This is a genomic window from Pseudomonas sp. MWU349, from assembly GCF_017947325.1.
Lineage (GTDB): Bacteria > Pseudomonadota > Gammaproteobacteria > Pseudomonadales > Pseudomonadaceae > Aquipseudomonas > Aquipseudomonas protegens.
In genome coordinates, this window is record NZ_JAFEVP010000002.1 from 1 (window position 1) to 57,671 (window position 57,671).

Below are 57,671 nucleotides of genomic sequence, written 5' to 3' on the forward strand. Positions count from 1 at the left end.
TCAATCGCAAAACAACCCACGCGCAGCTTCTATATAGAGGCGTAAAAAAGACCATGCGCACTATATTGCTCATCCGTGATTAGTTGAGCATCATGCTCCAGGCGCCCCTCCCCCAATACTCTGGATGACCCCTCGCATGAATGACCAACCGCGCAGCCTTGCCTCGACCCTGTTTCCGGTGGGGCTGCTGCTTATTGCCATGGCCTCGATTCAGTCAGGGGCCTCACTGGCCAAGAGCATGTTCCCAGTCGTTGGCGCACAAGGAACCACAACCCTGCGGCTGATTTTCGCCAGCATCATCATGCTGCTTCTATTAAGACCCTGGCGCGCCAAGTTCACCACCAACACCCTGCGCACCGTGATCATCTACGGCATGGCCCTGGGCGGCATGAACTTCCTCTTCTATATGTCCCTCAGGAGTGTCCCTCTGGGCATCGCCGTCGCCCTCGAGTTCACAGGCCCCCTGGCAGTCGCCATCTATGCGTCACGCAAGGCCATAGACTTCCTGTGGATCGCTCTGGCTATCGTCGGGCTGCTACTGCTCATTCCCACCGGAGCCACAGAAACAGCCATCGACCTGGTCGGTGCAGGCTATGCACTGGGGGCTGGGGTCTGCTGGGCGCTGTACATACTCTTCGGACAGAAGGCCGGAGCCGAGAACGGCATTCAGACCGCCGCCCTGGGCGTCATGATTGCAGCTCTCTTTGTCGCCCCCATAGGCATCGTCCATGCCGGCGCCGCCCTGCTGACCCCCTCCTTGATCCCCGTCGCCCTGGGAGTCGCCATCCTGTCCACAGCCCTTCCCTATAGCCTGGAGATGGTTGCCCTGACCCGCATGCCAGCTCGTACCTTCGGCACCCTGATGAGCATCGAGCCCGCTTTCGGCGCGCTTTCGGGCCTGTTGTTCCTCCACGAGTACCTGTCCCTGTCCCAGTGGACGGCAATCGCTTGCATCATCCTGGCTTCAGTAGGCGCCACCATGACCATGCGCCGCGAGGCCAAACCAATAGTTGCCGTTGATTGAGATTCAAGTCTGGTAATTAGCGCTCATTTAGGCCATGTTTAGCCGGCTACTCAACGTCGCCCAGGGAGTTGCCGGACAGGGATATCGCACACGCAAAAGACGACAGGTAATGCAGTCACACTCGGGCGCCAGATCCGGGGCTAGCGATAAGGACGGGGATGAAACGATTTTTGATACTGTTGGCCGTACTTGCAATTGCAGGCTGCGCGGCAACCGCGAAAACCGAAGTCAAACGGGGTAAGAAAGGACTCCACATCAACTGCTCGGGTTTATCTTCTTCCTGGGAAAAGTGCTACACCAAGGCGACTGAGTCCTGCGGCCCCAAAGGCTACAAGGTCATCGCCAAATCCGGTGATACCGTGGAAGACCCAGGCGACTACCCCTTCGGCCTGAACCCTGCCGGCTACACCAGCCGCAGCATGATCGTCATCTGCAAATAGCCTTGCCGGTCAACTTGCAGGCAGCCGCTCCAGCTGTCCGATAATCTGCTCATGGCTGGACGCCAGCACCTGATGCTGAATGGCCGGGTTCACCAGCATTCGCGCCACCACCAACGCGCCAACGCACTGGGACAGGATCGACCAGGCCAGGCTCTCGCTGCCCAGAGTCTGCGCCCAGGCCTGGTGCAAGCTGCAGATCCAGTCCTGCGCTTCCTGCCGCACTTCTAGGCTCCCTCGGGCAATCTCCGCACCCAGTGCCGGCAGTGCGCAGCCGGCACCCGGCTGTTGCAGATGCGCCACGCTCAAGTACTGCTTCAGGCAACGACGCAACTTCTCCTGATTCTGCTGCCCTTCTCCCCCCAGACGCGCCAGGCTCTGGCTCAACTCGCGTTCGACAATCGAGCTGAACAATTCGTCCTTGGAGGTGAAGTGGCTATAGAAAGCCCCGCCACTCAGGCCAATGGCTTTCATCAAGGCATCCACCCCCACAGTGGAAAACCCTTCGTTCTTGGCCTGCGCCGCGCTGCTTTGCAAAAGACGCTCGCGGGTTTCCTGCTTGTGACTGGCTGAATAACGCATTCCCTGACGGGCTCCCAAGTTCTCTTGACGACGAAAAGATCATAGCATAACGTTCGTTTAGTTAACGATCGTTTACCAAAGAGCGAACCTCCCATGACTGCAACCTTGAACAAGAACAAAGTCGTACTGGTGGTGGGTGCCGGCGATGCGACCGGCGGTGCCATTGCCAAACGTTTCGCCGCCGAAGGCTTTATTGCCTGCATGACCCGCCGCAGCGCGGACAAGCTGCAACCCCTGGTGGACGCCATCCAGCAGTCCGGCGGCCAGGCCCATGGTTTTGGCTGTGATGCACGCAAAGAGGAGGACGTGATCACGCTGATCGAGCAGATCGAAACCCAGATCGGCCCTATCGAGGCGTTCGTCTTCAATATTGGCGCCAATGTGCCCTGCAGCATTCTTGAAGAAACCGCACGCAAGTATTTCAAGATCTGGGAAATGGCCTGTTTTTCGGGCTTTCTCAATGCCCGGGAAGTGGCCAAGCGCATGGCCAAGCGCCAACGCGGCACCATTCTGTTCACCGGCGCCACCGCAGGCGTGCGCGGTGCCGCCGGCTTTGCCGCCTTCGCCGGGGCCAAGCACGGCATTCGCGCCCTGGCCCAGAGCATGGCGCGGGAACTGGGCCCCCTGAACATTCATGTGGGCCATGTCATCGTCGACGGTGCCATCGACACCGATTTCATCCGTACCAGCTTTCCCGAAAAATACGCCCTCAAGGACCAGGACGGCATCCTCAACCCCGAGCATATCGCCGAAAACTACTGGTACCTGCACAGCCAGCCCCGGGACGCCTGGACCTTCGAGCTGGACCTGCGCCCGTGGAACGAACGCTGGTAAGGCCTTCTCCAATAACAACAATCAAGGAGTCTGAAACATGAGCAAAAAGGTGGAGTTCTTCTTCGACCTGGGCAGCCCGACCTCATACCTGGCCTATACCCAACTGCCAAAAATCTGCGCCGAAACCAACAGCCAGCTGGTGTATCAGCCCATGCTGCTGGGCGGGGTCTTCAAGACCACCGGCAACGCCTCCCCCATCAGTGTTCCCGCCAAGGGCCGGTACATGCTGCACGACCTGGCGCGCTTTGCCCGGCGCTATGGGGTAGAGCTCAACTTCAATCCGCACTTTCCCATCAATACCCTGCTGCTGATGCGCGCCACCACCGGGGTACAACTGCGCCTGCCGGAACGTTTCGGTGAATTCCTCGACTGCCTGTTCCGTGCGCTCTGGGTGGACAAACGCAATCTCAACGACCCGGCCACCATCACCCAGGTCCTGGAACAAGGCGGCTTCGACCCGCAGCAGATCCTCGACCTGAGCAATGACGAAGAGGTCAAGGCCACCCTCAAGGACAAGACCGAACAGGCGTTGCAAAAAGGAGTATTCGGCGCGCCCAGCATGTTCGTGGGAGACGAACTGTTCTTTGGCCAAGACCGTCTGGATTTCGTCCGCGAAGCCTTGAGCGCGCAGTAACCTGCCCTGTCCCTGGCAGCGGCCGCGCCATTGCCAGGAACCCATCGCGTGACGTCACCCGCCTTGCGCGGGTGACATCTTTCCTCAGATAGCCGCAGTACGGACCTGCAACCACTCCAAGGCGGGGCCCTCCAGCAGCGGGCTGAGGCGCCGGCGGACTTCGGCGTGATAGCCGTTGAACCATTCGCGCTCATCCTCGGTGAGCAGGGATGGCTCCAGGCAACGGGTATCGATCGGGCACAGGGTGAGGGTTTCGAAGTTCAGGAACTCACCGAACTCGGTCTTGCCCGCCTCACGGTTGAGCGCCAGGTTCTCGATTCGTACGCCCCAGCGGCCAGGGCGGTAGGTCCCGGGTTCGATCGAAGTGATCATCCCCGGTTGCATCGCGGTCTGCGGCGTCGCTGCGGCCTGATAGGCAATCACCTGCGGGCCTTCGTGAACGTTGAGGAAATAGCCGACGCCGTGCCCGGTGCCGTGCCCGTAGTCCACACCCTCGGCCCAGATCGGCGCCCGGGCGATGGCATCCAGCAACGGCGACAGAATGCCCCGCGGAAACTGCGCCCGGGACAGCGCGATAACACCCTTGAGCACCCGGGTGCAATCGCGCTTCTGCTCGGCACTCGGCGTTCCCACCGGCACCATGCGCGTGATGTCGGTGGTGCCCCCCAGGTACTGGCCGCCGGAATCGATCAGCAACAGGCCATCACCCTCGATGACCGCATGCTCTTCGGGCGTGGCGTGGTAGTGGGGCATGGCGCCGTTGGCGTTGAACGCAGCAATGGTATTGAAGCTCAGCGAGACATAACCCGGGCGCCGTTCACGGGCGGCCGTCAGGCGCTCATCGATGGTCAGCTCGGTAATGCGTTCACGCCCCAGGGCGCTGTCCAGCCAGGCGAAGAATTCGCAGAGCGCCGCGCCATCCTGCTCCATGGCCTGGCGAATGTGCTCGGCGTCCGCCAGGCTCTTGCGTGACTTGGCCAGGGTGGTGGGGTTGAGCCCTTCCAGCAGTTTCACCCCGGGGTTCAGGTGCTCCAGCAAGCCCGCGGTGACGCGCGCCGGGTCGATCTGCAACGCTACGCCCTCCGGCACGGCCCGCAAGGCCGCGGTCACTTCTGAATAGTCGCGCAGGCTGACGCCATCCACCTCCAGTTGCGCGCGCAATGCCTCATCGACCTTGCTCAAGGCCACGAACAAGATCGCCTGCTGCTGGCTGATCAGGGCAAAGGAGACAAACACCGGGTTGAAGGACACATCGGCGCCGCGCAGGTTGAACAGCCAGGCGATGTCATCGAGGGTAGCGATGAAATGCCAGTCGGCGCCGCGCTCCTTGAGGGTTTCGCGCAACGCCGCAAGCTTCTCGACCCGGCTCTGGGTGGCCTGGGGCGGCAGATGCTGATAGACCGGTTGCTCGGGCAAAGACGGGCGGTCGCTCCAGGCTTCTTGTAGCAGGTCGATATCGGTACGCAGGCTGGCCCCGCGTTCCTGCAGCTTGCTGCCCAGGGTACGGGCCGAAGCCAAGGCCATGACCGCGCCATCCACCGCCACCACCGCACCTTGCGGGGTCTGCTCGGCCAGCCAGTCCAGGGGCCCGGGCTGGCCCGGCTGCAACTTCACCAGCTCGATGCCGCTGCCCTTGAGTTCCTTGGTGGCCTGCTCCCAGTAACGGCTGTCGGCCCATACGCCGGCAAAGTCAGCGGTCACGATCAAAGTCCCGACAGACCCATGGAACCCCGATAGCCACTGGCGCCCTTGCCAATAGCCCGGCAGGTATTCCGACAGGTGCGGGTCGGCCGAAGGCACCAGCAAGGCGTGAATGCCTTCGCGGTTCATCAGCTGACGGACATGCGCCAGGCGCTGGGGGACCACTCCATTGGTCGAAGGCTGGGTACTCATTGTGTCTCCTTAACCGGCTTAATCATTGTTATGGAAGATCGAAGTCACTCGACCCTCAAGGTTGTGTTGTGGCCCAGAACGCAGGGGCTGAGGCGGTCGCCGCCTGGATCAGTTGAGCGGCGCGATCCACATCCTGTTCGCAGGTGAAACGCCCGAGGCTCAAGCGGATGGTCCGGGCGGCCTGCCCGGCATCATGCCCCAGCGCCAGCAATACATGGGAAGGCGCATTGCTTGCCGAGTTGCAGGCCGAAGTCGCGGAAAAGGCCAGGGCCGCGCCCAACGCCGCCCCATCAAAACCTCCCTCGGTGAAGGTCAGGCTCAGGGTGTGGGGAATGCGCTGGGTAACACTGCCATTCAAGCGCAGGCCGGCGATACCCGCCAGTTGCTCCAGCAGGCGCCCGCGCAGGCGCACGATGGCGGCGGTTTCTTCCTCGAACAGTTCGCCGGCCAGGGCGAAGGCGGCGCCCATGGCCGCGATCTGGTGGGTGGCCAGGGTTCCGGAGCGCAAGCCGCCCTCATGGCCGCCGCCATGAATCTGCGCCTGCACGTGTTGCTGCGCCCGCGGCCCGACATACAGCGCGCCGATGCCCTTGGGGCCATATAGCTTATGGGCCGAGAACGACATCAGGTCCACCGGCCACCGGGCCAGATCGATAGCCACCTTGCCCGCACCCTGGGCGGCATCCACATGCAACAGGGCGCCACGCTCACGCACCACCTGGCCAATGGCCGGAATGTCGTTGAGGGTGCCCAGTTCGTTGTTCACCAGCATCAACGACACCAGGAAGGTGTCGTCGCGCAGGGCTTCGCTGACCGCCTGCGCGCTGATCAGGCCATCGGCATCCGGCACCAGGTAGGTCACTGCGACCCCGGCCTCCTGCAGTTGCCGGGCGGTGTCGAGCACCGCCTTGTGTTCAATCTGGCTGGTGATGACGTGACCGCCGCTCACGCCCCGGGCCTGCATCACTCCCTTGAGGGCCAGGTTGTTGGATTCGGTAGCGCCGGAGGTCCAGACAATCTGCTCGGGCTGCGCGCCGACCAGTTGTGCCACTTGTTGCCGGGCGCGCTCGACGTAGCCCCGCGCCTCCCGGCCGAAGGCGTGCGAACTGGACGCCGGATTGCCGAAATGGGCGTTGAACCCAAGGCACTCCAGCATGACCTGAATGACCCGCTCATCCACTGGCGTGGTGGCGGCGTAGTCGAAATAAAGAGGACGCTTGTTCATGACTGAAAACCCGCAGAGCTTGTTCCAGGATCGGCATATGCTGGCAAAAAGGCGAGGCAGCCACGCGCCGTGCATAGGCGGCGCGGCCACGGCTGGCCTTGAGCAATACCCGATCGGATGCAGTTAAAGAAGAACATCTTCGTTTAAAAGTGCGTAGGAACGCTCCTGCATCGCAGCTTACAGGCTCGAGGCAGCGCCATGAAGCGCCGTTCAACTCATCTTTTCGAACAACAGCGGTGCCAAAGAAAGCACCAGCAAGGCGGCCATCAACAGATTGAACAGGCGCAACCAGCGCGGGTTGCGCAACACATTGCGCAGCAGGCTGCCGCACGCGGCCCAGAGGCTCACCGTGGGCGCATTGATCAACGCGAAGACCGCGGCAATCACCAGCACATTGGTGAAGTAGCCCTGCAACGGGGTGTAGGTACTGATGGCCCCCACTGCCATGACCCAGGCCTTGGGATTGACCCACTGGAACGCCGCGGCGCCCCAGTAGCCCAGCGGTCGGCCGTGGTGCTGCTGTTCATCGGACAGCGGCCCGGAACGGGCAATCTTCCACGCCAGGTACAAAAGGTACGCTGCGCCAACGTAGCGCAGCACGCTGTACAGCAGCGGGTAGGCCTCGAACACCGCCCCCAGGCCCAGGCCGACCGCCAGCACCAGGACAAAGAAGCCGCAGCTGATGCCGAGGATGTGGGGAATGGAACGGTTGAAGCCGAAGTTCACCCCCGAGGCCAGCAACATGGTGTTGTTGGGGCCGGGCGTGATGGAAGTGACCAGGGCAAACAGGGCGAAGGCCAACAGCAGGTCAGGGGAAAGGCTCATGGGGGCAAGGTCCGGGGCAGGTCGATCAGGCCTCGACCCTAACCCAGCCTCAGGCTGAAACCCACGGACAGTTGCTGAAAACTTGGACCAGTACAGTTCTTCTCAACTGGCAGGTTGATGGCGACTGATACTGCGCTGCGCGCTCATTTCACCCTGGCTGTCGAAGCTCGCCGGGCGGCCCAGCAACTCAGCCTTTTTCTGCTGGTATTCATCGAAGGACAAACCGCGCCGGTTCAACGCCTCCATAGCCAGCTCCCGGGTTTCCTGCGCGGTATAGGGCCGCAACTCCGGTGCACCGGGGCTGGAACAACCGGCCAGCACACTGGAAACCAACAACAGCAAGACAGCAGAGTAAGCCTTCATGGCGAGCACCTGGGGCGGGTTGCGAACAATGGACACAGGCTACTCGCGCGCCATCAGCGGCAAAAATCACCCTGCTCGATAGTGGCTATCGATTGTTTCAAGGCCAGAGGTCTGCGCAGCTTTTATATTCCATAAAGACCTATAAATATGGAAACAAGCTCTTTTGAGGAATAACAACAAGCCTTTATAACAGTCCCATCTCGCCCGCCAACTGTTGCCAGAGCAACTGTTGGCCAGGCAACAGCCGATCAACAAAACAGCGGCTGGGCAACAGCACCCGGCAGCTGCAGATCAGCGCAAAACCGCGCCGCACAAGGGCTGCAGGTCTTTGGTACAGCTCTTGCTCCAGAGCCCGGGACCTGCCACTGCTCGTTGAGCCACTGTTTAAAAAGGAACTGATCATGTCCCGCCCCTTGAACGTCGTAGCCCTTTCCGGTGGAACCTGGCGCCCATCGCGCACCCTGGTGCTGACCCAGGCCCTGCTGGCTGAACTGTCCGGGCACCTGTCCTTCAACGCCCACCTGATCGAACTGGGGGATATCGCCCGCCCGGTGGGTGCCGCCCTGTCGCGTCAGGAACTGCCGGCCGAGGTTGAAGCCGAACTCCAGGCCATCGAAAACGCCGACCTGCTGATCGTCGCCGCCCCGGTGTATCGCGGTTCCTATCCCGGCCTGCTCAAGCACCTGTTCGACCTGATCGATCTCAATGCCCTGATCGACACGCCGGTGCTGCTGGCCGCGACGGGTGGGAGCGAACGCCATGCCCTGGTTCTGGATCACCAGCTACGCCCACTGTTCAGTTTCTTCCAGGCCCTGACCCTGCCGATCGGCGTGTACGCCACCGAGGCCGACTTCAGCAATTACCAGATCACCAGCGACCTGCTCAAAGCGCGCATCCAGCTCGCCGCCGAACGGGCCGCGCCGCTGTTTCGCGCCCACCCGACCCACCTGCTGAAAATCGCCTGAGGAGCTGTCATGGATGTGTTCTGGTTTCTTCCGACCCACGGCGACGGCCATTTCCTCGGCACTGCCCAGGGCGCCCGCCCGGTCACCCTCAACTACCTCAAGCAAGTGGCGCAGGCCGCGGACAGCCTGGGCTACCACGGTGTGCTGATTCCCACCGGGCGCTCCTGCGAAGACTCCTGGGTCATTGCCTCGGCCCTGGTGCCCCTGACCGAACGCCTGCGCTACCTGGTGGCGATCCGCCCGGGGATCATCTCCCCCACGGTTTCCGCGCGCATGGCCGCGACCCTGGACCGACTGTCCAACGGCCGCCTGCTGATCAACGTGGTCACCGGCGGCGACCCGGACGAAAACCGCGGCGACGGCAGCTTCCTCAGCCACAGCGAACGCTATGAAGTCACTGATGAATTCCTGCAGATCTGGCGTCGGGTGCTGCAAGGCGAAGCCGTCGACTTCGAAGGCAAGCACCTGCATGTGCAGAACGCCAAGGCGCTCTACCCGCCCGTGCAGAAGCCCTACCCGCCGCTGTACTTCGGCGGTTCCTCCGAGGCCGCTCATGCACTGGCGGCGGACCAGGTGGATGTCTACCTGACCTGGGGCGAGCCACCGACGGCGGTGGCGCAGAAACTGGCCGACGTGCGCGAGCGTGCCGCGCGCAAGGGCCGCACGGTGAAGTTCGGCATCCGCCTGCATGTGATCGTGCGTGAGACCGAGGAGGAAGCCTGGAAGGCCGCGGACAAGCTGATCGAGCACATCAGCGACGACACCATCGCCGCCGCCCAGCAGTCCTTTTCCCGCTTTGACTCCGAAGGCCAGCGGCGCATGGCAGCGCTGCACGGCGGGCGCCGCGACCAGTTGCAGATCGCCCCCAACCTCTGGGCCGGGGTCGGGCTGGTGCGCGGTGGCGCCGGTACCGCCCTAGTGGGCAACCCGCAGCAAGTGGCCGAGCGCATCAAGGAGTACGCGGACCTGGGAATCGAGAGCTTCATTTTCTCCGGCTACCCGCACCTGGAAGAAGCCTATCGCTTCGCCGAGCTGGTGTTCCCGCTGCTGCCGGAGCCCTATGCCAGCCTGGCCGGCCGCGGTGTCACCAACCTCACCGGGCCGTTCGGCGAAATGATCGCCAACGACGTGTTGCCCAACAGCCGCTGAAATCCCCAATGCTGTTGCAGGAGCCGGCTTGTCGGCGAAGGCGATCTTCCGGCCCTCTTCGCTGACAAGCCAGTTCCTGCAGCTCGCAGCACCTTTTCCCGGCCGCCACAACGGCCACGAACGAGGAACACCGCGTGACTGCCAAACCGCAAAGCGCCCTGTTGTCCCCCCTGCAGACCGCCCGCCAACTGGCCGCCGAGTTTGCCCTGACCGCCGTCGAACGCGACGAGCGCGGTGGCACCCCCAAGGCCGAGCGCGACGCGCTGCGCCAAAGCGGCCTGCTGGCCCTGAGCATTCCCAGCCAGTTCGGCGGGCTTGGCGCGCCCTGGAGCGAGACGCTGAACATCGTCCGCGAATTCGCCCGGGTCGACAGCTCCATCGCCCACGTCTTCGGCTTCCACCACCTGATGCTGGCCACCGTGCGCCTGTTTGCCAAACCCGAGCAGTGGCAACCCTGGTTCGAACAGACCGCGCGCAAGAACTGGTTCTGGGGCAACGCCCTGAACCCGCTGGACACCCGCACCGTGGTCCGGAACCTGGGGGGCTGGCGCGAGTTTTCCGGCAAGAAGAGCTTCTGTTCCGGTGCCAGCGACTCGGAAATGCTCATCGCCTCGGCAGTGGATGAAAGCAACGGCGGCAAGTTGCTGATCGCCGCGATCCCCAGCGGCCGCAGCGGCATCACCCTGCACCACGACTGGAACAACATCGGCCAGCGCCAGACCGATAGCGGCAGCGCCACCTTCGAACGGGTACGGGTGGAAGAGTCGGAACTGCTGCTGGACCCCGGCCCCCTGAGCACACCATTTGCCTGCCTGCGCCCGCTGATCGCCCAACTGACCTTCACCCACATGTTCCTCGGCATCGCCGAAGGCGCCTTCGAAGAAGCCCGGCAGTACACCCTCGGTGAAACCCGGGTCTGGCATAAGTCCAGCGCCCAGGACGTGCGCCAGGACCCCTACATACTCAGCCACTACGGCGAATTCTGGGTCGCCCTGGAAGGCATCCGCCTGCTGGTGGAGCGGGCCGCCGCGCTGCTGGACCAGGCCTGGGCCAAGGGCCCGGCCCTCAGCGCCGAAGAGCGCGGGCACCTGGCCACGGCCATCGCCACCGCCAAGGTCGCCGCCAGCCGCCAGGGCCTGGAGCTGTGCAGCCGCCTGTTCGAAGTCACCGGCGCGCGCTCGACCCACGCCTCCCTGGGCCTGGACCGGCACTGGCGCAACCTGCGCACCCAGACCCTGCACGACCCGCTGGACTACAAGCTTCATGAGCTGGGCGACTGGGCGCTGAACCAGTCCCTGCCAACCCCGACTTTCTACTCCTAGCCTTCTGTTCGACGGAGAGTGCTGATGCAGCTTCTGACCCTACCCCCTTCGCCCGCCCTGGCGACCTCGATCCGCGCCACCGCCCAGGTGTTCGAGGACCCGAAATCCCAGGCCCTGCTGGCGCACCTGCAACAGGTGGCACCGAGCGAAGCCAGCGTGCTGATCATTGGCGAAACCGGGACCGGCAAGGAACTGGTGGCGCGCCATATCCACAACCTCAGTGCCCGGCGCAACCGACCGTTCGTGGCGGTGAACTGCGGTGCCTTCTCCGAATCCCTGGTGGAGGCGGAACTGTTCGGCCACGAGAAAGGCGCCTTTACCGGCGCCCTCAGCGCCAAGGCCGGCTGGTTCGAAGAGGCTGACGGCGGCACCCTGTTCCTCGACGAGATCGGCGACCTGCCCATGGCCATCCAGGTCAAGCTGCTGCGGGTGCTGCAGGAGCGCGAAGTGGTGCGCCTGGGTTCGCGCAAGAGCATTCCCATCGATGTGCGCGTATTGGCCGCCACCAACGTGCAACTGGAAAAGGCCATCAACGCCGGGCATTTTCGCGAAGACCTGTATTACCGCCTGGACGTGGTCAGCCTGGAACTGAGCCCGCTGCGCGAGCGCCCCGGCGACATCCTGCCGCTGACCCGGCACTTCATCGAGGCCTACAGCCAGCGCCTGGGCTACGGCAGCATCAGCATCAGCCCCGAGGCCGAGCACAAGCTCAAGAGCTACAGTTGGCCGGGCAACATCCGCGAGTTGGAAAACGTCATCCACCACACCCTGCTGATCTGCCGCAACGGGGTGATCCAGCGCGACGACCTGCGCCTGTCGAACATGCGCATCGAACGCGCCGACGACAGCCACCCGAGCCACGACGACTCTGCCGAGGCCCTGCTGGAACGGGCCTTTGAAAAACTCTTCGCCGAACAGGCCGGGGCCCTGCACGAAAAGGTCGAGGATGCCTTGCTGCGCGCGGCCTACCGCTTCAGCCACTACAACCAGGTGCACACCGCCAACCTGCTGGGCCTGAGCCGCAACGTCACCCGGACCCGGCTGATCAAGATCGGCGAACTGGCGGTGAACAAGCGGCGCCCGCTCGATGCGCCCAACGAGCGCACCCTGCAACTGTCGATCTAGCCCGGCAGGTCGCAGTGCAAGGCATTATCGTGGCTGCGGGCGATGCTGCTGCGCACCTGGAATGAACCGAAGGTCACGGTCTTGGCCTGGTGGGCCAGGATCAACTGCCAGAAATCCTGCTCGCCGTTCTCGAAGCGCCGGAACGCCGCTTCGCCGGCTTCCCGGGATTGCCATTGCAGGTAATTGAGCACCCGCCGGCCATCGTCGCTGGCCTGCACGCTGGCACTCAGGAAACCGCCATAGCCCTGGGCCAGGCGCTCGGTCTGCTCGGCCAGGGCCGATACCAGGGCCTGTTGCTGATGGGGCTCGATTTCGAACTCGATCAATTGGGTAAAGCTGCGGGCCTTTTCAAAAGCGCTCATGGATCACTCTCCACTGGGGGCAAACAGAATATTGCTGTTGAATGCGCCGCAGGGTAAAACCTCTAGTTAAGTCAAGGTCAAGCGTATTTTTCCTCCCGAGGTGCATTGATGATCGAACCCGACTCCCATCAAAAAGAGCTGAGCGTCGGCCAACTGTCGGCCCGCAGTGGCGTGGCCGTCACCGCGCTGCATTTCTACGAAACCAAGGGCCTGATCCACAGCCATCGCAACGCGGGCAACCAGCGCCGCTACCCACGTTCAGTGCTGCGCCGGGTGTCGCTGATCAAGGTGGCCCAGCGCCTGGGCATTCCCCTGGCAGAAATCGGCCAGGCCCTGGCGACCCTGCCCGCCGACCGCGCGCCCACTGCCGCAGACTGGCAGCGATTGTCGGAACAGTGGAGCCGCGAACTGGACCAACGCATCCGCCAGCTGAGCCTGCTGCGCGAGCGGCTGAACCAGTGCATTGGCTGTGGCTGCCTGTCCATGGAAGGGTGCCCGCTGCGCAACTATGGAGATGTCCTGGGAGACGCCGGCCCGGGCGCCCGCCTGCTGGAGCCCGACGCTGCCACCGACGCCCCGTAGCCGGCCACCCTTACAGGAGCCGGCTTACCGGCGAAGGCTGACTCTCGGGCCTCTTCGCTGGCAAGCCAGGTCCTACAGCCACATCGCCTTCATACCCGTAGGAGCCGGCTTGCCGGCGAAGGCGATCTCACGGGCATCTTCCCTCGCAAGCCGGATTCCCGCTCAGCGCTGACGGGTAAGAAAGCCTGTGCAACATCGTAAGTAAAAACGTCCCTATGCTAATGTCGCGTCCTGCTTCCTACGACGAGCTTCGCTTCCATGCCAAGGACTGCCACTTTCGAAAAGCCACGCTGGCTGCGCGATCTGCTGCGCTTTCTCCCCCTGAAAAGCCAGTTCGTACTGTCCGGCAACGTCCGCGACCTGCAGGCCAGTGAGGTCGCCCCCGGGGTCATCACCCCCCAGCCCTTCAACCTCAACCTGCGCGATGAACTGCTGGCAGCCGGCTATGCCCAGGTGCTGAGCTGGGATCCCCTTGGCGGCCTCAGGGTTTTGCTGCCCCCCGGCAGCGAGCCGGCCCAGGCCGATAACCTGCTGCGTGAACTGGGCCTGACCCCGGTGGACGGGGCCGCGCCAGCCGGCCTCGACCTGTTGTCGGCGACCTTGCCACGCCTGGTGGAGCGCCAGGGCGCGCCCCTGGCCCTGATTGTCGATTTCGCTTCACGCCTGGTGATCCGCAACGACGCCCTGAGCGCCGCAGAACACCAGTTGTTCACCCAGGCCCTGGTGCTGTCCCTCCAGGCCCGCAGCCGCCCGGCGGGGGAGCAGCGCACGCCATTCTTCAACAGCATTCTCTGGGTGGTGGAAAAGGAAGGCGACCTGCCCGACTGGATGCTGATCGACAACCCACGCCTGCGCCCGATTCCCGTGTCCAAACCTGACCAGCAGGCCCGCCAGGCCCTGGCCCCGGCACTGTTGCGCGGCCTGCCCGGCGCCCAGGAGGCCAGCGAAGAAAGCCGCGATAGCGCGGTGCGGGCCTTCGTCGAAAATACCGAGGGCTTGCTGCTGCTCGACCTCAACGCGATCGTCCAGCTGGCCCGGGTCGAAGGCCTGGCCATGGAACGCATCGGCGATGCCGTACGCCGCTATAAAGTCGGGGTCACCGAAGACCCCTGGCTGAAGATCGACCGCCAGCGCATCCGCCAGGCCGACGGCTTCATTCGCCAGCGGGTCAAGGGCCAGGGCCACGCCGTGACCCACATGCTGGATATCGTCAAGCGCGCCATGACCGGGGTCGGCGCCAGCCGCAAGGGCAACCGGCCCCGGGGCGTGGCCTTTCTTGCCGGGCCCACCGGGGTCGGCAAGACCGAACTGGCCAAGACCATCACCAGCCTGCTGTTTGGCGATGAAAGCGCGTACATCCGCTTCGATATGTCGGAATTCAGCGCCGAACACGCCGACCAGCGCCTGGTAGGCGCGCCACCCGGCTATGTCGGCTACGACGTGGGCGGCGAACTGACCAACGCGATCCGCGAAAAACCCTTCAGCGTGGTGCTGTTCGACGAGATCGAAAAGGCTCACCCGCGGATCCTCGACAAGTTCCTGCAGATCCTGGATGACGGTGTGCTTACCTCAGGCCGGGGCGACCGGGTGTACTTCTCCGAGGCGCTGATCGTCTTCACCTCCAACCTGGGCATCTACCGTCAGGGCGACAACGGCGAGCGAGTCGCCAACGTCCAGCCCGGCGAAGCCTTCGAAGCGGTGCAAGGCAAGGTCCAGGGCGAAATCGAGCGCTATTTCAAACTGGTGCTCAACCGCCCGGAAATCCTCAACCGGATCGGCGAGAACATCATCGTCTTCGACTTCATCCGCCCGGACATCGCCGAGCAGATCTTTCAGCAGATGGTCGGCAATATCCTCGCCGACCTGGCGGCCCAGGCCCTGCATGTGCAGCTCGATGACGACTCGCTGCACAACCTGCGCCAGCTGTGCCTACAGGACCTGTCCAACGGTGGCCGGGGCATTCGCAACCAATTGGAGGCGCACCTGCTCAACCCCCTGGCCCGGGCCCTGTTCGACCAGGATGCGCAGCCCGGCCAATCCTTCGACATCCGCCAACTGCAGGCCGGCGGCCTGCAACTGCTTGCCCGCGCCTCGTGAACATCAGCCTGTCGCGGGTGCACTTCCCGGTCACCACCCTGGGGCCGGGGCAGCGCCTGGGCCTGTGGTTCCAGGGGTGCAGCATCCGCTGTGAAGGCTGCATTTCCGCGGACACCTGGGGGCCGGGCAAGCACCCCTTGCCGTTGGCCCAGGTGCTGGACGACCTGCAACCCTGGCTGGCCCAAGCCGAAGGCATCACCCTGTCCGGCGGCGAGCCCTTTGACCAGCCCGAGGCGCTGCTTGCCCTGCTTCGAGGCCTGCGCGAACGCACCGGGGTCGACATCCTGGTCTACAGCGGCCACCCCCTGGAAACCCTGCAACCGCTATTGCAACAAGCCGAAGGCCTGCTGGATGCACTGATCTGCGACCCCTTCGAGCAACAACAGGCGCAAACGCTGGTCCTACGGGGCAGCGACAACCAGCGCCTGATCTTCTTGACCGAGCTGGGCCGCCAGCGTCTGTCCACCTACCAGCGCCCGCTGCACCACCAAGACCGTGCGCTGGATGTGATGTTCGACGACGACGGCAGTGTCTGGATGGCTGGAATTCCCCGGCGTGACGACGTGCTGCGTCTGCGCGACCTGCTGCACGACCAGGGCCACCAACTCCAGATCAGCGCCCACACCTCACGCCGCCGTTAACCGGAACCGCTACCGATGATACGTTTTTGCCCCAATTGCCAGACTGAACGCCCCCTGGCCGAAATTTTCTGTGAAGGCCAGGTAGACAACCGGGCCTGCGGCTGGGAACTCTCCGGCGAGGCGATTCATCCCGAAGGCTGGCGCCCACAACCGGTAGTCACCCTCGAAGCGCTTGAGCCGCAGCCCCCGGTCGCGGCGGACAGCGGCTCCCCCCTGCTCTGCGGCAACGGTCATGCCATGGCGGACGGCGACTTGATGTGCCTGGTCTGCGGCGCCGACCCGCTCGCCCCGGAGCAACAGCCACCCGCCGCGCCCCCGGCCGCCGACAGTGAAACCGTGATCGAAGGCTGGCGCCTGCTGCGCCAGATCAGCAGCGGCGGCGTGCGCGAGCGCTTTATCGCCGAGCACCGGGAAACCGCGCACCAGGCGGTGCTGACCCTGTACCAGGCCGGCGCCGAACCCGACCCGTCGGTGTACGAAGCCCTCAAGCGCCTGCCCCGGGAGCACGTGCCGGAAATCATCCTCACCGGCCGCTGGGACGAGCGCGCCTTCGAAGTGGCCGAGGAACTCACCGGCGGCACCCTGGCCGACCTGGGGATCGTGGTCAGCGACAGAGCCGCGGTGCAACACATCGTCCGTGAGCTGGGCCAGGCCCTGCATGCCTTCAGCGAAGCCGGCCTGCGCCACCGCGACCTGCGCCCGGCCACCTTGCTGGTGCGCAGCCGCGAGCCCCTGGACCTGGTGATCAGCGGCTTCGGTTCGGCGCGGCTGTCGGAGTTCGACCTGGACATCGTCTCGCCCCTGGAAACCAGCCGCTACATGGCCCCCGAAGCCATTGCCGGGGGCGTGGCCGCAGCGTCCGACTGGTGGAGCCTGGGGATGATCCTGCTGGAACAGCTGACCCAGGGAGAATGCTTCGCCGGCATCAATGCCAACGCCTACCTGATTCACATTCTGGCCAACGGCGTGCTGCTGCCGGACGACCTCGACCCGCGCCTGGAACTGCTGCTGCGCGGCCTGCTGGCCCGGGACCGCCACCAGCGCTGGCAATGGCCCCAGGTGCAGGCCTGGCTCCAGGGCGAAAGCCCCAGCGTCCCGGCCTCGGTCGCCAGTGAAGAGGACGCCGAGGAAGGCGCCAGCATCGCCTTGGGCAGCCGGCGCTTTCGCCGACCAGGGCCGTTCGCCCTGGCTGCCGCCGAAGTCGAACACTGGCCCCAGGCCCTGGATCACCTGCTGCGCGGGGTGATCGTCACCTGGGCCGAACAGGCCGGTTTGCCCGCACGGCAGTTGGCGGGCCTGCGCCAGGTGGCCCAGCACGAAGGGCTGGACGATGACACCCGGCTGATGCTCGCCCTGAAACTGCTGAACCCGGAAATGCCCCTGATCCAGCGCGGCGAGATCGTCACCCCCGGCTGGTTGCTGGAGCATCCCCTGGACGGTTACCGCTTGATCAGCGGCCCGGCCCCGGACCTGCTGGAACGCCTGGAGACCGAGCACTGGCTGTCGCGGCTCAAGCTGCGGGCCGAACAGGTACGCCAGCGCGCCCTGCACCAGGCCATCGAACTGGACGAGGAGCAACTGCGCATCTACCTGCTCTCCAGCTCCCGCGCCCGTCTGGCCGCACAGTGGGAAGAACGCCAGCGCCTGCTGCCGGACAGCGAGCACCACGGCATCCTGTCCCTGGCCGACCGGCGCTCCATCAGCGAAGAAGACCTGATCGTGCTGCTCAGCGCCGCCATCGGGCAGTTCCGCTCGGTGGACGCGATCCTCGAAGAAGCCGCCACCCTGGCCCGCGAAGCCGTGGTCCTGAGCTTCGATGCGGCCAGTGCGCGTACCCTGCTGGGGCTGCCGCGCCCGGCCTTGTACCGTGAAGTCGATGAGCGCATCAGCGGCTTTGCCCGTTGTGGCGTGCCGAGCGTCGATGAATGGGCCGAGCAGTTCCGCCTGGAACGCCGCATGCCCCTGGCCAGGGCCCTGGTGCTGCTGGCCATCGGCGCCGAGCAGTGGCTGGAGCCGCAAAAGCAGCACTACGTGTCGCAGATCCTCGACTTCTTCGAGAAGAAGGTCGCCAGCGTGGTGCTGCGCGGCCCGCTGGTGCGCATGAGCATCGGCAAGACCACCGCCCGGGTCGACCTCAACGAACTGCACAGTGAGCGCAGCCCGGCCCCGGCGCTGCTGGATCACCTGGTGGCGCGCAACGCCCAGCCCATCAGCCTCGACCCGGCGTGCTTCGCCGAAAACCCGCAGCTGGATGCACGGCTCAACAGCCTGTACCGCCAAAGCTCGCTGTACAAGCGCGACACCGGGATCGATGGCCTGTACCTGGGCTTCCCCTTCCTCCTGACCCGGGACGCGCGTGGCACCACTCGTACTCGCATCGCGCCGTTGCTGCTGTGGCCGGTCAAGCTGCTGCTGGAAGTCGGCAGCCGCGGCAAGGTGGCCCTGGTCTTCGACAGCGAGCGTGAAGAGGTGCGCCTCAATCCGGGGCTCGACACCTTGCTGGGCATCGATGCCGCCAAGCTCTGGCGCAAGGCCGCCGATGAACTGCTGGGGCGTTCGGCGCTCAAGGCCGCCGACGTGATGGACGCCTTCGGCATGCTGGCCACTGCCAGCTCCCGGGTGCTCGGCAGCCTGCCACCGCCGAGCACCGAAGTGCCGCCCTACCAGGATCAACTGGCCTGTGCCGCCGTGCTGTTCCATGTGGCCTTCATGGGCCAGGCCATCGGCGAGGACCTGCGCCAGCTCAAGGCCCTGCCCCCCGGCGGCACCGGCCTGGAAACCGCCCTGCGCCTGAGTCCGACGGAACCAGACAGCAGCGAAAGCCAGGCCACCCCGCTCGCGCCTGAACTGCAGCGCTTCTTTACCGTGGCCAGCGACCCCTCCCAGGAAGCCGCGGTGCTCCAGGCCCGACAGGCCCCCGGACTGCTGGTGGAAGGTCCGCCCGGCACCGGCAAGAGCCAGACCATCGTCAACATGGTGGCCGACGCCATCGGCCGCCAGCGCAGCCTGCTGATCGTCTGCCAGAAGCACGCCGCCCTGGAAGTGGTGCACAAGCGCCTGGTGGCCGAAGGCCTGGGCAACCGGGTGGTGATGCTCAACGACATCAACCGTGACCGCGAACCGGTGATCCGCAGTGTCCGCGAACAGCTCGAAGCCCTGTTCAAGGACGATGCCGTCCAGCAACCCTGGCTGCACCAGCGTGAACGCCTGGCGGCACGCATCGAAGCCCTGGAGGGCGAACTGGATCGCTTCCACCAGAGCCTGCACCGCATCGATGAACACTGTGGCTTGAGCTACCGCCAGTTGATCGGCGAGCTGATCGGCCTGGAACAGGGGCCCGCGGCCCTGGATGTCCCGGTATTGCGCCAGCACCTGGCGGCCCTGGACATCGCCAGCCTGACCCGCCTGGAAGAAGCCTGCGCGCCGCTGATCCGCCTGTGGCTGCCGGCCCGCTATGAACACAGCGCCCTGGCCCAGCTCCAGCCCTTCCCCACCGACGCCGCCACGGTGCAAGCGTTCAACCAGGGCTTCGAGCGCCTGCTGAGCTGCGAGGAGCAGCGCCTGGAAACCCTGCAGGCGCACCCGGCCGACTTCGAAGTCGACGACCCGGCGCCCTACCGCGCCTGGCTCGACCAGCACCTGCACAGCCTGCTGGGCCTGGACGATGAGCGTCGCCAACGGCTGGCACGCTGGCTCCCGCTGTTTCGTGGCAGCAACGGCCAGGCCGCAGAAGGCGACGGGCTGATCCAGGCCCTGCAGGCACTGGCTCAACAACTGGAACAGTGCGACGCCGCCGCTTACCAGGCCGACCTGGCGCCGGGCCTCAGCGCCCTGCCCGCGGCCCAACTGCGCACCCTGCAGCAACGCGCCCGCGCCGTTATCCAGGGTCGCTCCTGGCTGGCGCGGCTCAACCCGCTGCGCCTGATCCGCCAGCGCCAGCTACTGGCCTTCCTCGCCGAACAGGGCGCCGCGGCCCAGCCGCAGCGCCTGCCGGAACTGCTGGCGGCGGCCCTGCTGGAAAGCCAGTGGCGGCCCTTGCGCGCGCAATTGCAACACCTGCATCAGCAACTGAGCCTTGCACAAATCGCCAGCGATTGCGGCCCGGGCCTGCTGCCGCAGGTACGCCAGGACCTCGGGCAACTGCAAGAAATGCGCGCCCTGGCCATGACCCTGGCGCAAGCCCCCCGGGTGGAGCAGTTGGATGCGGTGGTGCTGACCGGCGAGCGGCACTCCCTGGACAGCCTGCTGGCCGGCTACGACGCCGCGTTTATCCGCCACAGCGTGCGCCAGGACAGCCTGAATGCCCTGCAACGCCTGAATCAGTGGCTGCAACCCGAGCTGCTGGGCCAACTGCGCCAGCGCGTGGAGCACAACCAGGGCAATCAGTCGGCCCTCAACCGCCTGCGCGACGCCTTGCCGACCCTGAGCGCCTACCAGGCTTTCCGGGCCCGGGCCGGCCAGCTGTCGCCGGCGGACCTGGAGTTGCTGGTAGTCCTGCGCGATTACCAGGACGCGCTCGACGCCATTCCAGCCGAGCAACTGGAAGCCGTGGTGCGGCGCATGCTCAACCGTGAAGCGCGGCTGGGCTGGAAGCGCCAGATCGAACAACGCCAACCCGAGCTGATGCTCGAGCACAGCGAAACCGCGGCGAAGATCGCCAGCCTGGGCGAGGCCGACACCCAGATGCGCAACCTCAACCGTCAGTTGCTCAGTGAAGGCATCGACCTGTCGCGCCTGGGCACCCGCAAACAGTGGGAGGACGTCACCCGCCTCACCGGGCGTCGTTCGCGACGCTTGCGCGAGTTCATGGAAATGGGCGCCGGCCTGGGGCTGATGAGCCTGCGCCCGGTGTGGCTGATGAACCCGGACGTGGCCAGCCGGGTGCTGCCGCTCAAGCCCGGGCTGTTCGATACGGTGATCTACGACGAAGCCTCGCAGATGCCGGTGGAGTTCGCCCTGCCGACCCTGTACCGGGGCCGGGTCACGGTGGTCAGCGGCGACGAGAAGCAGATGCCGCCCACCGCCTTCTTCTCCAGCCGGGTGGAAAGCGACGAAGCCGAACTGTTCGATGGCGATCAGCCGGACGCCGATGCCGACGAGGAACAACGGGAGGCCTTCGAAGACACCTGGAACCGCCGCGAAATCAAGGACTGCCCGGACCTGCTGCAACTGGCTCGCAGCTCGCTACCCGCCACCACCCTGCAGATCCACTACCGCTCGGCCTACCGCGAGCTGATCGGTTTCTCCAACGCCTCGTTCTACGGCAACCGCCTGAGCATCCCGGTACGCCATCCCCAGGCCAATATCCTGGCCATCAAGCCGCTGGAGCTGATCCGCGTGGACGGCGTCTATCAGCAGCAGGTCAACCCCGACGAGGCCGAACGGGTGGTGGACTACCTGGCCGAGCTCTGGCAGGCGCCCTACGCCGAACGCCCCTCGGTGGGGGTGGTGACCTTCAACCGCAAGCAGGCCGACCTGATCGAAGAGCGCCTGGAGTTGCGCGCCGAGCAGGATCCGGCGTTTCGTGCGGCCTACAGCCAGGAGCGCGAACGCAGCGAGGACGGCGAGGACATGTCGGTGTTCGTCAAGAACGTCGAGAACGTCCAGGGCGATGAGCGCGACATCATCGTGTTCTCCTCGACTTTCGGGCGTAACAGCCAGGGCAGCTTCCGCCGCAACTTCGGGGTCCTGGGGCAGACCGGCGGCGAGCGCCGGCTCAATGTGGCGGTGACCCGGGCCCGGCGCAAAGTGGTGATGATCACCTCGATGCCGATTGCCGATATCTCCGACATGCTCACCACCCAGCGCCCGCCCGCCAGCCCGCGGGACTACCTGCAAGGCTACCTGGAGTACGCCCGCGCCCTGTCGGCCGGGGAGTTTGCCAGCGGCCACAGCCTGCTGGGGCGCCTGGTCACCGAGCGCCAGGATGCCAGGGTCCAGCACAACGCCCACAGCGACGGCTTCACCCAGGCGGTGGCGGCGTTCATCCGCACCCTGGGCTGGAGCCCGGTCAGCGCCAACGAAGGGGATGCCTTCGGCCTGGACTTTGCCATCGAGCACCCCGATACCGGGCTCTACGCCCTGGGCATCGAATGCGATACCCCGCGCCACGGCCTCCTGGCCCGCGCTCGCTCCCGGGAAATCTGGCGCCCTTCGGTGCTGCGCCGGGCCATTCCCCACCTGCACCGGGTCTCGTCGCAGGCCTGGTACCACGACCCTGAAGGCGAGCGCGCGCGCCTGCAGGCCGCCATCGAGCAGGCCCTGCAGCCGCTGGCCGTTGCCGATTCGGTGACGCAGCCCCAAGCCCTGGCAGACACGGAGCAAACCCCATGAGCGGCCCGAAAGTGGTGCGTATCGTCACCCGTGAAGAAATCCTGGAGATCTGCGCCGGCCACCTGCGGCGCCTGGAGCAGGCGATTGCCCGCTGGGAAGAGCAGGCCCAACGCCTGGGGCAACTGACCGAACAGGAGCGGGCCGCCACCCAAGGACGTTTCGAGCAATTGCGCCAGTTGATCGAGGCCGATCGCCTGCAGGACCTGCAAAAGCAGGTACCGATCGAGATCGAGTTCCTCAAGGACGATCTGCAACAACGGGAAAACCGCGCGGTGCAGCAAGCCACGCAACAGCGCCAACTGGCCCGCCGCCAGCGGGAGAACGCCGCCACCCTGCTGGGTGCCCTGCAAGGCAAGCCGCTCGCAGCCCAATTGCTGGAGCCGTTGCGAGCGATTGCCGAGGGGCAGCCGGTGGCCGCTGTGGAGTCGGTCCTGGCCCAGGGTTTCGCCAGCCTGGGGGCAGCAGTCGAAGAACAGGGCCTGAGCGAGGCCCAGCAGCAACTGGCCCGGCGCCTGCAAGGCGAAACCCCAACCCAGACCCTGGCGCAGTGGCGCGCCGCCCATGAGCCAGCGGAACCCAGACTGGAACGCATCGAGCAGCACATTGCCCAGTTGCTGACCCTCGATGATCAGGCCAGCGCCGAACCCTACCTGGCCAAGTTGCGCCAGATAGATGCAGAAACCCGCGTGCAGCAGCGCAACCTGCTGCTGGACAGCCTGGTGCTGGAGCTGGCCCAGGCCACCCGCGACAGCCAGGAGCGCCGCGCGCGCCTGGCGCGCCTTGAGGAACTGGCCAGCGAAGTGGCGACCTTGTGCCCCGCAAGCGCCGAGAACGAGCTGGCCCAGGCCGGCCAATGCAGCCTGGCCCATATGGCACCAGTGGATGGGCTGATTGCCCGTTTCAGTGCGCTGATCGAAGCCGAGCTGCAACAACGCGCCGCCCTGGCCCGCCGCCAGGCGGTACTCGAAGGGTTGGCCAGCCTGGGCTACGAAGTTCGCGAGGGCATGGCCACCGCCTGGGCCCAGGACGGCAGGGTGGTGCTGCGCAAGGGCGCCACTCCGGGGTATGGCGTGGAGGTGGGCGGCAATGCCGACAACGGCCGGTTGCAGGTACGCGCGGTAGCCCTCAGCGCCCAGCGCGATACCCAGCGCGACAAAGACATCGAGACCATCTGGTGCGGCGAGTTCCAGCGGCTGCAAGCCCTGCTGGCGGCCCGGGGCGACAACCTGAGCATCGAGAAAGCCCTGGCCGTAGGGGCGGTGCCGCTCAGGGAGGTGCTGCTGGACGACACCCGGCAGCAACACCGGGAGCAGGCGCAACAGCGCACCTGACCCGCCTCGCCCCCTGGAAACCGGCTTGCCGGCGAAGGCAATCTCGCGGGCCTCTTCGCTGGCAAGCCAGCTCCTACAATCCGCCTCCCCGTAGGAGCCGGCTTGCCGGCGAAGGCGATCTCACGGGCCCGTTCGCTGGCAAGCCAGCTCCTACAATCCGCCTCCCCGTAGGAGCCGGCTTGCCGGCGAAGGCGATCTCTCGGGCCTCTTCGCTGGCAAGCCAGCTCCTACAAGGGGGCAGATGCTCAGAAGCCGGGGGCGATCTGGCCCTTGTAGCGGGTCAGGATGAACTGGCGCACGGCGTCGGAGTTCAGCGCCTTGGCCAGTTTCTGGATCCGCGGGTCGTTGATGTTGTCCGGGCGCGCCACCAGAAATTCGATGTACAGGTCCTTGCCCTTCTCCACGATCAAGGCGCTGTTGGTATCGATCCCGGCCTCCAGGGCGTAGTTGGCGAAGACAAACGCCAGGTCCACCTGGCTTACCGAGCGGGCCAGCAAGGCGCCTTCCAGTTCACGGATCTTCAGGTGCTTGGGGTTCTCGACAATGTCGCGCTGGGTGGCCAGGGTGTTGCTCGGGTCCTTGAGCTTGATCAGCCCCGCTTCATCCAGCAGCACCAGGGCCCGGCCGGTGTTCACCGGGTCGTTGGGAATCGACACGCTGGCCCCGTCCTTGAGCTCGGCGATGCTCTTGATCTTGGTGGAATAGGCGCCGAACGGTTCGATGTGCACCCCCACCACGGGCACCAGGTCGGTGTGCCGGGTCTTGTTGAAGTCATCGAGGAACGGCCGGTACTGGTAGTAGTTGGCGTCGAGGTTCTTCAGCGCCAGTTGCTGGTTGGGCTGGATGAAGTCGGTGAACACCTTGATCTGCAGGTCCACGCCTTCCTTGGCCAGTTGCGGTTTGACGAATTCGAGGATCTCGGCGTGGGGCACCGGGGTCGCGCCCACCAGCAGCTTTTCGTTGGCGTTGACGCTCAGGGACAGTACGGCGGCCAATACGGCCAGGGTCTTCTTCATGGGTTGCTCCTAAGGCAGAGGCAGGCAGCCGTCGTGGGGCGCACGTGGGGCCGTGTTTCGGGTTGGGTTCGAAGAAATCGCTTCAACGGCGGCTGTAGTGCGCCACCAGGCGGTCGCCGGTCATCTGCAGGGCCTGCACCAGCACCAGCAGCAGGACCACGGTGACCACCATCACATCGGTCTGGAAACGCTGGTAGCCGTAGCGGATGGCCAGGTCGCCCAGGCCGCCGCCACCGATCACCCCGGCCATGGCGGTGTAATCCACCAGCACGATGGCGGTCACCGTGACCGCCGCCAGCAGGCCGCCCCGGGCTTCGGGCAGCAAGGTGTGGCGAATGATCTGCCAGGTGCTGCCGCCCATGGCCTGGGTCGCTTCCACCACCCCGCGGTCCACTTCCCGCAGGGCGGTTTCCACCAGCCGGGCAAAGAACGGCGTGCAGCCCACCACCAGCGGCGGGATGGTGCCCGGCACGCCAAGCGAGGTGCCCACCAGCAAGGTGGTCAGGGGAATCAGCACGATCAGCAAGATGATGAAGGGCAAGGAGCGCAGCATGTTGACCAGCACCGACAGCACCCGATACAGGCCCACCGCTTCATGCAACTGGCGCTTGCCGGTGAGAAACAGCAGCACGCCCAGAGGCAGCCCCAGCAGCACGGTAAAACCCAGGGCCGCGCCGAGCATGCTCAGGGTATCGACGCAGGCCTGGGCGATATCGGCCCAGTAAATGTTCTTGAAGAGTTCGGCCATGGTTCAGGACCAGTCATGGCGCGGTGGCTTGATGTCGTTGAGCAACCAGTTGCCCACCACGTGGTATTTCCAGCGCACCGGGTCGTGCAGGGTATGCACCCGGGCGTTGCGCCAGTGGCGGTCGAAGTTGTGGCGCTTGAGGGTGGAACGGGTGCCCCCCAGTTCGAACAGTTTGTTGCTGGCCTCGATGGCGATTTCGGTGGTCAGCACCTTGGCCTTGGCCACCGCCAGGGAGGCCCGGGCCACATTGTCTTCATCGGGTGCCGGGCGGGCCGCGTCCAGGGCCAGGCCGGCCCGTTCCAGCAGGGCCTCGGCGGCTTCCAGGCGAATGTCCAGGGCCCCCACCTGGATGATGGTCAGCGGGTCTTCACTGGCCTTCTCCACCCCGGCATCGATCCACGGCCGGGCATGCTCACGCACGAAGGCGATGGTGTCGCGCAGCGCCGCCCGGGCAATCCCGGCGTCGATGGCGGCCGTGGTCAGTTGGGCGAAGGGCCCGGCCAGGGTCGGGCTTTCGTAGGAGCGGTAGGTGGGAAACAGGTGAAAGGCCGGCACCTTGAGGTCCTGGGCCAGCACGGTACCACTGGAGGTGGTGCGCTGGCCGATGCTGTCCCAGTCGTCGATCACCGCCAGCCCCTCGCTGCCCCGGGGCACGAAGGCCAGCTGGCCCCTGCCCTGCTCGTCCAGGGCCAGCACCGCCAGCCAATGGGCATACAGCGAACCGGTGCAGTAGCCCTTGCGGCCATTGATCACATAACCGTCACCGCTGCGCCGTACCGTGGCCTGGATGTCCTGGACGTTCTTGCCGCCGGTTTCCGACAACGCATTGGCAAAGCGATGGCCTTGCAGGGCCAGGGCGAAAAAGTGCGCCTGTTGCTCCGGCGTGCCCTGCAGGCGGATGTCTTCCAGCAGGCAGTAGTGGTTCTGCGGGATCTGCCCCAGGGACGGGTCGGCAGCGGAAATGATCGCGATGACCTCGGCCAGCACCGCATAGGACACCTGGGCGCCACCGAATTCGCGAGGCACGCTGATGCCCCACAAACCACTGTTGGAGTACAGGTCGACCACCTGCGCCGGTACTTCCCGGGTACGGTCGCGCTCGGCGTCCTGCTCCAGCAGGATCGCGGCCACTTGCCTGGCCACGGCCAGGGCTTCGGCGCCATCGCGGATCACGTGGGCGGCGGGAGTGTGCAGGGGGTAAACGGCAGATTCAGGCAATGCAGGCATACGGCGCTCTCGGGCGGAATGAAGGTGACTGCCGCTCATTGCAGCTTCTGTGCCTAAAGCCTGGCCCCATGAATTCAAGGACTTGGGTGGCTATTTCGCCTCTGCATCGGCTCCTTTGCCGGGCAGATTGCTGGAATGCTGTTGATGGGCCAACAGTTGGCCCGTGTCGCCTGGACGACACCTCGTCGGCCCGTGCCGGGCAGGCAAGGGCCCGGGTATAGAGTGAACCTGCTCCACGCGGCGTCAGCGTCGCTCCCAACAACAAGATCAAGGAGAAACCCAGATGAGCGTCAAACCCATTCCCGAAGGTTTCAGCGGGGTCACCCCCTACCTGGGCATCCAGCGCGCCGCCGAGGCCATCGAGTTCTACAAGAAGGCCTTCGGCGCGGAGGAAGCCATGCGCCTGGACATGCCCGGCGGTAGCGTCGCCCATGCCGAACTGCGCATTGGCGGTTCGGCCATCATGCTCGGCAGCCCCTGCGAACAAACCCCGATGGGGAGCCCGGAAGCCCACAAGACATCGGTCGGGCTGCACCTGTATGTGGAAGACGTCGATCGCAGCTTCGCCCGGGCGATCGCCGCGGGCGCCACCGAAGTGTCGGCGGTCAAGGACCAGTTCTACGGTGATCGCAGCGGCAGCCTGCGCGACCCTTTCGGGCATGTGTGGTTCCTCGCCAGCCGCAAGGAAGAACTGAGCGCCGAGGAAATAGGCCGAAGGGCCCGGGAGATGTTCCAGCAACAGGCCGGCTGAGCCTGCCCCTGTAGGAGCCGGCTTGCCGGCGAAGGCGTCTCGCGGACCCGTTCGCGGGCAAGCCCGCTCCTACGGGGCCATGGGCACCGGCCAAGCCAGTCAAGCAGCGGCTTTCACGAGGGTTTCGCAGCTTCGTAACATTTACTTTCATATCGCCTTTCGGGATTTACGATTCTCATTCGTCTTAATTAGATGCAGCAGGCCGCGTTGGCCCAGGCTATGCCCGGCGCTTTTTGTCCCGGGCCCGGTCCCGGGTTCCAGTGCCGCTCCATTCCTCGAATCAAGACGCCCATTCAATGTCGAAGAAGTCCCGTTCAAAAATCTGGTTTCTGGTGCACAGCTGGCTGGCCCTGCCCATCTGGTTCTTTGTGCTGATTGTCTGCGTCACCGGCACCCTGGCGGTGGTCAGCCAGGAGATCGTGTGGCTGGCCAACCCCGACGTGCGCGCCAGCAAGCCCAGCGATGACGCACAACCGCTGAATTACGACCAGATCGTCCAGGCCATCAAGCGCGCCGAGCCCCAGACCCGGGTGGACACCATCGTCACCCCGGATGAAAGCCACTTCGCCCTGAGTGTGAGTGTCAGCTACCCGGACGGCCGCTCGCCGACGCTCTACGTCAACCCCTACACCGGGGTGATCCAGGGCACCAGCCCGCAGTTCGATTTCCAGGGCTTCACCCGCGCCCTGCACGGCTGGTGGCTGGTGCCCTTCACCAACGGCTACAGCTGGGGCTGGTACCTGGTGTCCTTGCTGGGCCTGCCCATGCTGGTGTCGCTGATCACCGGGCTGGTGGTCTACAAGAAGTTCTGGAAAGGCTTTCTCAAGCCGACCCTGCGCCTGCGCCACGGTGCACGGATCTTCTGGGGTGATTTCCATCGCCTGAGCGGCATCTGGTCGATCTGGTTCATCGCGGTGATCTCCATCACCGGCACCTGGTTCATGATCGAAGCGATTCTTTCGGACAACCACATCAGTATCTCCAGCGAACCCGTGGTCCCGGTGATCGCCCGCGATCAGGTGCCGACCACGGGCGATGGCAGCCCGGCGCCGATGATCGGCCTGGACCAGGCCATCGGCATTGCCACACAGAAAATCCCCGGCTTCGACATCAGCTTCGTCAGTCTGCCGAGCAACGCCTACAGCTACCTGTATGTCGGCGGCCGCGGCTGGTATCCGCTGATGTACCAGACCGCCAACATCAACCCCTACACCGGCTCCCTGGACACCTCGCACCTGCTGGCAGACCGCAACACCCTGGAGTTCGTCACCGAATCCATGCGCCCGTTGCACACCGGGGATTTCGGCGGCCTCTGGATCAAGCTGATCTGGTTCTTCTTCGGCCTGGTGCTGAGCATGATGGTCCTCAGCGGCCTGCTGATCTGGACCAAGCGCACCGCCCTGGCCACCGCCAACGCCCTCAAGCGCGAAGAAAAGGCCGCCCGGGCGCGCCCCGCCAGCAAACCCGTCCAGGCACCCGCCCCGACCATGAGCGCCGAAACCTCGGAGAGCACCCTGTGAGCCAGACCAGCACCGCCACCGCGCCTTCGAACCTGAGCCGGCTCTGGCACAAGTGGCGTTTTCACCTGAACATCCTGCTGTTGCTGATTCCCCTGGGCTTCATGCCCAAATACTTCGCCGACGCTGCCCTGTTTCGCGGCGAAAGCGGCCTGGGTGAACGGGAGATCGGCGAGATCCAGGTCGGCCCCTGGAGCCTGCGCCTGGCGGAAATGCGCAACGAAGCGCCGCGCAGCGATGGCCCCGCCGGTTACCTGAAAAGCTTCAACGCCGCCCTGTGCCAGGCCTGCATCGAGCCGGTCAAGGCCACCTACCTGCGCATCGGCAAGCCCCGCAGCCTGCGGGCCGCCGGGGTGATCTTCTTCGGCAGCCCGTACCGCATGGGCGCCAGCCTGCCCATCCCGGAAAAGACCAAGGCCGATTCCGAGCTGTGGATCACCCTGGAGGGCTGGGACGGCAGCATGCACCAGGCATCCATTCCCCTGAGCCAGGCGTCACCCGCCACCGTGGCCTGGCTCGAAAAACAAGGAGGCAAACGATGAGTTGCGCAGTATCCCCACGGCGCCTTGGCGCCCTGGCCCTGTTGTTGCTGGGCGGCGCCTTCAGCCACAGCGCCCTGGCCCATAACCCCATGTGCGAGTGCAAGGCCATAGACGCCGAGCAGATCCGCTGCACCGGTGGTTTTTCCGATGGCAGCGGCGCCCCGGGGGTGACCCTGGACGTGATCGGCTACGACGAAACCATCCTGGTGCCGGGCAAGCTGGGGGCGGACTCGACCCTGACCTTCAAGAAACCTTCCAGCGAGTTCTACGTGCTCTTCGATGCGGGCCCCGGCCACGTGGTCGAGATCGACCAAGCGGATATCGAGGCCCCATGACTCCTGCCACCACCCAGGTCGTGCGCCCCGCCGGCGCCGGCCATGAAACCCTCTATGTGCTGTTGCTGTGTGCACTGATTCTGAGTGTGGCTGCCACCGTGGTGCTGTGGCGCGGCGAAGAAACCGCGACCGGCAGTGTCGCCAGCCACCAGCTGGACGCGCGCCGCGACCTCAGCGCCGGCGAGCAGGGCATTTATGCCGACCTGCGGGTGACCCTCGACGAAATCCACCTGCTGCGCGCCGAAAACCAGGACCTGCCGACCCCCGAGGAACTGGCCGGCGAAGGCTTCGCGCCCTTCGCCCAGGACGCCAGCTCGGTGAGCCGCGGTGGCCATATCTGGACGGTGCAGAACCAGGCCTACCTGGGCCTGAGCCAGAACCCGCAAGTGGCCGGCTCCTTTCTGATGCGCATCGGCGCCGAAGATGACACCCAGGTGGATATCTGGCTCAACCGCGCCCCTTCCGCCGCCCTGCCCGCTGACCTGGGCGACGAACCACTGGCCGCCGCCGGCTGGCAACAGGTGGTGGCGCAATTCGATGCCGGAGTGACCCGCCAGCATCGCCACTGATCATTCGCATTCACCCGAGAGAAGACCGCTTGCCCATGCCTATTTCATCTCAACGCCGCCCCTTTCTGCTGGTGCTGCTGGTCAGCCTGCTGGCCCTGATGCTCAGCCCCCTGGCCAGCGCCGACCCGGCCAAGCGCCTGCGCATCGGCATCACCCTGCACCCCTACTACAGCTACGTGGCCAATATCGTCGGTGACAAGGCCGAGGTGGTGCCGCTGATTCCCGCCGGCTTCAACCCCCACGCCTACGAACCCCGGGCCGAGGACATCAAGCGCATCGGCACCCTGGACGTGATAGTGCTCAACGGCGTGGGCCACGATGACTTCGCCGACCGCATGATCGCCGCCAGCGAGCGCCCGGACATCCCGGTGATCGAAGCCAACGAAAACGTGCCGCTGCTGGCCGCCACCGGGGTGGCCGCGCGAGGCGCCGGCAAAGTGGTCAACCCGCACACCTTCCTCTCCATCAGCGCCTCCATCGCCCAGGTCAACAACATCGCCCGGGAGCTGGGCAAGATGGACCCGGCCAACGCCAAGACCTACACCCAGAACGCCCGCGCCTACGGCAAGCGCCTGCGGCAGATGCGCGCCGACGCCCTGGCCAAGCTGACCCAGGCGCCCAATGCCGACCTGCGGGTGGCCACGGTGCATGCTGCCTACGACTACCTGCTGCGCGAGTTCGGCCTGCAAGTCACCGCGGTGGTGGAGCCGGCCCACGGCATCGAACCCAGCCCCAGCCAGTTGAAGAAGACCATCGACCAACTGCGCGAGCTGGACGTCAAGGTGATCTTCTCGGAGATGGACTTCCCCTCCACCTACGTCGAGACCATCCAGCGTGAATCCGGGGTCAAGCTCTACCCGCTGTCGCACATTTCCTACGGCGACTACAGCGCCGACAAGTACGAGAAGGAAATGAAGGGCAACCTCGACACCGTGGTCCGGGCCATCCAGGAGGCCGGGGCATGACCGCCATCGAGACCCTGCTGCGCGGCCCGGCCATCGAGTTCGACCAGGTCAGCCTGACCCTGGGCCGCACCACCATCCTCGATCGCGTCGCCTTCCAGGTGCAGCCCGGCAGCGTGCACGCCCTGGTGGGCCCCAACGGCGGCGGCAAGAGTTCGCTGATCAAGACCCTGCTGGGGCAGATGCCGCACCAGGGCCAGTTGCGCCTGCAGTGGCCGGAGGCGCCCGGCACCATCGGCTACGTGCCCCAGGCCCTGGAGTTCGACCGCGGCCTGCCCATGACCGTGGACGACTTCATGGCCGCCATGTGCCAGCGCCGCCCGGCCTTTCTCGGCCTCAGCCGGCACTACGCCCAGGCCATTGGCGAGGCCCTGGAACGGGTCGGCATGCAGGACAAGCGCAAGCGGCGCATGGGCGCCCTGTCCGGCGGTGAACGCCAGCGGGTACTGCTGGCCCAGGGCTTGATCCCGGCCCCGCAACTGCTGGTACTGGATGAGCCGATGTCGGCCCTGGACGAGGCCGGTATCCAGGTCTTCGAACGCCTGCTCCACGACTGGCGCCAGAGCGGCATCACCCTGTTGTGGATCGAGCACGACCTGGAGGCCGTGGGCCGCCTGGCGGACCGAGTCACCGGCCTCAACCGTCGGGTGCTGTTCGATGGCCCGGCGCAGCAGACCCTGACCCCGGAGCGCCTGCTCAGTCTGTTCTCCACCCATCCACGAACCGCCGGGAGCGCTGCCTGATGACCTATGAAGCTTTTCGCCTGATGGTCCAGGGTTGGGCCTCGGCCGGCTACCTGCCCGAGGCCCTGGCCTATGGGTTCGTGGTCAATGCGCTGCTGGCCGGGCTGCTGATTGGCCCGGTACTCGGTGGCCTGGGTACCCTGGTGGTGGTCAAGCGCTTCGCCTTCTTCTCCGAAGCCGTGGGCCACGCGGCGCTGACCGGGGTGGCCATCGGCATTCTCCTGGGCGAACCCTACACCGGCCCCTACGGCAGCCTGTTCGGCTACTGCCTGCTGTTCGGCATCCTGCTCAACTACCTGCGCAACCGCACCGGCCTGGCCCCGGACACCCTGATCGGCGTGTTCCTCTCGGTGTCCCTGGCCCTGGGCGCCAGCCTGCTGCTGATCCTGGCCGGCAAGATCAACGTGCACATCCTGGAAAACGTGCTGTTCGGCTCGGTGCTCACGGTCAACGGCAGCGACCTCTTGGTGCTGCTGATCGTCGGCGCCCTGGTGCTGGGCCTGAGCCTGCCGCTGTACAACCGCATCATGCTGGCCAGCTTCAACCCGCAGCTGGCGGCGGTACGCGGCGTAGCAGTGAAGGCCTTGGACTACCTGTTCGTGATCCTGGTGACCCTGATCACCGTGGCCGCGGTCAAGGTCATCGGCGCCATCCTGGTGGGCGCCCTGCTGGTGATTCCGGCCGCTGCCGCCCGCCTGCTGAGCCAGTCGCTCAAGGGCTTCTTCTGGATCTCGGTGAGCATCGCCACCGTCAGCACCCTGTGCGGCATCCTGCTGCCCATCGTCTTCGACCTGCCGGTGCCCTCCGGCGCCGCGATCATCCTGGTGGCCGGTGTCGCCTTCGCCCTGGCCGCCATCGCTCGCGGTACTGTCCCCAGCCTGAAAGGGAATATCGGATAAATGCACAGTTCATTGCCTCACCTGTCACTGCGTCGCCTGACCCTGGCCCTGGCCCTCGGCGGCCTGATCAGTACTCCGGCCCTGGCCGAGCGCGACCACTTCGAACCGATGCGCGTGGTCGCCGGCCACGGCATGGGCAATACCGCGCTGCACAGCGCCACCTCAAGCAAATCACCGACGGTGCTGGCTTCCCTGCCGGTGACTTTCGGCCTGGGGCAGATCCTGCTGCAGGGCACCGACATCAAGCTGGAACGGGCGGCCCCGGCCAACCTGCCGGGCTCGCGGCAAACTGCCTATTTTACCGGGCGCGGCGCTCCGGCCCTGGCCAAGCTGGCACTCAATGCCGACGCAGTGATCGGCCTGCGCTCGATCTGGCCGGACGACCCGCTGTACCCCAACGCCCGGCGCAGCAACATCCGCATCGTCGAGATCGACGCTGCCCGCCCGGTGGACGGCGCCCTGCCCGGGGTGGCCCTGCAACCGGGCAAGAGCGACGGGCTCAACGCCCAGCCCTGGCTGTCCAGCAACAACCTGGGGCGCATGGCCGACGTGCTGGCGGCGGACCTCGCGCGGCTGGCGCCCGAAGCCAAACCGCAGATCGAAAGCAACCTGGCAGGCCTCAAGCAGCGCCTGCTCAAACTCAGCGCCGACAGCGAAGCGCGCCTGGCCAAGGCCGACAACCTCAGCGTGCTGAGCCTCTCCGAGCACTTCGGGTACCTGGTCAGCGGCCTGAACCTGGAACTGGTGGAAGTCAACGCCCGCGCCGACAACGAATGGCCCCCCGAGGCGCTGCAGCAGCTGCAAGCCCGGCTCAAGGACAACGATGTGGCCCTGGTCCTGCACCACCGCCAGCCGTCCGAGGCCCTGAAAGCCGCCATCAGCGCCGGCGGCAGCCAGTTACTGGTGCTGGAAACCGACAGCGCCGACCCGCTCGGCGAACTGGAAAACAACCTGCAGAAAGTCACCCAGGCCCTGGCCCTGTAGCCGCTGCCGCAGGCTGCGAACGGCTGTGCAGGAGACGCCGCTCTTGAGATCGCTGAAGGTCCTGCGGACCTTGGCGCAGCTTCGCCATGGCTCAGCAGCGGCTACAGTCGGGGTCAGGGGGCCGGGGCCGCTTACATATTCCCTCAAGATCGCGCGCATTTTCCGGTGCTAGTCTGCGCTTCGCCAAAAGCCCAGAGAAGAAGCCCGCGCCATGAGCGACTACGTAAAACTCAACAAGACCAACTGGGACGAACGCGCGCCCCTGCATGCCGCCTCGGCGGACTACGCGGTGCAGCGTTTTGTCGACGAAGCCGGCTATCTGTCCGACGTGGTGCAGTTCGACCGGCCATTGCTGGGGGATATCCGTGGCCTGCGCGGGGTGCATCTGCAATGCCATATCGGCACCGACACCCTGTCCCTGGCCCGCCTCGGCGCGCAGATGAGCGGCGTGGATTTTTCCCCGGCGTCCCTGGCGGAAGCCCGGAGCCTGGCCCGACGCTGCAATACGCCTATCGACTACCACGAGTCCGACGTGTTCCTGGCCGCCGAGGTACTGCCCCAAGGCAACTTCGATCTGGTCTACACCGGCATCGGCGCCCTGTGCTGGCTGCCGAGCATCGAGCGCTGGGCGCAGACCGTCGGCGCCCTGCTCAAGCCCGGTGGCCGGCTGTTCATCCGCGAAGGCCACCCGATGCTCTGGGCCATCAACGAAGATCACCACGACTCATTGCGGGTGGAACTGCCCTATTTCGAAACCCGCGAGCCTCTGGTCTGGGACGACGAAAACACCTACGTGGAAACCGACAGCCCCCTCAAGGCCACCATGACCCACGAATGGAACCACGGCCTGGGAGAGATCATCAGTGCCTTGCTGGCCCAGGGCCTGGACATCACGGGACTGGTGGAGCACCAGAGCATCCCCTGGGAAGCCCTGCCCGGGCAGATGGTGGTGGATGAACGCGGCGAATGGCGGCTCAAGGAAGCGCCATGGCGCCTGCCACTGAGCTACACCTTGCAGGCCGTCAAGCGCGGGGGCTGATCGCCCGGCATGAAAAACCGCCAAGCTCAAGAAGGCAGCGCCTCTGTAGCCGCTGCCGCAGGCTGCGAACGGCTCCGTAGGAGGCGCTGCTCTTGAGATCGCTGAAGGTCCTGCGGCCCTTTGCGCAGCCTCGCAGGCTCGGCAGCGGCTACAGGTCAGCCGGCGACGGCCTGCTGGTCCATCTTCTGGCGCAGGCTCAGGGGGCGCATGTCGGTCCAGACTTCTTCGATGTAGGCCAGGCAGTCCTTCTTGAAACCGCTCTTGCCCACAGTGCGCCAGCCCTGGGGCACGGCCTTGTAGTCGGGCCAGATCGAGTATTGCTCTTCATGGTTGACCACCACCTGGAACAGGATGTCCTCACGGTCGAATACTGAAGTCATTGCTTGTCTCCATCACTGATAAGGTTCGCCGCGCTCAACGCACGGCGGTTGTGTAGAAGGAACGAAATGGCGGGGCAAAAAATTAGAGGCTGGCCACTGCCGCCGCTACGGCCTTGCTGAAGATCTGGGCCACCTGGTCGATCTGCGCTGCGGTGATTACCAGTGGCGGCAGGAAACGCACCACGGCGCCGTGACGCCCGCCCAGCTCCAAGATCAGCCCGCGCTTGAGGCATTCGCGCTGCACCAGCGGTGCCAGGCGCGCATGCTGGGGTGGATGGCCCTGGGCATCCGGCACGCCGGCCGGGTCCACCAGCTCTACCCCGAGCATCAGGCCACGACCACGGATATCCCCCAGTTGCGGGAAGTCGCGCTGCAGGATCAGCAGGTGCTCGCGCAAGCGCTCGCCCATGGCCGCCGCGTGCTCGGGCACCCGGTGTTCCTTGAGGTAGCGCATCACCGCGGAACCGGTGGCCATGGCCATCTGATTGCCGCGGAAGGTGCCGGCGTGGGCACCCGGCTGCCAGGTGTCGAGCCAGTCGCGATAGACCATCACCGCCAGCGGCAGGCTGCCGCCGATGGCCTTGGACATCACCACCACATCGGGAATGATCCCCGCGTGCTCGAAGGCGAACATCTTGCCGGTGCGACCGAAGCCGCTCTGGATTTCATCGACGATCAATGCCACCCCGGCCTTTTCGGTGATGCGGCGCACGCCTTGCAGCCATTCCAGGTCGGCCGGGATCACCCCGCCCTCGCCCTGCACCGCCTCGACAATCACTGCCGCAGGCAGGGCCACCCCGGCTTCCGGATCGGTGAGCAGGTTTTCCAGGTAATGCAGGTTGACCTTGACCCCTTCGGCGCCCCCCAGCCCGAACGGGCAGCGGTAGTCATAGGGGAACGGCAGGAACTGCACGCCATTGTTCAGCAGCCCGGCCAGGGCGCGCTTGGGCCCCAGGCTGCCCATCAGGCTCAGCGCACCCTGGCTCATGCCGTGGTAACCGCCCTGGAAGGACAGCACGGTGCTGCGCCCGGTAGCGGTGCGCGTAAGCTTCAGCGCGGCTTCCACGGCATCGGTGCCGGTGGGGCCGCAGAACTGGATCCTGGCCTCGCCAGCCAGGGCTTCGGGCAACAGGCCGAACAGGTCCTGGACGAACTGGTCCTTGACCGGGGTGGTCAGGTCCAGGGTCAACAGCGGCAACTCATCGGTCAGCACTTGCTGGATCGCGGCGATCACCACCGGGTGATTGTGCCCCAGGGCCAAAGTCCCGGCACCGGCCAGGCAATCGATGAAACGCCGGCCCTCGACGTCTTCGACGTGAATGCCGCTGGCCCGCTTCAGGGCCAGGGGAATGCGCCGTGGATAGCTGCGGGCATTGGATTCCTGGCGGCTCTGGCGGGCCAGCAGGGGCGACTCGTCGAACTGGTAAAGCGTCTCTTGCGGGGCGGCGCCAAGGCCCACCGGCGAATCTTCCATCAGGCTGGTAACGGCTGACATGTCTCGAACCCTCACGCTGCAATTTGAGCAAAACGGCCACCGGCCGGATGCGCAGCCCAAGCGCGGGCGCGCACTGACAGGTTTTCCTGTTCTAAAAACGCTTCAGCGCGGTGGGGATTTACACCCCGGGGCGAGGAAATTGCACATGCCGCCCCGTAGGAGCCAGCTTGCTGGCGAAGGCGGCCTCAAGGGCCTCTTCGCTGGCAAGCCAGCGCCTACAGGGGACGGTGATGGGTCAGGCGCGGTGGGCAGGCAGGGTCAACTCGACTCGCAGGCCATCGGGGCGGCTGTCGAAATTCAGCTCGCAACCGCAACGCTGGACGATGGCCTGGACGATCGCCAGGCCCAGGCCACAGCCACTGCTCTGGCTGTCGCGCCAGAAGCGCTGGGTCAGGTGCTGCAAGTCTTGCGCGGGAATGCCCGAACCATGGTCGCGGACCTGGAAACGCACCCGGCCGCCGACTGTCTCCAGGTTCAGCTCCACCGGGCATTCTTCAGGGGTGTGGCGCAGTGCGTTGTCCAGCAAGTTGCGCAAGGCGGCGATGGCCAGGGTCGAGGGCATTTCCACCGCAGCCTCGCCGGCCTTGCCTTGCATATGCAGCTTGACCCGGGCCCGAGCGCCCACGGCGGCGTCCTGGATCGCCAGGCGCGCCACCTGTTCGGCAGTGCAGTGCACGCCGTCGTCGAACGACAGGCTGCCCTCGACCCGGGCCAGCAACAGCAGCTGTTCCAGGGTGCGGTGCATGCGGTCGGCGCCCTCCTCGGCCCGGGCCAGGGACTGATCCCGGGCCGCACCTTCAGTCATGCGCGCCACTTGCAGGTGGGTCTTGATCGCGGTCAGCGGGCTGCGCAATTCGTGGGCGGCGTCACCGGTCAGGCGGCGTTCGCGCTCGATGGTCTTGGCAATGCGCTGGAACAGCTGGTTCTGGGTTTCCAGCAGCGGCCGCAGTTCGCTGGGCATGGGCTGGATCTGCAGCGGTTCCAGGGAATCGGCGCTGCGGCGCATCAGCGCGTCACGAATCCGGTTCAGCGGGGCCAGGCTCTGGCCGATGCCCAGCCACAGCAGCCACAGGCAGCCAAGCAAGGCCACGCCCACCGGCACCGAAGCCGCCAGCAGCACCGACATGTTCAGGGCTTCGCGCTCGACCTGGCGATCCGCGGTGGTGATGCGCATGTCGCCGCGCACCAGGGTAAAGGTGCGCCAGGGCGCGCCGTCGATCATCTGGTCGTGAAAGCCCAGCTTCTCGGCTTCCAGCGGATGCTCCGGGGTGCTGTGGCTGCGGGCCAGGATCTGCCCGCGCAGGGAACTGACCTGGCAGGCCATGCCGCCGGGGATGGTCAGGGCCGCGCTGTTGATCTGGTTGCTCGGGCCATGGGACGGCAACGCCGGCATCTGCTCCAGCAGCCCGGCGACCATGCGCGCCGAGGCGACCAGGCGCTGGTCCAGGGAAAACATCATCTGGTTGCGCAGGTCACTGAGCATCCAGGCCGCGGCCAGGGCCCAGATCAGGATGAAGGCAGCGCCCAGGGTCATGCTCAGGCGCAGGCGCAGGCTTCTCACTTAGCGGTTCTCCTCACCGTCGGCCGGGCCCAGGCGGTAGCCGAGGCCGCGCACGGTTTCGACGATGCCGTTGCCGAGTTTGCGCCGCAGGTGGTGGATGTGCACATTCAGCGCGTTGCTCTCCAGCTCATCGTTGAAGCCGTAGACGCTGTCCTTGAGTTGCTCGCTGGACAGCACCCTGCCACGGTTGTGCAGCAGCGCCTGGAGCAGGGATTGCTCGCGCCGCGAGAGGTCCACCGGTTGGCCGCCGAGCAGGGTTTCCCGGGTGCTCGGGTCATAGGTCAGGCGCCCGTGCTCGATCAGGTTGACGCTGCGCCCCGCCACCCGGCGCAGCAGGGTGTGCAGGCGCGCCGCCAGTTCCCGCAGGTCGAAGGGCTTGAGCAGGTAATCGTCGGCACCGGCCTGCAAGCCATCGACCCGGTCGGTCACCGAGTCGCGGGCGGTGAGGATCAGCACCGGAATCTCCAGGCCCTGCTGGCGTTGCTGCTTGAGCAGCTTCAAACCGTCTTCATCCGGCAGGCCAAGATCCAGTACCATCACGTCGAAATCGGCCACGCCGAGCATGGCCCGCGCTGCCGAAGCGGTGGCCACATGCTCGACCGTCAGGCCCTGGGCCGTGAGGCCGGCGACTATCCCGCTGGCAATCAGCTCATCATCTTCACAGACAAGTACGTGCATGGTCGGTCCTGTACAAAGGCGTTGATTAAGCGGGCTGCGGATTAAGCGGACATTATGCCCGCCGTTTCCTGGCCACAAGCCAAGTATGGTTAATCATCGGTTAATCAGGACCGGCCATTGTGCTCGCAACTTGCACCGGTTTAAGGCTTGGCCATGCGTCGATTGTTTCTCCTGTTGTTCATGCTCTTCACCACACTGGCTCACGCCGGCAACAACCCGTTCGAGGTCAAGCCCGACTTCCTGCCGGTGGGCAAGGCCTTCGTCTTCACCTCCGAGCGCCTGCCTTCAGGGGAAACCCAGCTGTTCTGGCAGATCGCCGACGGCTACTACCTGTATCAGAAGCGCCTGAAATTCGACGGCGTGGCGCCAGAGCTGCAACCCACCCTGCCGGCCGGTGAAGACCACAGCGACGAATTCTTCGGCCAGCAGACGGTGTATCGCCAGGGCCTGGAAGTGAAGCTGCCGGCCGCCGCCAGCGGCAAGGTCAAGCTGGGCTGGCAAGGCTGCGCCGATGCCGGCCTGTGCTACCCGCCGCAAACCCTGGAAGTGGACCTGGGCGGTGCGCCGGCAGTGGCCGCCAGCAACGTCGCGACCACCAGCAATGGCTCGGCCCAGGACCAGTTGCTGGCCAACGACCTGCAACACAAATCCTGGGGCCTGGGCCTGCTGGCCTTCTTCGGTTTCGGCCTGCTGCTGGCCTTCGCCCCCTGCTCGCTGCCGATGCTGCCGATCCTCGCTGGCATGGTGGTGGGCAGCGGCGCCAGCCCGCGCCGCGGCCTGGCCCTGGCCTCAAGCTATGTGCTGTGCATGGCCCTGGTGTATGCCGGCATGGGGGTAATCGCCGCCCTTTTGGGCAGCAACCTGCAAGCCTGGCTGCAACAACCCTGGGTCCTGGGCAGCTTCGCCGCGCTGTTCGTGCTGCTGTCGCTGCCGATGTTCGGCTTCTTCGAACTGCAGATGCCGGCCCTGCTGCGCGACCGCCTGGAAGGCGCCAGCCGCCAGCGCCAAGGCGGCAGCCTGATTGGCTGCGGCATTCTCGGCGCGCTGTCGGCCCTGTTGGTGGGCCCGTGCATGACCGCGCCCCTGGCCGGCGGCCTGCTGTACATCGCCCAGACCGGCAACGCGCTGTTTGGCGGCCTGGCCCTGTTCGCCCTGGGCCTGGGCATCGGCCTGCCGCTGTTGCTGCTGGTGACCCTGGGCAACCGCTTCCTGCCCAAGCCCGGCCCGTGGATGAACCTGCTCAAGGGTGTATTCGGCATCCTGTTCCTGGGCACCGCCATCTACATGCTGCGCCCGGTACTGAACCCCAGCCTGTGGATGGGGCTGTGGGGCGCCCTGGCCCTGGTGGTGGCCTACTGCGCCTGGCAGCAACGGGCGATTGCCGGCCGCTTGCTGCACCTGTTCGGTGCCGGCGCGCTGCTGTTCGCGGCCTGGGGCGGCATGCTGCTGGTGGGTGCCGCCGGTGGCGGCGACGACCTGTGGCGGCCGCTTAAGGTCTACAGCGGTGGCCCGGTGGCCAATAGCGTCACGGCCCATGATGCCTTCACCACGGTGAAGTCCCCCGCCGAGCTGCAAGGCGCCCTGGACAGCGCCCGGGCCCAGGGCCAGTGGGTACTGCTGGACTACTACGCCGACTGGTGCGTGTCCTGCAAGATCATGGAGAAAACCGTGTTCGGCCAGCCTCAGGTGCTGGAGGCCCTCAAGGATGTGCGCCTGCTGCGCCTGGACGTGACCCTGGACAACGCCGACGGCCGCGAACTCCTGAGCCGCTACAAGGTGCCGGGGCCACCGAGCATGCTGTGGATCGGCCCGGACGGCAGTGAACGCCGCAGCCAGCGCATCACCGGCGAAGTGGATGCCAACGCCTTCCTGCAACGCTGGACCCAGACCCGGGAAGCCCGTTGATGCTGACCTTTACCATCGGCACCTTTGCCATCGCCCTCAACCACCTGCTGCTGATCAGTGCCCTGGCCCTGGCCACCCTGGTGGGCTGGCGCGTGGCCAAGCGCGGCGGTGACAACCCCGAATCCGTGCTGTTCAGCCTGTTCCTTTTAGGCATGCTCGCCGCCCGGGTCAGTTTCGTGCTCGCTTACTGGAAGCACTACCAGCACGACCTGTGGATGATCATCGACCTGCGCGACGGCGGCTTCCTGGCCTGGCCGGGGGTGATCGTCATGCTCCTGGCGGCCCTGGCCTGGGGCTGGAAACGCCCGGCGCTGCGCCGCCCATTGGGTGCCGGGGTGGCCAGCGGCCTGGCCTTCTGGCTGCTGGCGACCCTGGCCCTGACCCTCTACGACCAGGGCACGCGCCTGCCGGAAGTGGCCCTGCGCAACGCCGCCGGCGAAACCGTGCAACTCACCGACTACCAGGGTGGCCCGCTGGTGATCAACCTCTGGGCCACCTGGTGCCCACCGTGCCGGCGGGAGATGCCGGTGCTGGAAAGAGCCCAGCAGCAACGCCCGGACCTGACCTTCCTGTTCGTCAACCAGGCCGAAAGCATGCAAAGCGTCAGCACCTTCCTGGCCACCCAGGACCTGAACCTGAACAACGTGCTGTTCGACGGCAGTGGCCGCCTGGGCAAGGCCGTGGGCTCCATGGCCCTGCCGACTACGCTGTTCTATAGCGCCGATGGCCGCCTGCTGGGCAGCCACCTGGGGGAACTCTCGGAAGCCAGCCTGGCCCGGGCCCTGGAAAACTTCGACGGCGCCCACCCGACCTCGGTCGCCCCTTCAAGGAAACTGCCATGCCCTTCATCCGCCACTTGCTGAGCCTGTCTTTGGGCGCGGCGTTGCTCAACGCCCCGCTGCTACAGGCCGAGGAACTGCCTGCGCCCATCCGCAAGATCGAAGAAAAAGGTGCCAAGATCATCGGCAGCTTCGACGCCCCGGACGGCCTCAAGGGCTACGCCGCGCAGTACCAGAACCGCGGCATGACCCTGTACCTCACCCCTGACGGCAAGCACGTGCTGCTGGGCAACCTGTACGACGCCGACGGCAAGGACCTGAGCGCCGAACCCTTGCAGAAACTGGTCTACGCGCCCATGGCCAAGGAAGTCTGGGGCAACCTGGACAAGAGCAACTGGATCGCCGACGGCAAGGCCGATGCGCCGCGCATCGTCTACCTGTTCAGCGACCCCAACTGCCCCTACTGCAACATGTTCTGGCAACAGGCGCGGCCCTGGGTGAACGCCGGCAAAGTGCAGTTGCGGCATATCATGGTGGGCATCATCCGCGAAGACAGCCCGGGCAAATCCGCCGCCCTGCTGGCCGCCAAGGACCCGCAACAGGCCCTGCAGGATCACGAAAAGGCCGGCAAGGGCAGCGCTCTCAAGCCGCTGGCCAGCATTCCCGCAGCGGTGCAGGCCAAGCTCGACGCCAACATGAAACTGATGGAGGAACTGGAGCTGTCGGCGACCCCGGCGATCTTCTACCTCGACGACAAGGGCGAGTTGCAACAGCAGCAAGGCGCCCCGGCCCCGGGCAAGCTGACGCAGATCCTCGGCCCCAAATAACCCCGCCCCTTCCCCGTAGGAGCCGGCTTGCCGGCGAAAGCGTCCGTCAGGCGGGCACCTGGCTTGCGGGCCTCTTCGCTGGCAAGCCAGCTCCTACAACGCGCATCCCCACCCGTAGGAGCCAGCTTGCCGGCGAAAGCGTCCGTCAGGTTGGCGCCTGGCTTACGGGCCTCTTCGCTGGCAAGCCAGCGCCTACAATGCGCATCCCCACCCGTAGGAGCCGGCTTGCCGGCGAAAGCGTCCTTCAGGCGAGCGCATGGCTTGCGGGCCTCTTCGCTGGCAAGCCAGCGCCTACAACGCGCATCCCACCCGTAGGAGCCGGCTTGCCGGCGAAAGCGTCCGTCAGGTTGGCGCCTGGCTTACGGGCCTCTTCGCTGGCAAGCCAGCTCCTACAACGGAAGAATCAGGCTTCAATCGTGGCGCTGTAAAAACGCCAGCAAGGCCCGGGTCACGAACGCCGGGTTTTCCCGGCTGGATATATGCCCCGCGTCAGGAACCCACTGGTAAGGGCAGCCGATGCGTTCGGCCATCTCGAGGGTTTCCGCAGGTGGTCGCGGCTTGTCCTGGTCGCCACACAGCAACAAGGTGTTGCGCCCATCCAGGTGCTGCAGCTGATCCAGCACATCCGCCCGGCTGAAAGTGATGCGCCCCATGGGAATCACGCTCTGGCGCAGGCGCTCGGCCGGCAGCGCCGCGAGGCTGGCACGAAAATCCTGATACAGCGCCGACTGCCGATCGATCCCCGGACGGAAGAAGATCGGCACCACGATATCCAGCAGCGGCTCGGCGATCAGGCCGCTGTCCTCGATCTGCTGGAACAGGGAAAAGTAATACTGCCGGGTCGGCTCAGGCTCGGTGCCCAGGTAAGTGTCCATCAGCACCAGACCGTCGATGCGCTGCGGCGCCGCCAGGGCCAGGCGCGCGCCCCACATGCCGCCCACCGACAAGCCCACCAGGGTTACGCGCTCGATCTGCAAATGGTCGAGCAAGGCCAGCATCTGCCGCGCCACATCATCCAACGACGCCGTGCCCTCAGGCAGCGCCCCGGACTGGCCATGGCCCCACAGGTCCACCGCGATCACCCGATACTGCGCCGACAGCGCCTCGATCTGCGGCGCCCACATGCCGGTGTCCCACAAATAACTGCCGGCCAGGAACACCACCGGCCCCTGGCCCTGGTCAAGGTAGTGCAACGGTTGTCCATCGAGGGTTGCGAAAGGCATGGGGTAGCTCCTGTAGGGGAATGACGAAAAAGGTCCGACAGACTGTGCCGTGAAAAAAGCCCAGTCAATCGGACCCGTCCGACAAAACGTATCAGGAAATGCCCGGATTCAAGGCCCGCGCTGACCGTCGAGCAAGGCTTCGACCACGGCCCGTGCCATCTCCACCGAATGCACCATGGACCAGATCAGCCCGCGCTCCAGGCCGCTGCCCTGCTGGGTGATTTCATCGCAGACCTCTTCGGCGCATTTGAGCAGCAGCGCCACATGCACCAGGGCCTCTTCGGCGCTGACGCCTTCGCGCACGCTGAACAGCGAGTCGGGGGAAACGGGTTTGGCTTGGGTCTTGAGCTGGAACAACGTGGGGTCCAGCGGTTGCCGGGCCAGGGCCACGCGCAGGGTGGCGTTGGCGGCCTTGAGGGCGGGATCGCGATAGGAAGTGGGGGGATCGGGGACGAGCTTTTTCATGGTCAAACTCCTGGTAATGACAAGGAGCCGACACCGTTCGCTTGCACACGAATAAGGTGGCAGCCATACGCGGGTGTGCAAGACCGAGTTACCAGAACCCCGGCAGATCCGAAGATCTCCCGCGCACGGCCGCCATAACACGGCGAACATGAAAACGCTCAGGCATGACTGAGCGTTTATGCGTCTGGTAACGGTCGGACTTGCACATCCGAGCCATCGATTGGGCGATGGCTCCAGCACCCTAGCCCGCCCACCAGGCGCATTCAAGCGGCCCGCAGTTTCTCGGAAATGCCTTACAAAAGAAAGCGACTAAACGCCATCCCAGCGACCTTTCAACCGGCTTGCCGGCGAAGGCGTCCGTCAGTTTGGCGCATGGCTTGTGGGCCTCTTCGCTGGCAAGCCAGCTCCTACAACACGTATCCCCACCCATCACACGTATCTACACCCGTAGGAGCCGGCTTGCCGGCGAAGGCGTCCTTCAGGCTGGCGTATGGCTTTCGGGCCTCTTCGCTGCCAAGCCAGCTCCTACAACACGTATCCCCACCCATCACACGTATCTACACCCGTAGGAGCCGGCTTGCCGGCGAAGGCGTCCTTCAGGCTGGCGTATGGCTTTCGGGCCTCTTCGCTGGCAAGCCAGCTCCTACAGAGGGCGTGTCCGCCTTAGGGCTGGGCCTCAACGGTATTCTTCCGGCGCTTCGCGTTCGAGGATTGCTTCAAGGTCGCTCAGGTCGCCGCGTTCCTTGAGGATGCCGCTGACCTGGTCGATCCACGCCTGCTCCGAGGCAATCCCCGCCCAGGACTGGCTGCCGAAGCCGTGATACGGCCGGTCGTCGAAGGTGCTGATCAGCAACTGGTTGAAGCGCCCGGTGTCCAGTTTTTTGCGCTGGATTTGCACTTGCAGCGCCCCCAGCACCTTCTGCTGCTCTTGCGGGTTGGGGCGATAGTGGTAGAGCCGCGGCGAGCTGAGCACCAGAAACTCCGGCGGCAGGTTTTCATCGATGGCCGCCTGCAGGCGGTAATGGCCATCGAGAATCAGATAGCAACTCAAACCGGTGACGTACCACAGCAGGATCGGCGGCAAGCTGCCCTCGCGGGCTTTTTTGCGCCACCACTTCAAGCGCCCGGAATGCGGGTCCACGGCATGCAGGCCGACTACTGCGCCACCGTACTCCCCCAACCCGACCCAGCGCGCCGTACCGGCCTGTTGGTTGTCGAGGATGTTGCGACCATAGATCGCCCACTGCGGCATATGGCTCAGGGCATCTTCACCGCCCTTGAAGTACCAGGCTTCGGTGCCGCTGAGCAGCGGCCGCATCGGTTTCTGCGATGCCGGGCGCAGGGCCCGCACCAGCCAGTAGCCGGGGTAGAAGAAGTCCGGCTGGTGCTGCATCAGTTGCTCGACGAAGAAGCGGCTCCAGGCCTTGAGGCGCAGCGCCGGGTCGAGGCGCGCCTGTTGTTCCACCAGAGGCGAGTCGATGGGGCCCACCAGGGTTTGCGGCAGTTGCTCCGGCAGGTGATTGCGCACCAGCCATACGCCATACAGGCAGCGGGACATGGTGCCCCAGAGCAGGGTCTGGTCGCCGAGCACCAACTGCATACGGCTGTTGTTGCCACTGAGCAGGCACAGGTTGGGCTTGCCACTGGCCGGGCGTTTGACGTCCACGCCGAGGCCGTTCCAGTGGCCGGCCAAATCCTCGATATCACGCCAGAAAATCTGTTCCACGATTGTCCCTAATCCTTGATCAATGACCGGCCCTGCGGCGGGCAGGCGCGACTATAGCAGAGGGCTGGAGAGCCCATTCGCCTGTAGGAGCTGGCTTGCCAGCGAAGGCGGCCAGCGCTTTACCCATGGCGGGCAATGACAGCGTCCACCTCATCTGCCAGCCCCTGCCCGCCCAGGCACTGACGCACCTCGTCGCACCACTGCGCCTCCGGCTCATTGCCGGCCCAGGCCTGGGTGGCGCTGCGGTACTGCGGCCGGTCATCGAAGGCCTGGATCAGCACCCGATTGAGGTTGTCGGTGCTCAGGGCCGGGTTGCGCGGGAGCGCATCGCCGCGCTTGCGCAGTGAATCCATGACCCGTTGCTGATGCTCCAGGCTCGGTGCGAAGCCGCGCTCGCGGGTGGCGCTGAGGACGATGAATGATGGCGCGAGGTTTTCCGCGATGGCCGCCTGCAAACGGTAATGGCCGTCGATCACCACGTAGGACGCCAACCCGCCGACGTACCACAGCAGGATCGGCGGCAGGTTGCCTTCGCGGGCCTTCTTGCGCCACCACTTCAGGCGCCCGGCCTCAGGGTCGACCCGGTGCAGGCCGATGAGCTTGCCGCCGCCATGCCACCAGTCGATCCACTCCAGGGGCTGGGGTTGCAGGTTGTCGAGAAAATCCTCGCCGTACAGGTGCCAGTTGGGCACATGGGTCAAAGGGTCGATCACCGAGGTGAAGCGCCAGTGGTCCAGGCCGCTCGCGGTGCTGGAGGGCTCCGGCAGCAGGCCCTGGGCCAGCCAGAAACCGGGGGTGAGGAAGTGCCGGGCGCTTTTACTGAGACGGCTGACGAAATAGCGGCTCCAGGCCTTGATCCGCAGCTCGGGCGCCAGGGCGGCGTGCTGCTCCACGGTGGGTGAGTCGATGGGTGCCAGCAGCCGGCATTCGGCGCCGTCCGCCAGCGGGTTGCGTACCAGCCAGACGCCGCCGTGGTCCCGGGCCAGGGTGGCCCAGAACAACGGCGTGCCGTGGTGCATCAGCTTGATCCGGGCATTGGCGCCGGTGCGCAGGTACAACGGCGGTCTGTCCGTGGAGCCCGGTTCGACCTCGACACCGAGGCCACTCCAGTTGCCCAGGGAATCTTCGATATCGCGCCAGTAAAGCTGTTCTGCCATGGTTCCGGTCCTTGAATGAAAACGCCCGGCGCAGGTGCTTGGACCTGGGCCGGGCGCGATCATAGCAGAGGACCTGCGGGCCTCTTCGCCCGTAGGAGCTGGCTTGCCAGCGAAGGCGTCGGCCAGGACGATGCAAGGCTTGCGGGCCTCTTCGCCGGCAAGCCGGCTCCTACGCCAGATGTCGGTCCTCCTGCTGCGCGAACAACGCTCCACCGCTCATCCGTCGATCACAGCCCCTCCAGCTCGGCCATCAGATCACTCAGCCGGTCGACCTTCTCCTCGCTGATCTCACTCCCGGCCAAACCGTCGATGTACGCGGCCAGCTCCTGCACCGTGCTGCATTCGAACATGGCCCGCAGCGGCACGTTGCGTTGCAGGGTCTTCTGTACCCGTGAAGCGATCTGGGTCGCCAGCAGAGAATGCCCGCCCAACTCGAAGAAGTTGTCGCGCACGCCCACCCGTTCGACCTTGAGCACCTCGGCCCAGATGTCCGCCAGGGTTTGCTCCAGTTCATTGCCCGGCGCTTGATAGTCCTGGCTCTGCAGCTGGCCGATCTCCAGGGCCGGAAGGGCCTTGCGATCGAGCTTGCCGTTGGCGTTGAGGGGCAGGCGCGCAAGCCACAGCCAGTGCAGCGGCACCATGTATTCCGGCAGTTCGGCGCGCAGCCGCGGCTTGATCCGCTCCAGGCATTCGCTCGGGCTCAGGTTCGTGTCACTGGCCACCAGGTACCCCACCAGATGCTTGCCGTTGACGCCCTCCTGCACGCCCACGGCGGCATCGCGCAGTTCCGGCTGTTCGTGCAGGCGCGCTTCGATTTCCCCCAGTTCGATGCGATAGCCACGGATCTTCACCTGATGGTCGATCCGGCCAACGTATTCCAGTACGCCGTCGCTGCGCCGGCGTGCCAGGTCGCCGGTGCGGTACAGGCGTTCGCCCGCAGCACCGAACGGATGGGGCACGAAGGCCAGCGCGGTACGCAACGGGTCGCTGACGTAGCCACGGCCAACACCGGTGCCAGCCACGCACAATTCACCCACCGCTCCCAGGGGCACCAGCTCCAGGGCTTCGTCCATCAGGTACAGCCGGTTGTTGTCGGTGGGCGTGCCGATGGGCAGGTAGGCGCCATGGGTCGAGGCCATATCGACACGGAAGAAGGCCACGTCATCGGAGCACTCCGCCGGGCCGTAGGCGTTGACCAGGCCGATCTGTGGATAACGCAGCAGCCACTGGTGCGCCAGCTCGGGCGGCATGGCCTCGCCGGTGGGCAGCATCCAGCGCAGGCCAGCGAGGGCGATGGCGTTCTGGGCGAGCATGCCCTGGATCAGCGACGGCACGCTCTCCAGCACCGTGATGCCCTGCTCCTGGACGTGAGCCAACAGGCCCTGGGGATCGTGGGCGATGGTGTTGGGCACGATGTCCACCCGGGCACCGAACAGCGGCGCGGCGAGGAACTGCCAGACCGAAATGTCGAAGCTCTGGGACGCGGTCTGGGCGATCACGTCGGCCTCACTCAGTTGCAGGTACGGCACCTTGCTCAGCTGGTTGTTGAGCATGCCGCGCTGCTCCACCATCACGCCCTTGGGCAGGCCGGTGGAACCGGAGGTGTAGATCACATAGGCCAGGTTGTCCGGCGCGCTGTAGCGGCCCGGGTTGTGCTCGGCATGCCCGGCGGCTTGCAGCTCTTCCCAGACCAGCAGCCGCGGACGCCCGGCACAGCCGAACTCGTCCAGCAGGGCCTGGGCCTGTTCGCGGCAGGCCGCGGTGCAGACCAGGATCGGCGTGCGGCTGAGCTCGATGATGCGGCTCAGGCGCTGGCTTGGCAGGCCCGGGTCCAGGGGCAGGTAGCCGGCCCCGGCCTTGAAGCTGCCGATGATCATGCCCAAGAGTTCCAGGCCGCGCTCGGCCAGCAGGGCCACCGGCTGATCAAAGCCCACGCCGTTGGCAACCAGGGCGTGGCCCAGGCGGTTGCTGCAGCGGTTCAACTCGGCATAGCTGTAGCGCTGGTCCAGGCAACTGGCGGCGATGCGTTGCGGATGGGCCGCCACCTGGGCCTCGAACAGTTCCACGTAGCTGCGCTCCAGCGGGTACTCATGCTCGCTCTGGTTGCAGCCGGCCAGCAGGAAGTCCTGCTCTTCTTCGCCCAGCAGCGGCAGTTCGGCCATGTCGCCATGGAAGCCCTGCATCAGGGCCAGCAGCAGGCGCTTGAACTCGCCGAGCATGCGCTCGATGGTCGCCTGCTCGAAGTAGCGCTGGTCGTAGGACAGGTGCAGGCCCAGGTCGTCCCCCGGGTAGCACACCGCGGTGATCGGGAAGTTGGTGTGGGTACGGCCGGAATCCGAACTGGCGTTCAGGCTCTGGGCACGGTCCAGCACCGAGACTTCCACCGGCGCGTTCTCGAACACGAACAGGCTGTCGAACAGCGGCTGGCCCTTGGGCAGTTCGCTGGTTTCCTGGATCGCCACCAGCGGCAGGTACTCGTATTCGCGCAGCTGCATGTTGCTGTCGAGCAAGGCGCTGAGCCACTGGCGCACACTGCAGCGCTCACCGTCCTGGGGCAGCTTGACCCGCAGGGCGATGCTGTTGATGAACAGGCCGACGGTGCGTTGCATCTCCGGCATTTCCACCGGGCGCCCGGCCACGGTAACGCCGAACAATACGTCGCGATCGCCGCTCATGCGCCGCAGCACCAGGGCCCAGGCCGCCTGGGCGAAAGTGTTGACGGTGAGCTGATGCTGCTGCGCCAGTTCGCGCAGTTGCGCACCGTCCCGGGCATCCAGGCGGGTGTAGCAGTCGCCGACGATCATGCCGCCGCTGTCGCCGGCGTGTTCGCGCAGGAACGGCCGGTCGCTGGGGATCGGCGTGGTGCGTTCAAAGCCCTCAAGGTTCTGCCGCCACCACTGCCGCGCCTCGGACAGGCTCTGGTGTTGCAGCCAGCCGATGTAGTCGCGGTAGCGCGGTGGCACCGCCAGCTGTGCCTCACGGCCTTCGCCCAGGGCGGTGTAGATCTCGAAGAAGTCGTTCATCAGCAGCGAGCGGCACCAGGCATCGATAAGGATGTGGTGGTTGCTCATCATGAACCAGTAGCGCGCGGCACCGACGCGGATCAGCCGCAGGTGGAACGGCGCCTGGTTGAGCAGATCGAAACCGGACTCGCGCTCCTGTTTGTGCAGGGCCTGCAGCTTGGGCTCCTGCTCGGCCTCGGGCACCGCGCTCCAGTCGAGGAACTCGATCGGGGTGCGGCCCGGCTTGTGGATAACCTGCAGCATGTCTTCACCGACGTTCCAGCAGAAAGACGCACGCAGCGCTTCGTGGCGCGCCACCACCGCCTGCCAGGCCTGGGCGAAACGCTCCGGGTCCAGTTCGCTGTTGATGCGGTAGCGGTCCTGCATGTAATACAGGCCGGTGCCCGGCTCCAGCAGGGTGTGCAACAGCATGCCTTCCTGCATCGGGGTCAGCGGGTAGACGTCTTCGATCTGCACAGCCGGCACCGGCAGGCCATCGAGCTGGGCCTGGGTCAGGCGCGCCAGGGGGAAGTCCGACGGCGTCAGGCCACCGGCATCGTCCTTCAGGCAATGGGCGATCAGGCTCTGCAGCTCGCCCAGGTAGGCGTCCGCCAGCTCGCCGATCAGCTCGGCGTCGAAACGTTCGCTGCTGTAGGTCCAGCGCAGCACCAGCTCGCCGCCATACACCTGGCTGTCGATGCTCAGTTCGTTGGGCAACGGTGCTTCCGGTGCATGGGCCGGGCCCACGGATTCATCCAGCGGACGCAGCAGTGCGTCGGCGCCGAAGCTCTGGTCGAACTGCCCCAGGTAGTTGAAGGTCACCGGCGCCAGCGGCAGCGCCGCCAAGGCCTCGCGGCAGGCGTCATCGGCCAGGTAGCGCAGCACGCCGTAGCCCAGGCCCTTGTGCGGCACGGCCCGCAGTTGTTCCTTGATGGCCTTGATCGAGGCGCCCTGCCCGGCCGCTTCCTCAACCTGCAACGGGGTCAGGCGCAGCGGATAGGCGCTGGTGAACCAGCCGACGGTGCGGGTCAGGTCGATCTCGTCGAACAGCGCCTCGCGGCCGTGGCCTTCCAGTTGCACCAGGGCCGAAGACTGCCCGCTCCAGCGGCACAGTACGCGGGCCAGGGCGGTCAGCAGCAGGTCGTTGACCTGGGTGCGGTAGGCCGCCGGGGCCTGTTGCAACAGCTGACGGGTGCGCTCGGCATCCAGGGTCACGCTGTGGCTGCGGGCCTGCTGATGCTGCTGGCTGCCAGCGGCATTCAAGCCCGGCAATTGCGCGGCGGGGCCGGCCAGTTGCTGCTGCCACCAGCCGAGTTCTTCACGCAGGGATTCGCTGCCGGCATAGGCTTGCAGGCGGCTCGACCAGTCCCTCAGGGCGCTGGTCTTGGCCGGCAGGTTCAGGCTCTGCCCGGCTTGCAGCTGACGATAGGCGTTCTGCAAATCTTCCAGCAGCACCCGCCAGGACACGCCATCCACCACCAGGTGGTGAATCGCCAGCAGCAGACGCTGCTCGCCTTCCGGCCCATCCACCAGCACCGCCCGCAACAGCGGCCCGTGTTCCAGGTCGAGGCTGCGCTGGGCATCGGCGAACAGTGCCTCGCAGGTGGCCATGGACGGCACCCGCACCTGCCACAACAGCGGTGCATCGGACAACGGCAGGTACTCGGCGCGCCACTGCCCGCCCACCTGGTTGAAGCGCAGGCGCAGGGCGTCGTGTTGCTCCAGCACCGCCAGCAGGGCTTGCTCCAGCAACTGGGCATCAAGGACACCCAGCGGCTCCAGCAGCAGCGCCTGGTTCCAGTGCTGCGGCTGGGGAATGCGGCTGTCGAAGAACCAGTGCTGGATCGGCGTCAAAGGCGCTTCGCCACTGAGCGGGCCCTGCTCGGCGCTGATGCGCTGAGTGTGGCTGGCGACCCGGGCCAGGGTCTGCACCGTCTGGTGCTGGAACAGGTCCCGCGGGGTGAAGTGCAGCCCCAGCTGGCGGGCGCGGCTGACCACCTGGATCGACAGGATCGAGTCGCCCCCCAGTTCGAAGAAGTTGTCGTTGAGGCCCACTTGCTGCACGTTCAGCACTTCGCCCCAGACCTTGGCCAGGGTCTGCTCCAGTTCGTTGCTCGGCGCCACGTACTGCTGGCGGTTGAGCTCCGGGTCCGGCAATGGCAGGGCCCGGCGGTCGAGCTTGCCGTTGGCGGTCAGCGGCATGCTGGCCAGGAGGATCAGGTGGGTCGGCACCATGTAGTCCGGCAACTGAGTTTTCAGCTGCTGCTTGAGGGCTTCACGCAGGTTGGCCTGCTGCACCTCGTTGTGCTCGGCCACCTCGGTCACCAGGTAACCGGCCAGTTGTTTGCCGGCGGGTGTGTCCAGGGCCAACACCACCGCTTCACGCACCGCCGGATGATCCAGCAGACGGGTTTCGATCTCCCCCAGTTCGATGCGGAAGCCGCGGATCTTCACCTGATGGTCCACCCGGCCGATGTATTCCACCTGGCCGTCGGCACACTGGCGCACCAGATCGCCGGTGCGATACAGGCGCCCGCCGTCGCTGGCGAACGGGTCGGCGACAAAGCGCTCGGCGCTCATCCCCGGGCGACGGTGATACCCCTGGGCCAGGCCGGCGCCGCCGACATACAGCTCACCGGTCGCGCCTTGCGGCACCAGCGCCAGATCGGCATCGAGAATGTAAGCCACCCGCGCCCCGACAATGCGGCCGATGGGCACGCTGGCCACGCCTTCGGCCAACTGCTGCGGCGCCAGGCTGGCCAGGGGCATGACCACGGTTTCGGTGGGGCCGTAGGCGTTGAAGAACAGGTTCGGCTGGAAGGCCGCACGGATGCGCTGCAGGTGTTCGCCGGTCAGGGCCTCGCCGCCGGTGATGCACATGCGCACCGGCAGGGTCTGCTGCTGGGTCGCCAGATGCTGGGCCAACTGGCTGCCGTAGCTGGGGGTGAAGCCGAGGATGCTGATGCGGTGCTGACGGATCAGTTGGCAGATCTCTTCGGCGTCCCACTGGCCCTGGGCCCGCAGCACCACCTGGGCGCCGCTGAGCAGCGGCACCAGCAAGCGCTCGGTGGCGGCGTCGAAGTTGATCGAATAGAAGTGCAGCTCGCAGTCGTCCGGGCGCATGCCGAAGCGGCGGATCACCGCCTGGCAGTGCATGGCGATTTCCCCGTGGGACACCACCACGCCCTTGGGCTGGCCGGTGGAACCGGAGGTGTAGATCAGGTACGCCTGATGCTGGGGCAGGCTGATGAAGGGCAACTCGCTGGCCGGGTAGTCGGCCAGCAGCGCACCGTCCTCTTCCAGGCACCAGCGGCCGACTCCGGCCGGCAGCTCGCCCAGGGCGGCGAACATCCGCGCATCGCTGAGGAGCAGGCCGATGCCGCTGTCTTCGATCATGTAGTGCAGGCGGTCCAGGGGGTATTCCGGGTCCAGGGGCACGTAGGCGCCGCCGGCCTTGAGGATCGCCAGCAGGCCGACGACCATTTCCAGGGAACGCTCCAGGGCCAGGCCGACTCGCACCTGCGGGCCCACGCCGCGCTCACGGAGCATCCAGGCCAGGCGGTTGGCGCGGCTGTCCAGCTCGCTGTAGCTCAGGGTCTGCCCGGCGAAGGTCAGGGCCGGGGCGTCCTTGCGGGCCAGGGCCTGTTCGCTGAACAGGTGGTGGATGCACTGGTCCAGGCGTTGCTCACCGGGCTCGACGCTCAAACTGTCCAGCAGCTGTTGCTGTTCCTCGGCCTGCAGCAGTGGCAACTCGCACAGGCGCCGTTGCGGGTCGTCGATCAGGGCCTGCAGCAGGTTGCGCCAATGGCCGGCCATGCGCGCAATGCGCGGCTCGTCGAACAGGTCGGTGCTGTAGGTCAGGCAGCAGCCCAGGCGCTGGTCCAGGTCGGTGACTTCCAGGTTGAGGTCGAACTTGGTGGCCCGGGCATCGTTGACCAGGTAGTCCACGGTCATGCCCGCCAGTTGCCGGCTTTGCTGGAATTCCCAGCGCTGGACGTTGCACATCACCTGGAACAGCGGGTTGTAGGCGGTGCTGCGCGGCGGTTGCAAGGCTTCCACCAGATGGTCGAACGGCAGGTCCTGGTGCGACTGGCCCTCGATCACGGTGTGGCGTACCTGCTCCAGCAACTGGCCGACGCTCATCTGCCCGTCGAGCTGGCAACGCAGCACCTGGGTGTTGAGGAAGGCGCCGATCAGCCCTTCGCTTTCCGGGCGGATGCGGTTGGCCACCGGCGCACCGATGCGCAGGTCGCTCTGGCCGCTGTAGCGGTACAGCAGCACCGACAGCGCGGCGGTCATGGTCATGAACAGGGTCAGGCCGTGCTCGGCATTGAAGGCCCGCACCCGGGCCGCCAGCTCGTCGCTCAAATCGAAGCGGTACAGCTCGCCCTGGTGGCTTTGCACCGCCGGTCGTGGCCGGTCGCTGGGCAGTTCCAGCAAGGGGTGTTCGCGGCCCAGTTGCCCGACCCAGTAGTCCAGCTGGCGCTGGCGCTCGCCGGATTCCAGCCACTGGCGCTGCCACACACTGTAGTCCAGGTACTGCACTGGCAAGGGTTCCAGGGGCGATTCGCGGTCGTCGAGGAAGGCTTCGTACAGCGCCCCCAGCTCGCGGGCGAAGATGTCCATGGCCCAGCCTTCGGTGACGATATGGTGCAGGGTCAGGACGAAGTAGTGCTCCTGCTCGCCGGCCTTGACCAGGCAGGCGCGCAGCAGCGGGCCGGTCTCCAGGTCGAAGGGCTGGTGCGCTTCGCTGTCCGCCAATTGTTGCAGGCGCTGCTGCCGCGCATCCGGGGCCAGGGCCGAGAAGTCCGTCCAGGCCATGCGCAGGCCGGTGTCGGCCTGCACCTGCTGATGGGCCACGCCGTTGACGCTGGGGAAGGTGGTGCGCAGGGTTTCGTGGCGCAGGATCAGCGCTTGCAGCGCGGCCTCGAAACGGCCCACGTCCAGCACCCCGGACAGCCGCGCCATTCCGCCGACGTTGTAGGCCGGGCTGTCGGGCTCCATCTGCCAGAGGAACCACATGCGCTGCTGGGAATAGGACAGCGGCACCGGCTGGCTGCGGTCGACCCGGGCAATCGGCGGCTGCTGGTTGCGCACGCCGGACGCCTGGATCAGCCGCACCTGTTCGGCAAAGTCCCCCAGCTCGCTGGCTTCGAACAGCGCCCGCAGTGGCAGCTCGACGTCGCAGGCCTGGCGGGTGCGGGAAATGATCTGGGTGGCCAACAGCGAATGCCCGCCCAGGGCGAAGAAATCGTCCTTGAGGCCGATGCGTGGCTGGCCCAGCACTTCGCGCCAGATAGCCGCGATCTGCTGTTCCAGTTCGGTGCTCGGTTCGACGTGCTCGCGCACCTGCCATTGCGGCTCCGGCAGGGCCCGGCGGTCGAGCTTGCCACTGGGGCTCAGGGGCATGGCGTCCAGACGCAGCAGTTGCGCCGGCACCATGTACTCCGGCAGTTCGGCGGCCAGGGCGGTTGTCAGCCGAGCGCGTTGCTCGGTTTCATCTTCGTCGCTGGCCTGGGCGGTGTAGTAGCCGATCAACTGCGGGCCGGCGACGGTGTCGCGCACCAGCACCGCGGCCTGGGCCACGCCGTCCTGGGCCAGCAGCCGCGCTTCGATTTCCTGCGGCTCGACCCGAAAACCCCGCAGCTTGACCTGCTGGTCGAGGCGACCGAGGTATTCCAGCACGCCGTCGGCGCACCAGCGCACCCGATCCCCGGTGCGGTACAGGCGCGCGCCCTCCTCACTCAATGGGTCGACCACAAAGCGTTCGGCGGTCAGCGCCGGGCGTCCCAGGTAACCCCGGGCCAAGCCCTGGCCGCTGATGCACAGCTCACCCGGAACTCCCGCCGGCAACGGATTGAGGTCCGCGTCAAGCACCCGGCACACCACGTTGCCCAGGGGCCGGCCAATGGGCGAACGCTCGCCGTCATCGACTGAACACTGCCAATGGGTGACGTTGATCGCGGTTTCGGTCGGGCCATAGCGGTTGTGCAGTTGGGCATTGGGCAACTGCTGCAACAGGCGATTGCGCAGCTCGGCCGGCAGGACTTCACCACCGGAGAACACCCGGCGCAGGCTGTGGCATTCGGCGCTCAGCGGCTCATCGACGAACAACTGCAACAGCGGCGGCACGAAGTGCAGCGTGGTGACGCCATACTCCTGCACCAGCTGGGCGATGCGATGGGGATCGCGGTGCTCGCCGGGAGCGGCGATCAGCAGCCGGCAACCGGTAATCAGTGGCCAGAAGCATTCCCACACCGACACGTCGAAGCTGATGGGGGCTTTTTGCATCAGCACATCGTCGGCCTGCAACTGGTAGCTGTCCTGCATCCATTGCAGGCGCTCCATCAGCGCGCGATGGGTATTGCCCACGCCCTTGGGCTGGCCCGTGGAACCGGAGGTGTAGATCACATAGGCCAGATGTTCGCCGTGCAGGTGCAGGCCCGGCGCGTGGCTCGGCCAGCTGTCGAGCTTGAGGCTGTCCATGGCGATGGCGCTGACACCCGGGGCCTGGGGCATCTGGCCCAGCAGATGGGTCTGGGTCAGCAGCAGGCCCACGCCGCTGTCTTGGAGCATGTAGGCCAGGCGTTCGGCGGGGTAGTCCGGGTCCAGGGGCACGTAGGCGCCACCGGCCTTGATGATTGCCAACAGGCCGATCAGCAGTTGCGGCGAACGTTCGGCGGCGATGGCCACGCACACGTCCGGCCCGACGCCCTTGTCCCGCAGGTAGTGGGCCAGGCGGTTGGCCTGGGCGTGCAGCTCGGCAAAGCCCAGTTGCCCGCCGTCCCAGACCAGCGCGGTGCGTTCCGGGCTCTGGCGCAGTTGTTCGTGCAGGCGCTCCGGCAGCCACTGCTCGGCCGGCGCGCAGGGGGCCACGCTCCATTGCTGCAGTTGTACCGCTTCGGCCTTGCCGAGCAACGGCAAGTCGCCCAGGGCGCTGTCCGGCTGCTGGCAGGCATGCTCCAGCAGGCTGATGAAATGCCCGGCCAGACGCTCGATGCTAGCCGCGTCGAACAGCTCGTCGGCGTAGTCGAAGGCCAGGCTCAGGCGGCCATTGCGGTCCTCTTCGCTGTGCAGTTGCAGGTCGAACTTGGCCTCGCGGCTGTGCCACGGCAGCTCTTCGGCCAGCAGCCCGGGCAGGCGGCGCAAGGCACTGAGGTCGCGCTGCTGGTGGTTGAACATGACCTGGAACAGGCCCTGCTCGCGGGCTTCGGGGAAGGCTTCGAGCAATTGTTCGAAAGGCAGATCCTGGTGGGCCTGGGCCTCCAGGGCGGTGCGGCGGGTCTGCTGCAGCAGGTCGGCGAAGGACTGGCGCGAATCCAATTGCCCGCGCAATACCTGGGTATTGATGAAAAAGCCCAGCAGGCCCTGGGTTTCCAGGCGCGGGCGGTTGGCGTTGGGCACCCCGATGCGGATA

The 57,671-nt window shown here is 65.9% G+C and carries 44 protein-coding genes (1 of these 44 running past the window's edge); 26 read left to right on the forward strand and 18 right to left on the reverse strand.

Annotated features, from left to right (window positions below; all coding sequences use genetic code 11):
- Nucleotides 1-136: 136 nt before the first annotated feature.
- Nucleotides 137-1,024, forward strand: coding sequence for a threonine/homoserine exporter RhtA (rhtA, locus tag KCG88_RS07185; RefSeq protein WP_210712144.1), 888 nt, complete (start codon nucleotides 137-139; stop codon nucleotides 1,022-1,024).
- A 158-nt stretch (nucleotides 1,025-1,182) separates the two neighbouring features.
- Nucleotides 1,183-1,464 carry a hypothetical protein gene (locus KCG88_RS07190; RefSeq protein ID WP_047288091.1) on the forward strand — a complete coding sequence of 94 codons (282 nt, stop codon included), beginning with the start codon at nucleotides 1,183-1,185 and terminating at the stop codon, nucleotides 1,462-1,464.
- A gap of 9 nt (nucleotides 1,465-1,473) precedes the next feature.
- Here KCG88_RS07190 and KCG88_RS07195 read toward each other — a convergent pair whose 3' ends face one another.
- Nucleotides 1,474-2,043, reverse strand: a complete 570-nt coding sequence (locus KCG88_RS07195) for a TetR/AcrR family transcriptional regulator (RefSeq protein WP_210712145.1) — start codon at nucleotides 2,041-2,043, stop codon at nucleotides 1,474-1,476.
- A 93-nt stretch (nucleotides 2,044-2,136) separates the two neighbouring features.
- Between KCG88_RS07195 and KCG88_RS07200 the strand changes: the two genes are divergently transcribed.
- Both KCG88_RS07200 and KCG88_RS07205 read left to right on the forward strand, forming a co-directional pair.
- A complete protein-coding gene (locus tag KCG88_RS07200; protein WP_210712146.1) occupies nucleotides 2,137-2,877 on the forward strand; it encodes an SDR family oxidoreductase in 741 nt (246 codons plus the stop codon).
- A gap of 37 nt (nucleotides 2,878-2,914) precedes the next feature.
- Complete coding sequence (locus KCG88_RS07205; RefSeq protein ID WP_047288092.1) at nucleotides 2,915-3,511, forward strand: 2-hydroxychromene-2-carboxylate isomerase; 597 nt, start codon at nucleotides 2,915-2,917, stop codon at nucleotides 3,509-3,511.
- An 84-nt stretch (nucleotides 3,512-3,595) separates the two neighbouring features.
- Here the strand turns inward: KCG88_RS07205 and KCG88_RS07210 are convergent, their stop codons facing one another.
- The 4 genes from KCG88_RS07210 to KCG88_RS07225 all read right to left on the reverse strand — a co-directional run bounded on the left by KCG88_RS07210 (nucleotide 3,596) and on the right by KCG88_RS07225 (nucleotide 7,817).
- Nucleotides 3,596-5,404 (reverse strand): aminopeptidase P family protein, encoded by a 1,809-nt coding sequence (locus KCG88_RS07210; protein WP_210712147.1) that lies wholly within the window; start codon nucleotides 5,402-5,404, stop codon nucleotides 3,596-3,598.
- A 55-nt stretch (nucleotides 5,405-5,459) separates the two neighbouring features.
- Nucleotides 5,460-6,629 (reverse strand): aminotransferase class V-fold PLP-dependent enzyme, encoded by a 1,170-nt coding sequence (locus KCG88_RS07215; RefSeq protein WP_047337426.1) that lies wholly within the window; start codon nucleotides 6,627-6,629, stop codon nucleotides 5,460-5,462.
- 210 nt (nucleotides 6,630-6,839) lie between these two features.
- Nucleotides 6,840-7,454 carry a LysE family translocator gene (locus KCG88_RS07220; RefSeq protein WP_015636467.1) on the reverse strand — a complete coding sequence of 205 codons (615 nt, stop codon included), beginning with the start codon at nucleotides 7,452-7,454 and terminating at the stop codon, nucleotides 6,840-6,842.
- A gap of 102 nt (nucleotides 7,455-7,556) precedes the next feature.
- Nucleotides 7,557-7,817, reverse strand: coding sequence for a hypothetical protein (locus tag KCG88_RS07225; RefSeq protein ID WP_210712148.1), 261 nt, complete (start codon nucleotides 7,815-7,817; stop codon nucleotides 7,557-7,559).
- 401 nt (nucleotides 7,818-8,218) lie between these two features.
- Here KCG88_RS07225 and msuE point away from each other — a divergent pair, with 401 nt between their 5' ends.
- The 4 genes from msuE (at nucleotide 8,219) to KCG88_RS07245 (ending at nucleotide 12,378) form a co-directional block, all read left to right on the forward strand.
- The gene (gene msuE / locus KCG88_RS07230) at nucleotides 8,219-8,782 is read left to right on the forward strand and encodes an FMN reductase (protein ID WP_015636469.1); all 564 of its coding nucleotides are present in this window, start codon (nucleotides 8,219-8,221) and stop codon (nucleotides 8,780-8,782) included.
- 9 nt (nucleotides 8,783-8,791) lie between these two features.
- The gene (gene ssuD, locus KCG88_RS07235) at nucleotides 8,792-9,931 is read left to right on the forward strand and encodes an FMNH2-dependent alkanesulfonate monooxygenase (RefSeq protein ID WP_210712149.1); all 1,140 of its coding nucleotides are present in this window, start codon (nucleotides 8,792-8,794) and stop codon (nucleotides 9,929-9,931) included.
- A 134-nt stretch (nucleotides 9,932-10,065) separates the two neighbouring features.
- Complete coding sequence (locus KCG88_RS07240) at nucleotides 10,066-11,253, forward strand: acyl-CoA dehydrogenase family protein (RefSeq protein WP_011062433.1); 1,188 nt, start codon at nucleotides 10,066-10,068, stop codon at nucleotides 11,251-11,253.
- Nucleotides 11,254-11,277: 24 nt separating this feature from the next.
- Entirely contained in the window at nucleotides 11,278-12,378 is a 1,101-nt protein-coding gene (locus tag KCG88_RS07245) for a sigma-54 dependent transcriptional regulator (protein WP_047337430.1), read from the forward strand.
- On the opposite strand, the gene KCG88_RS07250 is transcribed toward KCG88_RS07245, so the two are convergent.
- Entirely contained in the window at nucleotides 12,375-12,740 is a 366-nt protein-coding gene (locus tag KCG88_RS07250; protein WP_047288099.1) for an antibiotic biosynthesis monooxygenase, read from the reverse strand. The two genes, KCG88_RS07245 and KCG88_RS07250, sit on opposite strands and share 4 nt — an antisense overlap.
- Nucleotides 12,741-12,848: 108 nt before the next feature.
- Between KCG88_RS07250 and soxR the strand changes: the two genes are divergently transcribed.
- The 5 genes from soxR to KCG88_RS07275 all read left to right on the forward strand — a co-directional run bounded on the left by soxR (nucleotide 12,849) and on the right by KCG88_RS07275 (nucleotide 23,724).
- Complete coding sequence (gene soxR, locus KCG88_RS07255; protein ID WP_047288100.1) at nucleotides 12,849-13,322, forward strand: redox-sensitive transcriptional activator SoxR; 474 nt, start codon at nucleotides 12,849-12,851, stop codon at nucleotides 13,320-13,322.
- A 258-nt stretch (nucleotides 13,323-13,580) separates the two neighbouring features.
- Nucleotides 13,581-15,419, forward strand: coding sequence for an AAA family ATPase (locus tag KCG88_RS07260; protein WP_210712150.1), 1,839 nt, complete (start codon nucleotides 13,581-13,583; stop codon nucleotides 15,417-15,419).
- The gene (locus tag KCG88_RS07265; RefSeq protein ID WP_047337432.1) at nucleotides 15,416-16,060 is read left to right on the forward strand and encodes a 4Fe-4S cluster-binding domain-containing protein; all 645 of its coding nucleotides are present in this window, start codon (nucleotides 15,416-15,418) and stop codon (nucleotides 16,058-16,060) included. The genes KCG88_RS07260 and KCG88_RS07265 overlap by 4 nt, the downstream gene beginning before the upstream one ends.
- A gap of 15 nt (nucleotides 16,061-16,075) precedes the next feature.
- Nucleotides 16,076-22,393 carry an AAA domain-containing protein gene (locus KCG88_RS07270; RefSeq protein ID WP_210712151.1) on the forward strand — a complete coding sequence of 2,106 codons (6,318 nt, stop codon included), beginning with the start codon at nucleotides 16,076-16,078 and terminating at the stop codon, nucleotides 22,391-22,393.
- Nucleotides 22,390-23,724: a hypothetical protein gene (locus tag KCG88_RS07275; protein ID WP_210712152.1), complete on the forward strand. Its 1,335-nt coding sequence runs from the start codon at nucleotides 22,390-22,392 to the stop codon at nucleotides 23,722-23,724. Before KCG88_RS07270 ends, KCG88_RS07275 begins: the two co-directional genes overlap by 4 nt.
- Before the next feature lie 245 nt (nucleotides 23,725-23,969).
- Here the strand turns inward: KCG88_RS07275 and KCG88_RS07280 are convergent, their stop codons facing one another.
- The 3 genes from KCG88_RS07280 to KCG88_RS07290 all read right to left on the reverse strand — a co-directional run bounded on the left by KCG88_RS07280 (nucleotide 23,970) and on the right by KCG88_RS07290 (nucleotide 26,715).
- Nucleotides 23,970-24,740, reverse strand: a complete 771-nt coding sequence (locus KCG88_RS07280) for a MetQ/NlpA family ABC transporter substrate-binding protein (RefSeq protein ID WP_047288105.1) — start codon at nucleotides 24,738-24,740, stop codon at nucleotides 23,970-23,972.
- Nucleotides 24,741-24,822: 82 nt separating this feature from the next.
- Entirely contained in the window at nucleotides 24,823-25,488 is a 666-nt protein-coding gene (locus KCG88_RS07285) for a methionine ABC transporter permease (protein ID WP_011062441.1), read from the reverse strand.
- Nucleotides 25,489-25,491: 3 nt separating this feature from the next.
- Entirely contained in the window at nucleotides 25,492-26,715 is a 1,224-nt protein-coding gene (locus KCG88_RS07290) for an SfnB family sulfur acquisition oxidoreductase (RefSeq protein WP_047288106.1), read from the reverse strand.
- A gap of 283 nt (nucleotides 26,716-26,998) precedes the next feature.
- Here KCG88_RS07290 and KCG88_RS07295 point away from each other — a divergent pair, with 283 nt between their 5' ends.
- The 10 genes from KCG88_RS07295 to KCG88_RS07340 all read left to right on the forward strand — a co-directional run bounded on the left by KCG88_RS07295 (nucleotide 26,999) and on the right by KCG88_RS07340 (nucleotide 35,056).
- On the forward strand, nucleotides 26,999-27,466 hold the full coding sequence (locus KCG88_RS07295; protein ID WP_047288107.1) for a VOC family protein: 468 nt from the start codon (nucleotides 26,999-27,001) through the stop codon (nucleotides 27,464-27,466).
- Nucleotides 27,467-27,762: 296 nt separating this feature from the next.
- A complete protein-coding gene (locus KCG88_RS07300; RefSeq protein WP_210712153.1) occupies nucleotides 27,763-28,986 on the forward strand; it encodes a PepSY domain-containing protein in 1,224 nt (407 codons plus the stop codon).
- Nucleotides 28,983-29,525 (forward strand): thiamine pyrophosphate-binding protein, encoded by a 543-nt coding sequence (locus KCG88_RS07305; RefSeq protein ID WP_210712154.1) that lies wholly within the window; start codon nucleotides 28,983-28,985, stop codon nucleotides 29,523-29,525. The genes KCG88_RS07300 and KCG88_RS07305 overlap by 4 nt, the downstream gene beginning before the upstream one ends.
- The gene (locus KCG88_RS07310; protein ID WP_015636478.1) at nucleotides 29,522-29,860 is read left to right on the forward strand and encodes a hypothetical protein; all 339 of its coding nucleotides are present in this window, start codon (nucleotides 29,522-29,524) and stop codon (nucleotides 29,858-29,860) included. Before KCG88_RS07305 ends, KCG88_RS07310 begins: the two co-directional genes overlap by 4 nt.
- Nucleotides 29,857-30,429, forward strand: coding sequence for a DUF6162 family protein (locus KCG88_RS07315; RefSeq protein ID WP_047288110.1), 573 nt, complete (start codon nucleotides 29,857-29,859; stop codon nucleotides 30,427-30,429). The genes KCG88_RS07310 and KCG88_RS07315 overlap by 4 nt, the downstream gene beginning before the upstream one ends.
- Before the next feature lie 35 nt (nucleotides 30,430-30,464).
- Nucleotides 30,465-31,394: a metal ABC transporter substrate-binding protein gene (locus KCG88_RS07320; protein WP_210712155.1), complete on the forward strand. Its 930-nt coding sequence runs from the start codon at nucleotides 30,465-30,467 to the stop codon at nucleotides 31,392-31,394.
- Nucleotides 31,391-32,134, forward strand: coding sequence for a metal ABC transporter ATP-binding protein (locus tag KCG88_RS07325; protein ID WP_210712156.1), 744 nt, complete (start codon nucleotides 31,391-31,393; stop codon nucleotides 32,132-32,134). Before KCG88_RS07320 ends, KCG88_RS07325 begins: the two co-directional genes overlap by 4 nt.
- Nucleotides 32,134-33,033, forward strand: a complete 900-nt coding sequence (locus KCG88_RS07330) for a metal ABC transporter permease (RefSeq protein WP_047288112.1) — start codon at nucleotides 32,134-32,136, stop codon at nucleotides 33,031-33,033. The genes KCG88_RS07325 and KCG88_RS07330 overlap by 1 nt, the downstream gene beginning before the upstream one ends.
- Nucleotides 33,034-34,017, forward strand: a complete 984-nt coding sequence (locus tag KCG88_RS07335; protein ID WP_210712157.1) for a zinc ABC transporter substrate-binding protein — start codon at nucleotides 33,034-33,036, stop codon at nucleotides 34,015-34,017.
- A gap of 211 nt (nucleotides 34,018-34,228) precedes the next feature.
- On the forward strand, nucleotides 34,229-35,056 hold the full coding sequence (locus tag KCG88_RS07340) for a class I SAM-dependent methyltransferase (RefSeq protein WP_047288114.1): 828 nt from the start codon (nucleotides 34,229-34,231) through the stop codon (nucleotides 35,054-35,056).
- A gap of 155 nt (nucleotides 35,057-35,211) precedes the next feature.
- Here the strand turns inward: KCG88_RS07340 and KCG88_RS07345 are convergent, their stop codons facing one another.
- The 4 genes from KCG88_RS07345 to KCG88_RS07360 form a co-directional block, all read right to left on the reverse strand.
- Nucleotides 35,212-35,436 (reverse strand): MbtH family protein, encoded by a 225-nt coding sequence (locus KCG88_RS07345; protein WP_011062453.1) that lies wholly within the window; start codon nucleotides 35,434-35,436, stop codon nucleotides 35,212-35,214.
- 82 nt (nucleotides 35,437-35,518) lie between these two features.
- Nucleotides 35,519-36,931, reverse strand: a complete 1,413-nt coding sequence (locus KCG88_RS07350; RefSeq protein WP_210712158.1) for an aspartate aminotransferase family protein — start codon at nucleotides 36,929-36,931, stop codon at nucleotides 35,519-35,521.
- 235 nt (nucleotides 36,932-37,166) lie between these two features.
- The gene (locus KCG88_RS07355; RefSeq protein ID WP_047288116.1) at nucleotides 37,167-38,492 is read right to left on the reverse strand and encodes an ATP-binding protein; all 1,326 of its coding nucleotides are present in this window, start codon (nucleotides 38,490-38,492) and stop codon (nucleotides 37,167-37,169) included.
- Nucleotides 38,493-39,170, reverse strand: coding sequence for a response regulator (locus KCG88_RS07360; RefSeq protein WP_011062456.1), 678 nt, complete (start codon nucleotides 39,168-39,170; stop codon nucleotides 38,493-38,495).
- A gap of 153 nt (nucleotides 39,171-39,323) precedes the next feature.
- Between KCG88_RS07360 and dsbD the strand changes: the two genes are divergently transcribed.
- Genes dsbD through dsbG form a run of 3 tightly spaced genes read left to right on the forward strand, consistent with a single transcriptional unit; the run spans nucleotide 39,324 to nucleotide 42,681 of the window.
- Nucleotides 39,324-41,075, forward strand: coding sequence for a protein-disulfide reductase DsbD (dsbD, locus tag KCG88_RS07365; RefSeq protein ID WP_210712159.1), 1,752 nt, complete (start codon nucleotides 39,324-39,326; stop codon nucleotides 41,073-41,075).
- Nucleotides 41,075-41,938 (forward strand): TlpA disulfide reductase family protein, encoded by an 864-nt coding sequence (locus tag KCG88_RS07370; RefSeq protein ID WP_011062458.1) that lies wholly within the window; start codon nucleotides 41,075-41,077, stop codon nucleotides 41,936-41,938. The genes dsbD and KCG88_RS07370 overlap by 1 nt, the downstream gene beginning before the upstream one ends.
- Complete coding sequence (dsbG, locus tag KCG88_RS07375; protein WP_210712160.1) at nucleotides 41,914-42,681, forward strand: thiol:disulfide interchange protein DsbG; 768 nt, start codon at nucleotides 41,914-41,916, stop codon at nucleotides 42,679-42,681. The genes KCG88_RS07370 and dsbG overlap by 25 nt, the downstream gene beginning before the upstream one ends.
- 410 nt (nucleotides 42,682-43,091) lie before the next feature.
- On the opposite strand, the gene KCG88_RS07380 is transcribed toward dsbG, so the two are convergent.
- From KCG88_RS07380 to KCG88_RS07400, 5 genes are all read right to left on the reverse strand, one after another.
- On the reverse strand, nucleotides 43,092-43,904 hold the full coding sequence (locus KCG88_RS07380) for an alpha/beta fold hydrolase (protein WP_210712161.1): 813 nt from the start codon (nucleotides 43,902-43,904) through the stop codon (nucleotides 43,092-43,094).
- 108 nt (nucleotides 43,905-44,012) lie between these two features.
- Complete coding sequence (locus KCG88_RS07385; RefSeq protein ID WP_210712162.1) at nucleotides 44,013-44,369, reverse strand: hypothetical protein; 357 nt, start codon at nucleotides 44,367-44,369, stop codon at nucleotides 44,013-44,015.
- A 676-nt stretch (nucleotides 44,370-45,045) separates the two neighbouring features.
- Nucleotides 45,046-46,095 (reverse strand): hypothetical protein, encoded by a 1,050-nt coding sequence (locus KCG88_RS07390; protein ID WP_210712163.1) that lies wholly within the window; start codon nucleotides 46,093-46,095, stop codon nucleotides 45,046-45,048.
- Between the two features lie 119 nt (nucleotides 46,096-46,214).
- Complete coding sequence (locus KCG88_RS07395; RefSeq protein WP_210712164.1) at nucleotides 46,215-47,252, reverse strand: hypothetical protein; 1,038 nt, start codon at nucleotides 47,250-47,252, stop codon at nucleotides 46,215-46,217.
- 227 nt (nucleotides 47,253-47,479) lie between these two features.
- On the reverse strand, nucleotides 47,480-57,671 hold the 3' portion of the coding sequence (locus tag KCG88_RS07400) for a non-ribosomal peptide synthetase (RefSeq protein WP_210712165.1). The gene runs 2,825 nt beyond the window's last position; 10,192 of the gene's 13,017 nt are visible here — the last part of the coding sequence; the start codon falls outside the window, past its right edge — the gene reads right to left on this strand; its stop codon occupies nucleotides 47,480-47,482.

Excerpts from the sequence above, each read along its gene's own strand:
- rhtA (WP_210712144.1), top strand. The coding sequence starts at position 137 with ATGAATGACCAACCGCGCAGCCTTGCCTCGACCCTGTTTCCGGTGGGG.
- KCG88_RS07190 (WP_047288091.1), top strand. The coding sequence starts at position 1,183 with ATGAAACGATTTTTGATACTGTTGGCCGTACTTGCAATTGCAGGCTGC.
- KCG88_RS07195 (WP_210712145.1), bottom strand. The coding sequence starts at position 2,043 with ATGCGTTATTCAGCCAGTCACAAGCAGGAAACCCGCGAGCGTCTTTTG.
- KCG88_RS07200 (WP_210712146.1), top strand. The coding sequence starts at position 2,137 with ATGACTGCAACCTTGAACAAGAACAAAGTCGTACTGGTGGTGGGTGCC.
- KCG88_RS07205 (WP_047288092.1), top strand. The coding sequence starts at position 2,915 with ATGAGCAAAAAGGTGGAGTTCTTCTTCGACCTGGGCAGCCCGACCTCA.
- KCG88_RS07210 (WP_210712147.1), bottom strand. The coding sequence starts at position 5,404 with ATGAGTACCCAGCCTTCGACCAATGGAGTGGTCCCCCAGCGCCTGGCG.
- KCG88_RS07215 (WP_047337426.1), bottom strand. The coding sequence starts at position 6,629 with ATGAACAAGCGTCCTCTTTATTTCGACTACGCCGCCACCACGCCAGTG.
- KCG88_RS07220 (WP_015636467.1), bottom strand. The coding sequence starts at position 7,454 with ATGAGCCTTTCCCCTGACCTGCTGTTGGCCTTCGCCCTGTTTGCCCTG.
- KCG88_RS07225 (WP_210712148.1), bottom strand. The coding sequence starts at position 7,817 with ATGAAGGCTTACTCTGCTGTCTTGCTGTTGTTGGTTTCCAGTGTGCTG.
- msuE (WP_015636469.1), top strand. The coding sequence starts at position 8,219 with ATGTCCCGCCCCTTGAACGTCGTAGCCCTTTCCGGTGGAACCTGGCGC.
- ssuD (WP_210712149.1), top strand. The coding sequence starts at position 8,792 with ATGGATGTGTTCTGGTTTCTTCCGACCCACGGCGACGGCCATTTCCTC.
- KCG88_RS07245 (WP_047337430.1), top strand. The coding sequence starts at position 11,278 with ATGCAGCTTCTGACCCTACCCCCTTCGCCCGCCCTGGCGACCTCGATC.
- KCG88_RS07250 (WP_047288099.1), bottom strand. The coding sequence starts at position 12,740 with ATGAGCGCTTTTGAAAAGGCCCGCAGCTTTACCCAATTGATCGAGTTC.
- soxR (WP_047288100.1), top strand. The coding sequence starts at position 12,849 with ATGATCGAACCCGACTCCCATCAAAAAGAGCTGAGCGTCGGCCAACTG.
- KCG88_RS07260 (WP_210712150.1), top strand. The coding sequence starts at position 13,581 with ATGCCAAGGACTGCCACTTTCGAAAAGCCACGCTGGCTGCGCGATCTG.
- KCG88_RS07270 (WP_210712151.1), top strand. The coding sequence starts at position 16,076 with ATGATACGTTTTTGCCCCAATTGCCAGACTGAACGCCCCCTGGCCGAA.
- KCG88_RS07275 (WP_210712152.1), top strand. The coding sequence starts at position 22,390 with ATGAGCGGCCCGAAAGTGGTGCGTATCGTCACCCGTGAAGAAATCCTG.
- KCG88_RS07280 (WP_047288105.1), bottom strand. The coding sequence starts at position 24,740 with ATGAAGAAGACCCTGGCCGTATTGGCCGCCGTACTGTCCCTGAGCGTC.
- KCG88_RS07285 (WP_011062441.1), bottom strand. The coding sequence starts at position 25,488 with ATGGCCGAACTCTTCAAGAACATTTACTGGGCCGATATCGCCCAGGCC.
- KCG88_RS07290 (WP_047288106.1), bottom strand. The coding sequence starts at position 26,715 with ATGCCTGCATTGCCTGAATCTGCCGTTTACCCCCTGCACACTCCCGCC.
- KCG88_RS07295 (WP_047288107.1), top strand. The coding sequence starts at position 26,999 with ATGAGCGTCAAACCCATTCCCGAAGGTTTCAGCGGGGTCACCCCCTAC.
- KCG88_RS07300 (WP_210712153.1), top strand. The coding sequence starts at position 27,763 with ATGTCGAAGAAGTCCCGTTCAAAAATCTGGTTTCTGGTGCACAGCTGG.
- KCG88_RS07310 (WP_015636478.1), top strand. The coding sequence starts at position 29,522 with ATGAGTTGCGCAGTATCCCCACGGCGCCTTGGCGCCCTGGCCCTGTTG.
- KCG88_RS07315 (WP_047288110.1), top strand. The coding sequence starts at position 29,857 with ATGACTCCTGCCACCACCCAGGTCGTGCGCCCCGCCGGCGCCGGCCAT.
- KCG88_RS07320 (WP_210712155.1), top strand. The coding sequence starts at position 30,465 with ATGCCTATTTCATCTCAACGCCGCCCCTTTCTGCTGGTGCTGCTGGTC.
- KCG88_RS07325 (WP_210712156.1), top strand. The coding sequence starts at position 31,391 with ATGACCGCCATCGAGACCCTGCTGCGCGGCCCGGCCATCGAGTTCGAC.
- KCG88_RS07330 (WP_047288112.1), top strand. The coding sequence starts at position 32,134 with ATGACCTATGAAGCTTTTCGCCTGATGGTCCAGGGTTGGGCCTCGGCC.
- KCG88_RS07335 (WP_210712157.1), top strand. The coding sequence starts at position 33,034 with ATGCACAGTTCATTGCCTCACCTGTCACTGCGTCGCCTGACCCTGGCC.
- KCG88_RS07340 (WP_047288114.1), top strand. The coding sequence starts at position 34,229 with ATGAGCGACTACGTAAAACTCAACAAGACCAACTGGGACGAACGCGCG.
- KCG88_RS07345 (WP_011062453.1), bottom strand. The coding sequence starts at position 35,436 with ATGACTTCAGTATTCGACCGTGAGGACATCCTGTTCCAGGTGGTGGTC.
- KCG88_RS07350 (WP_210712158.1), bottom strand. The coding sequence starts at position 36,931 with ATGTCAGCCGTTACCAGCCTGATGGAAGATTCGCCGGTGGGCCTTGGC.
- KCG88_RS07360 (WP_011062456.1), bottom strand. The coding sequence starts at position 39,170 with ATGCACGTACTTGTCTGTGAAGATGATGAGCTGATTGCCAGCGGGATA.
- dsbD (WP_210712159.1), top strand. The coding sequence starts at position 39,324 with ATGCGTCGATTGTTTCTCCTGTTGTTCATGCTCTTCACCACACTGGCT.
- KCG88_RS07370 (WP_011062458.1), top strand. The coding sequence starts at position 41,075 with ATGCTGACCTTTACCATCGGCACCTTTGCCATCGCCCTCAACCACCTG.
- dsbG (WP_210712160.1), top strand. The coding sequence starts at position 41,914 with ATGCCCTTCATCCGCCACTTGCTGAGCCTGTCTTTGGGCGCGGCGTTG.
- KCG88_RS07380 (WP_210712161.1), bottom strand. The coding sequence starts at position 43,904 with ATGCCTTTCGCAACCCTCGATGGACAACCGTTGCACTACCTTGACCAG.
- KCG88_RS07385 (WP_210712162.1), bottom strand. The coding sequence starts at position 44,369 with ATGAAAAAGCTCGTCCCCGATCCCCCCACTTCCTATCGCGATCCCGCC.
- KCG88_RS07395 (WP_210712164.1), bottom strand. The coding sequence starts at position 47,252 with ATGGCAGAACAGCTTTACTGGCGCGATATCGAAGATTCCCTGGGCAAC.